Here is a 56566-nt window from a genome sequence, read left to right as displayed (position 1 = left end):
CTAATAACATAGTCACTTACGGCAATGGAAAACTTTTCAACCAAAGTATCACTTGTCTTATCTTTGATATTCTTTAGAATGTAGTTTTCATCAATATTTTGCTCTTCTAACCATTTAATAAAATCAAAATCTACTTCCAACCGACTCAAATCAATATGAGTTAACAGAAAATCTTTTGTAGAAGTAAAAGGTAATATGTTACTGCAATCTTTTATAAGAGAAGTATGAAGACTCACTTTATCTTCATCATAATAATCTTGAATATTATTAGTAATGAAGAAATTGTTACTCAACCCTTTTGATTTTATTTCTTCTATAATGCTTAACCATATAATTCCATCCCTGAACTCTTGCTTCTTATCTGAGAATGGCTTTAATCTTTTGATTGACCTATTCACAAGTTCAGGTAATACATCATTGCTGTAATTTAATATCTTAAAAGTACCATTAGAAAACATTAGTTGATAAAAGTCCACAAATTCCTTTTCATAGTTTTCTACTGATATGTATTTAAAATAATAATCACTCTGCTTCAATTTACTAAGATTTCTTTGGTGCTTTACAAGCTGAGCTACTTCTTTGGAAACTATCTCTTTGTAATTATTGAGAGTCTCTTCATAAACTACAGCAGATATGTAGATGGTGAGCTTTTTATCCTTAGCTAACTTCAAAAGTAAATCACTAAATTCATTTTTAAAGAATGGGTCCTTGTAAAGGATATCAGAGTCTATGAATACATTATATAAATCGACAGATACTACACTATTAGTGTTAAGAGCTGCATTAAATTTTGAGTTTTTCATTTATGATGGCTGGTATTTCTTTTTGTAAAGCTATATGTATGCTACAATAAATATAGGAAGAAAGTGATAATGAAAAATGAGTGGAATTTGCAATTAGTGTTATTATATATGGTGAATTACGATTTTTGGCACTTTCCTAAAGGCGATAGCTGTGGTCACGTGCGTAGCCACCAAGATAAAAGTCAAAGGTCATTGATGTGGATGAGTTGAACAGGCATTAATATAGAAAGTAATATCAAAAGCTTAGTTATCGTACTACTAACACACGGGAATGAATGATTAGTGTGTATAAATAAAACTAATATATTTAGCTTTTGTTGTTTTTGCGCCCGTATATTGTGCTAATATTTTTAGTGTTTAAGACTAAGAGTTGGTTGATATGTGCAGCGCAAAGATTATTCCCATACATTCTCACCTACTGGAGAATATAAGCTTCGATTTCTTAGAAGCTATTGAGTTACCTATGTTCGCATCTTACGTCTCTGCTGGATTCCCATCACCAGCAGATGGGTATGAGGAAAATCGTATCGACTTAGGAAAGTACCTAATTCAGAACCCCACGTCCACCTTTATGATGCGTGTCAAAGGCTCGTCTATGATAGATGCAAACATCCACGATGGCGACATACTGGTGATTGATAAATCTCTTAAAGCTTCAGATGGTATGCCAGTGGTGTGTTTTCTGGATGGTGAGTTCACGGTTAAGACGTTTAAGAAAATTGGCAACAAAGCTTATCTAATGCCAGCTAATCCAGCCTACAAGCCCATAGAGGTCACCGAAGAAATGGACATGCGTGTATGGGGTGTGGTGGTCTGGATTCTCCATAAACCAGTAAGGCAATGACCTCGCTATTCGCTCTATGTGACTGCAACAACTTCTACGCATCGTGTGAGCGTGTCTTCGACCCATCTTTAAACGGTAAACCTGTGGTGGTGCTGAGCAACAACGATGGCTGCGTGATTGCCCGCAGCAACGAAGCTAAAGCATTGGGTATCCCAATGGGAGAGCCGTACTTCAAAATCAGGAATCTGGTGGAGAATGGACATCTGCGTTCGTTTTCTTCCAATTATGTCCTTTATGGCGATATGTCAGACAGGGTAATGCAAACGCTATCCCTTTTCACCCCAAATGTGGAAGTGTACTCGATTGACGAGTGCTTCCTTGACTTGGGTGAATTCTACGACATCGACTTAAACAACTACGCTTGGGAGATAAAGCGCATGGTGCAGCAGTGGACTGGTATTCCAGTTAGCTTAGGGGTGGCACCTACAAAGGCATTGTCTAAGGTAGCTAACAGGCTCGCCAAGAAGTCCACTAAAGCGAATGGAGTTCTTGTATTGACAGACCCTTATCATATCCAGAAAGCATTAGAAGCGACCAAAATAGAGGATGTATGGGGTATTGGTAGGCAGTATGCCAAGTTTCTCAATAAGCGCAACATCAACACCGCTCTCGACTTCTCAAAGCTATCGGAGCATTGGGTAAAGCAGCACATGACCATTGTGGGTGTACGACTGCTGAAAGAACTACGTGGGGAGTCGTGCCTGGAACTTGACGAGGTTGCTCCACCTAAGAAAAATATATGCACATCCAGAAGCTTCGGAAAGAAAGTAAACACATTCGATGAGCTGCGAGAAGCTACGGCATCTTATGCAGCCAAGTGCGCTAAGAAGCTGCGCCAGCAGAAGAGCTGTGCTAACCTGGTTACTGTGTTTGTGACCACCAATCGCTATTCAGAAAGTGATAGACAGTACTCTAACAGCAAGACTGTTGCCTTGCCTGTTGCTTCCAACTCTGATATGGAGTTAATCCATTATGCCAGCATTGCTTTGAAAGAAATCTATCGGGATGGCTACTGGTATAAGAAGTCTGGTGTGATTGTGTCCGAAATTGTACCTGATAGCCAAATACAGCTTGACCTGCTGGATACTGTGGATAGGGATAAGCATGCACGGCTCATGCAAGTAGTAGATGTGCTAACTGACAGATTCGGCAGAAGTAAGGTTAGGGTAGCTACACAGGGAATTGATAATTCATGGCAGCTTAGGAGCGAGTTTAAGTCGCCTTGTTACACGACACGGATAGATGAAATACAGAAGGTCTATGTGAGATAAAAACTAAACCTTAGTGCTGTTAGTGAATGTTAGTGAACATTAGCTAAAAATAGGTTTTAGTGAATGTTAGTGAATCGCAAAATACGGCACTCTACCCTTTAAAATCCTTCTATTTAGTGGGATTTACATCATCATGGCTCAATGTGATGGGTTTTTATAATTATGCCACTAACGGCAAAAAAATGATTCACTAAATGAGGACAAATTTTCACTAACAAAACACGAATTTGTTAGTGAAAAACTAATAAGCAAAAATAATAAAGGCTGTCTACGTTGCGTAAACAGCCTTTTTGCATTTCACTCGTTTTGAGTGGTGTGATCCCGCTGGGATTCGAACCCAGGACCCATACATTAAAAGTGTATTGCTCTACCAGCTGAGCTACAGAATCGGTACTATGTGTTAGTTGGTAAAAAAGCGCTTTATCGAAACAAAGCGCTTGCGTTTGTGATCCCGCTGGGATTCGAACCCAGGACCCATACATTAAAAGTGTATTGCTCTACCAGCTGAGCTACAGAATCTTTTACTAACTTGCATTCTCAGGGACGTTTCCCTTAATTGCGTTGCAAAAGTAATAGCTATCTGTTTAAATGCAAAATCTTTGGTTCAAAATCTCTGGTTTTTTGCTCCTTTTTTTGGCGCTAAACACCGAACCAGTTTATAGTCAGACAGATAATAAAGCACTCTCACAAGCTGACTCTCTCTTCAATAGCCTGCAGTATACAGAGGCTTTCATGCTCTACGATTCGTTGTTGCAGCACCAGCAGGTATATACGCCACAGATGCTACTTAAAATGGCTTATATCAAGGAAAGCGCACGCGACTATACCGGGGCCATGTATTACCTGCATCTCTTTTATAAAAAACAGCCCAGCCGTTCGGTCCTCAAAAAGATGGAGGAACTAGGACAGACGCACCGCCTGAGCGGCTATGAGTACAACGACCTGCAGTTCTTTAAAACCCAGTTCAGCAAACATTACATGCGGATTCTGGAACTGATGCTCTTGGTCGCTGTCGTGACAGTCACGGTTATGTTCGTGAGTTGGCGCAAAGGGCATCGGTTCAGCCAGACGTTCAAATTGGGGTTTATGCTATACCTGCTCTTTATCCTGTACTACATCAACTTCCTCAACCTCGGTAATGCAGGTATCATCCGCAACGATCAGGTAGCGATCATGTCAGCACCTTCGGCCGGTGCAACCTGGTTGGCCACCGTTTCGCAGGGACACAAAGTGCCTATCACGGGCGAACAGGACATCTGGTACGAAATTAAGTGGAAGGGCGAGAAAGCTTACGTACGCAAGCACAATCTCCTGGAGCTGCCTTAGGATCTGGCAACGGACTACTTGATAAAGGACTTTTTGATCTTTCATATACATAAAAAGAGAAGCCCGAAAACTTCTCTATTTATGTATAGCACTGTAAGTCTTTTGTCTATTTCTTCAATGGTGAGTCCTTCTCTTTCGCCATCACATTGTAAACCAGTTTATCAGCCAGGCTTGGGAACAGCTTGTTTACCCATACCGCCATCTTTCCTTGTGTTGTCATGACGAGATCGCGTTTGCGTTTGATGGTAGCTTGCAAAATGCGGTCTGCCACTTCTTCGGCACTCATCATTTTTTGTTCGTCACGTGGCGTTTCGCCCTGCTGTTGACCATCGGCGGCGAGGGCGGTATTGCGGATGTTGGAAGAGGTGAAACCCGGGCAGGCAATAAGTACATGTACACCGGAGTGCAGCAACTCCGTGCGGAGCGTTTCCAGGAAGCCGTGCATGGCAAACTTAGAAGCGGAGTAGCCAGTACGGGCTGGCAAGCCCCGGTAACCGGCAATAGAGGAAATGCCGATGATGGAGCCCTTTGCAGCTTGTATATAAGGCAACGCAAACTTGGTGCTGTACACTGTCCCCCAGAAGTTGATATCCATTACTTTGCGCAACACGTCCAGGTCCAGGTCTTCGAAAAGGGCACGCATGGAGATGCCCGCGTTGTTGATGAGGACATCCAGTTTGCCATACCTGCTCACGGTTTCAGCTACCATACGCTCACAGTCTGCCTCCACACTCACATCCGCATTAATAGGCAAATTGTCTATACCTGCTGCCGTCAGTTCTTGTGCAGTCTGGTCGAGGTTCTGTTGGTTACGACCGGAGTAGGCTACCTTCGCTCCCGCCTTACCAAAAGCAAATACCAGCGCCTTGCCTATACCTGATGTACCGCCCGTAACGAGCACTACCTTATTTTTCATCATTGTCAAATCAGCTTATACCTTGCCCACATCGCCTGGCGGACAACTCATTAGTTAGCTTCCTACACTGTGCAGGAATCAGGTACAAAACTACTACTTCTGCGCTAATTTTCGTTCAGGAATTCCGGCATGGCCAGATTACGCCTATACCTCAGATTTTGCGTACCTTTGCAGGTATAAAGCAGAAACAAGATGAGCAACTATACCTCACTAAGTGAATTAGGCGAGTTTGGCCTGATCAAGCGCCTGAATGAAAAGATCGAGCTTACGCAGCCATCCACTATCAAAGGCATAGGTGATGATGCCGCCATTCTGGAGCCGGGCGAGAAACAAATCGTCGTGACCAGCGACATGCTGCTGGAGGGTGTGCACTTCGACCTCACCTTCTGTCCGCTTAAGCACCTGGGCTACAAAGCAGTGGCCGTCAACGTATCGGATATTGCGGCAATGTTTGCAAAACCGACGCAAATAACGGTGAATATTGCACTAGGCGCCAAGTATACCGTGGAGGCTGTGGAGGAACTGTACGAAGGTATGCGACTGGCCTGTGAAAACTACAACGTGGATCTGGTAGGTGGTGACACCACCTCATCCCGCACCGGTTTAGTGATCAGCATTACAGCTATTGGTGAAGTGGCCAAAGGCGAAGCTGTACTACGCAACGGAGCTAAGGAAAATGACCTGATCTGCGTGACCGGCGACCTGGGTGCTGCTTACCTCGGACTTCAGATTCTGGAGCGCGAGAAACAGGCTTTTATGGCCGATCCGGAAATGCAGCCACAACTCGAAGACAGGCAATATATCGTAGGCCGACAGCTTCGCCCGGAGGCCCGCATGGATGTGATCCACGATATGAAGGAGCGCGATATTAAACCAACTGCTATGATCGATGTGTCGGACGGTCTGGCTTCGGAGCTGTTCCATATCTGTGCGCAGTCCGGTGTAGGTGCTACGATCTATAAAGACAACCTGCCTGTGGATGAGCAGACATTGGAAGCAGCCATGGAATTCAAGCTCGATCCGATCACCTGCATCCTCAACGGTGGCGAAGACTACGAACTGCTTTTCACGGTGCCAATTTCAGATTACGACAAGGTTAAGAACCACCCCGACATCAGCATCATTGGCAAGATCACTGACAAGAGCGAAGGCATCAACTTGGCCAACAAGCACGGTCAGTCCTTCCCGCTGCAGGCACAGGGCTGGCAGCATTTTTAAATCTTTGACCTAGGATATTGAGAAAAAGGACAAAAGACTTTCCTTTGTAGGTATAAACAAAAAAGAGAAGCGATACCGCTTCTCTTTTTTGTTTTCAGGAATCTCTAAAAAGTCCTTTGCTAAAAATCTCTTTTGTCGATAAGATTAATCCTCCGGATAAGGGATAAACACGAAGTTGGTGAAGCTCTCGCCGTCCACCACAAAGAGACAACAGAACTCATCCGGGTCTTTATAGGCGGCTGCAAAATCTGCCACTCTTTCTTCGTCTACGAGTCTGTGCTTGATGAAGTCTTCCAGGTATGAAGCGTTGATATTCCACTCCAGCGCCAGCTCTTCTTTGGCCAGGAACAGCGAGCCAACAGGCACCTGCGTCCGGGCAAAAACAAAGATCGGGTACTTGGAAATATTACGTTTGCGCACCTGGTACGATGCTTCACGCAGGGTCTCGGCCACCACCACAAAATCTCTGGAGATGGTGCCGAGGTACTTGCCATTCAATTCTGGATCGTTTTGCATAGGCTTTTATTTCGCTGTTAACAGAACAATATTTTCTACGTGGTGCGTCTGCGGGAACATGTCCACGGGCTGCACACGGGCTACATCATATTTCTCAGAAAGCAACTCCAGGTCGCGGGCCTGCGTGGCGGGGTTGCAACTTACATACACAATGCGGTCTGCGTGTACCTGCAACAGTTTGGCCACTACCTTCTCATCCATACCTGCGCGCGGTGGATCGGTGATCACCACATCCGGCCTGCCATGCCGCTCGATCAACTCATCCGAAAGGATATCTTTCATATCACCCGCATAGAAGGTAGTGTTGGTGATATCGTTGATCTGCGAGTTGATCTTCGCGTCTTCAATGGCACTTGGCACATACTCTATACCTATCACTTCGCGGCACTGACGGGCTACAAAGTTAGCGATGGTACCGGCTCCGGTATAGAGGTCGTATACCAGTTCGTTTCCGGTCAGGCCGGCGAACTCGCGGGTCAGTTTATAAAGTTGATAGGCCTGGTCTGCATTGGTTTGATAGAAAGATTTCGCCCCCACCCGGAAGCGTATACCTTCCATCTCCTCGTGTATATAAGGCAGTCCTTTGTAGCAGATCACCGGCAGATCATGGAAAGTTTCATTGCCTTTGCCGTTCACCACATATTGTAGCGAAGTGATCTCAGGAAATTCTGCCGCCAGATGATCCAGTATACCTGTCAAGGCTTCCTGGTCGTCGTGGTATACCTGTAAAATCACCATCAGTTCGCCTGTGTTGGCCGTCCGTACAATCAGGTTGCGCAACCAGCCCGTCATGCGAAGCTTGTCAAAAAACACCAGGTTATTGGCGTGGGCATAGTCGCGCACGGCCAGTCGGATGCTGTTGGAAGGCTCCGGCTGCAGGTAACAATTCTGAATGTCAAGGATTTTATCAAAGCGGCCCGGCATGTGGAAACCCAGCGCCCGCCGCTCATGCTCCTCCCCCGACTTGATCTGCTCATTGGTCAGCCAGCCGTAGTTGGAGAACGTGAATTCGAGTTTGTTGCGGTAAAATTTGTCTTTGGCAGAGCCCAGGATCGGGTCAAAAGGCGGAAGCGCCACTTTACCGATACGCTCCAGGTTATCCTGCACCTGCTTTTGCTTGTAAAACAGTTGGGTGTCGTAGCCGATGTGCTGCCACTTACAACCACCGCAGGTACCGAAATGCTCACAGAAAGGCTGCACGCGCACATCGGAATAAGCATGGAAGTTGATCGCTTCAGCCTCCATAAAGCTCTTCTTTTTGCGGGTCACACGCAGGTCTACCACATCGCCGGGAGCCACACCGCCCACAAATACCACCATGTTGTCGTGACGGGCCAGGCACTTACCTTCCGCCACCATCTCCTCAATCCGGATGTTTTCGAGTATCTCGAAATTTGTCTTCTTCTTTTGCTTTCTCACAGTGCCGCAAAATTAACTAAATTTCGGGAGATGTGAGAAGTTAACTAAAAAGGCCGCTCCCTGTTTGGAAACGGCCTTTCTATACCTAAAAATTTACGGCTTAGTAAGGCTTGGCTTTGTGTGACTTCTGCTGCGCATCTTCTACGCCTTCCTCTCCTGTCACATTGCCCATTGGTCCATCCATACCTTTGTCCATCTTATGCATCTGCTGCGTCGCCTGCTCAATGCGCTCGCGCACCAGCCGGCCATAGTCTTCGTCGGCCTGCGTGAAATAGCTCAGCATTTTCTCCTGGATGAGCGGGTCGCATTTGGCCAGGTCGTTGCCCAGGTTGTTGATCAACTCTTCCCGCTCCCAATCCTCAAAGTTGCGGAATGTTTCGCCGGCCTGTTTGAATGGATTGGCCCGCTCAATTGGCTGGCGCACCAGGTTGGCTTCGTAGCGGGGGGTGTATTCCTTTGCAGGCTTCGGAGCCTCACTCAACCCGCCCAGTATAGACGGCTCGTAATTCACATGGATATTCTGCCCTTCAGCAAAGTCCGTATCGAAGGCCATCTGGCCACCACGCTGATTGGTAGCTACATGCACTTTAGGCGCGTTGATCGGCAGTTGCAAATAGTTGGCGCCGACGCGGTAGCGCTGCGTGTCGGAGTAGGAGAAGGTACGGCCCTGGAGCATCTTATCGTCCGAGAAATCGAGCCCATCAACCAGCACACCGGTACCGAATGCCGAAAGCTCTACCTCGTTAAAGTAGTCTACCGGGTTGCGGTTCAGGGTCATTTTGCCTACCGGATGCCATGGAAACTGGTCTTGTGGCCAAAGTTTGGTATCATCCAGCGGATCGAAGTCCAGTTCCGGATGGTCGTCGTCACTCATGATCTGCACGTTCAGCTCCCACTCCGGAAAATCACCGCGTTCAATGGCTTCGTACAGGTCCTGTGTAGCATGGTTGAAGTTCTTTCCCTGCACTTCCTGCGCTTCTTTCTGCGTCAGGTTGCGGATGCCTTGCAGCGGCTCCCAGTGGTATTTTACCAGCACAGCTTCGCCATCTTCGTTCACCCACTTGTAGGTATTCACACCGGAGCCCTGCATTTGGCGGTAGTTAGCAGGTATACCCCATGGCGAGTACAGGAAAGTGACCATGTGGGTGGCCTCCGGCGTACCCGAGAAGAAGTCAAAAATACGCTCAGCGCTCTGAATGTTGGTCACCGGGTCCGGCTTTTGTGAGTGGATCAGGTCCGGAAATTTCATGGCATCGCGGATAAAAAAGATTTTCAGGTTATTACCTACCAAATCCCAGTTTCCGTCTTCAGTATACATTTTAACGGCAAAGCCACGTGGGTCGCGCAGGGTTTCAGGTGAGTGTGTGCCATGACCAACGGTAGAGAAGCGCACAAAAGTGGGTGTTTCCTTGTCCTTTTTGAACACTTTGGCGCGGGTATACTTCTCAATCGGGTCGTTGCCCACCATGCCGTAAGACACAAATACGCCGTGCGCACCGGCGCCACGGGCATGTACCACACGCTCCGGCACACGCTCCCGATCAAAGTGCGATATCTTTTCGATGAAGTGATAGTTCTCCATGGTAGCCGGGCCGCTGCTACCAAGAGTTCTGATATTCTGGTTGTCGGTAACAGGGTGCCCTTGTCGGGTGGTGAGGGTGCTTCCTTTGCTGGCATTGCGGGACTTTTCGGCTTTGCTATACCTGGACTTCTGCTGTCCATTGCCTTTGCTTTCGTTATTTTTCATGACCTGATATTTTGGTAGATTTTCAGATAGTATTTAACGGAACCAATACAGAAGGGTTAGTCAAATCACCTTAAATCAATGTTTTATTATCTGTTTATCAACCACATAAACCCCGTCTGATTAGAAGCACTGTCTAAGTCATGCCAACTGCGTATACCTGTTATTCACTGTCACTTTATCAATCAGCCTGATGAAAATAACTGCGCTTGAGTTACAAACTAGTCATCCAGCGGAACTGAAAGCATTTTACACGCAAGTGCTTGGGTTACCCTTGTTATCAGAAGATGATCAATCGTTTAGCATAAAGGCAGGGTATAGCACGCTGACATTCCGTACAGCCGACACTTCACAAAAGGGCGGCTATCACCTGGCGTTTCATTTACCGGGCCATAAAATTCAGGAAGCTGCTGCCTGGATACAGGATCGAGTGGCTTTTCTGTACGAGCCCGGTGCCACCGCTCCCGTTGTAGAACATGAAAACTGGCAGGCGAAGTCTCTGTATTTTTATGACCCGGCCTATAACCTGCTGGAGTTTATCTCCCACAGCACTACGCCTGCAAGCAGCACTACGTTTGGACCAGAGCAACTGACAGGTATAGCCGAAGTGGGCCTGCCGGTAACAGATGTGGCAGGATTTGCGCAGGAGCTACGCGAGAAATTTGAGCTCCCCCGCTGGAAATCGGCCACCGCTTTGTTTGAAGCTGTGGGTGATGCCGAGGGCCTGCTGATCGTGGTGCAGGCGCAAAGACCCTGGTTTCCCACGCAAAACCCTGCCCTGCCGCTGCCCATGCATGTAGTGGTACAGACCCCTGCCCTCAACCGTGTAGCGCATGACTCCTTTGTGATTGAATCTGACCAGACAGGTATACAGGTATAGCAACTGAATTCCGGGCAGGTATAGCGTAAGCCAACGATGTTCACATGCGATGTAAACACTGCGGCCAAACGCCCGTTTAAAAGGCATAAGGTTCATCTACCCAAAAACATAAAACTATGAGATACAAAGAAAGACATTACGACAGCGACAATCGGAACCGCGAAAACCGTTCGGGAGACGATCATAACTTATCGAACTACCGAAGCCGCTACGAAAGCAGAGGCAACTACTACGGCATGCCAGACCAGGGCCACGAATACCGCAACGTAAGCAGCCAGGGGCGCAACTACGGCGGCTCCACCCCCGGACCGGGTGGCGGGTACGGAGCCAGCAGCTGGCGAAGTGCCCGCGATCAGGACAATCGCCACACTCAGGGGCAAATGCATCAGAACGAGTGGGACAGCGGCAGCGCTTACAGCAACCGCGACAGAGATAACTACAACTATGGTTCAGGTAGCAGAAGCTCGCAAGGCGATCATTACCATTACGGAGACCCGAACCCTTACATGAATAACCAGCGCCAGGGAGGCTACGAGCGTGACCGCAACACCGACTGGCGAAGAGAAAGTGATGTAGACCATGCCAATCGCCGTTATGCACGCCAGGAGAACAGCTACCGCCACACCGGCCACGGGCGCCGCTTCGACCAGTACGGAAAGGACGAGCGTTACAATTACGCACATGGCTCGCAGGACGGTCGCCGAAGCATCGAAGACCCTGAAAGCCTCGACGACCGCTACTACGACCGCGGTGAGCACAGCAGCAGCCGCAGCGAAAATGATTACGGTCGCCACTACGGCAGCAACTACGACCACCGCAACCAGGATCGTCAGGGTCGCGATGACAACTATGAATCAAGACGTTACCGCGAGCGTGACCACGATGAATCCCCAAGCCGCAGCCCGCGTGGCTATGGCTACCCTTCAGGCCCAGACTATTCGGCCAGCTCCCCTATTACCAGTTATGGTCCCGGAGTCCGCGGCTATCAGAAATAGAAACCTAACAGCGAAGTCCACCTACCCGGTGGACTTCCTGCTTTGCGCTGCCAAACTACCTTATTATGCGCATATGCGTATGCAATTTCATAGCTGAACTAAGCTTCCGGTAAACACAAGCCCTTTAATAAAAACACGATGAAAAAAATGTTACGCTACGGCTGGCTACTGCCGCTTTTCCTATACCTGAGTGCCTGTAACCTTAGTGAGAAAAGCAGGCAGTACGGAGAAGGAGACACAGAACTACAGAATTCTTACTGGATACTGCTTTCCCTGCAGGACCAGCAGTTTGAGGATAATCCCGAGACCCGCACAGCCTACATTCGCTTTGAGGCAGCTGACAATGAGCTGACCGGTTACACTGGCTGCAACCGGCTGATGGGCAGGTATAACCTACAGAATGGCTCGCTGCAACTCACGAATCTGGGCACTACCCGGGCCATGTGCCCGATCATTGAGCAGGAAAACCTGCTGGTGGCCGTGCTCGAAAAAGCAGATACTTACAAAATCTCGGGCGATGTGCTCACACTTTTCCATCAAAACACGGCTGTAGCTACGTTCAGGGCGGGGGCAGAACCTAACATGCCTGAAGAACGCTAAGCAATAACTATCAGATTATAACCATATTACCTGGTAAGCAGTATGCTAAAGGCACCAACACTTATCTATTGATCAGCTAAAAAACACGAATACCTATGGCAACAACTAAATGGATTTCAGATCCTACGCACAGCGAAGTGCAGTTCAAGGCACGCCACCTCATGATCACCACAGTGACTGGTTATTTCGAGAAATTCAATGTAGAAGTAGAGACAGAAGACGAAGATTTTCACAACACCAAAAGCATTGTGTTCACCGCCGATGTCGACTCGATCAGTACCAATAACGAGCAGCGCGACACGCACCTGAAATCGGCTGACTTTTTTGATGCTGCAAGCCACGGCGAGGTACGCTTTGAAGGCAAAAACTACGAAGAGTTGAAGCCCGGTTTTGAGAAACTGCAGGGCGACCTGACCATCCGCGGCACCACCCGCCCTATTACGCTGGACGTTGAGTACCATGGTACCGTCGTAGATCCTTACGGACAGACCAAAGCCGGTTTTAGTGTGGATGGCAAGATCAAGCGAAAAGAATTTGGCCTCAGCTGGGATGCCGTAACCGAAGCCGGCAGTGTTGTGGTGAGCGATGAGATACGCCTTCACTGTGAAATTCAGCTTGTAAAACAATAGCAACACAGCTGTGCTGGCTCATACAGCCCTGCCAGCGCAGCTACAACATTACCTTATACCTTAACAGAATACTCTCGTTCGCTTCGCCCACCCACTTCTGGCAAGCGCCTCTACCGGTATTTTCTTTCCGGTAAAACTTGGCTCGAGCTTCATCCGGCTTTTCAGCCGTCCTATACCTCAGCATGCCTGTTTGCATGAAGAACCTCCTACTATTATGCAAAAGAAAAGCGCCAGAAAAGCAATAAAAGACACGTTAAATATCGAGCTCAGTGATAAGACGGCTCAGGAGCTATACCTGAATATCTGCAACTTTATGCTCCATAATGATGACAAGTGCTACATCAGTGTGATCAAGTACAAATACCTGCTGCTGTGCGGTGAGATCAGTACGGCGGTGAGCGATTACCTGGTGATGGAGCAACTGATAGAAAAGATGCAGGCCAAGCACCCGCTCGTCCTTTCGGCTATTGCCTACATCGCGCGCTACAAGTCCTGACCTAAAAATAGGTATAGCCCACCGCTTTAAGGGCAAGCTATACCTATTCTGCTTTTATTGTGTGCAGGCTATTGGTGTAACAGTTTCTGATAATCCGGATTTCTGTGGATGAACTTCTTCACCACCGGGCAGGTCGCGATCACTTTTTTCCCGTTCTCCTCTGCATAGCACAGCCCCTCCTCTATCAGCTTATTGGCCACTCCCTTACCCCGAGCCGACTCCGGCACGAAGGTATGTGTAAAGTCCATCACTTCTTCTGAAGGAGTGGCATAGGCCAGTTCAGCATCTTCTTCGCCCAGGCTGGCGGTAAATTGCTGGTATTCTTTATCGTGTTTGATGTTCAGCTCCATGGTTGTTTTGTTTTAGTTGATATTATCCTCCCACCAGTTGCCCCACCGGATGATGCAGCAGCACAATAGAGCGGCTTCCAATCCGGATATTTCCGCCAGCTTCTACAGTAGGTCCGTCGTCTTTGATCTCGTGGTGGTGGGTGTCCAGTATTTTGGTCCATTGCGTGCCGTATTTTGCGTTTGGCAAGGTATAGTCCAGGTCTTCGTGGTGAGCATTAAAAATCAGGTAGAAGCTATCGTCAATGATCTGCTCCCCTTTAGGACCAACCGAGTGTAGCCCGCGCCCGTTCAGAAACACCCCCAGCGATTTGGCAAAATCCTGGTTCCAGTGCTCCTCGGTCATCTCCGAGCCATCGGGCAGAAACCACGCGATGTCTTCTACTCCCACTCCTTTGATTGGCTGCCCCTGAAACCAGCGCCGGCGACAGAACACCGGGTGATTACGGCGCAGTTCTATCAGTTGCTGCGTAAAGGCCAGTAGTTCTTTGTCGGCAGTAAGCCAGTTGACCCAGGATATTTCATTGTCCTGGCAATAGGCGTTGTTGTTGCCTTGCTGTGTTCGGCTTATCTCATCCCCGGCCACCAGCATGGGCACTCCCTGCGAGAGAAACAGCGTAGTCATGAAGTTGCGCTTCTGTCTGTCCCGCAGTTCGATGATCTTCTTGTCTTTTGTAGGCCCCTCGGCACCGCAGTTCCAGGAGCGGTTGTGGCTCTCGCCGTCGTTATTGTCTTCGCCGTTGGCCTCGTTGTGCTTTTCGTTGTACGACACCAGGTCGTTGAGCGTGAAGCCGTCGTGTGCCGTAATGAAGTTGATGCTGGCAGTGGGGCGGCGGTAGTCGTCGCGGTACAGGTCGGAGCTGCCCGTAAAACGCTCTGCAAACTCAGCCAGAGTACTTTCCTCACCGCGCCAGTAATCGCGTATGCAGTCGCGGTATTTGCCGTTCCACTCGGCCCAGCCCGGCGGGAATTTACCTACCAGGTAGCCGCCTTCCCCAATGTCCCAGGGCTCTGCAATGAGCTTTACCTGTGAGATAACCGGGTCCTGGTGGATAATGTCGAAAAACGAGCCGAGACGATCCACCTCGTGCAGTTCCCGGGCCAGCGTGGCGGCCAGGTCAAAACGGAAACCGTCGACGTGCATCTCCAGAATCCAGTAGCGCAGGCTGTCCATAATCAGGCGCAGCACCGGCGGCATCATCGCGTTGAGGGTGTTGCCCGTGCCGGTGTAGTCCATGTAGAAGCGCTTGTCTTCCTCTACCAGGCGGTAGTAAGATGAGTTATCCACACCCCGGAACGACAGCGTAGGCCCCATCTGGTTGCCCTCTCCGGTATGGTTGTACACCACATCCAGGATCACTTCTATACCTGCTTTGTGCAGCGCCTTCACCATGTTCTTAAACTCCACCACCTGCTCTCCCAGCGTACCGCTGCTCGAGTAGCGTACATCCGGCGCAAAAAAACCGATGGAATTGTAGCCCCAGTAATTCGTCAGGCCCTGATCGGCCAGGTGCCGGTCGGTGATGAAGTGGTGCACCGGCATGAGTTCAATAGCCGTGATTCCTAGCTCCTGCAGGTACTTGATGGTCACCGGATGACCAATGGCCGCATAGGTGCCCCGAATCTCCTCCGGAATATCCGGGTGCAGCTTGGTCAGGCCTTTAACGTGCGCTTCGTAGATGATCGATTTGTGATAGGGGATCTTCGGCTGCTTCACTCCTTCCCAATCATAGCTCGGGTTAACGACCACGCTGCAAGGTATAAAGGGAGCACTGTCGAGCGTGCTCATTTTCATGTCTTCTTCGGGGCTGCCTATTTCATAACCAAAGAGGGAGTCGTGCCAGTTTATGGTGCCTGATATGGCTTTGGCATAAGGGTCGATCAGGAGTTTGTTCGGATTAAAACGGTGGCCGTTGGACGGATCGTAAGGTCCGTACACGCGGTAGCCATACAGTTGACCAGGCTTGATCTCGGGCAGATACGCGTGCCATACCTGATGGGTACGTTCGGTCATCTTGATCTTCACCGATTCGCTTTCGTCTTCCGTTGTGTTAAAAAGGCATAGTTCTACGCCAGTTGCGTTGTCGGCGTACAGGGCGAAATTCACACCTTCTCCATCCCAAGTGGCACCAAGCGGATAGGGAGTGCCGGGGTATACGGTAATATTCATAAGGAATTTGTAACTTAGGTAGCTGATGATGTCCTTTTTAGGACTTTTTCATGTACGCAGAAAGCCTGTAAATAGTCGTGCCATACCTTAGATAAAATGTCAGCAACGGGCAGAGCCGGAGCGCCTGCCGCTTCTATCTTTGTGTGCTCCCAGTTCGTATTACCGCTAAAAAACCCGAATGAACACCCTTGATTTTCTTCTCTTCCTGATCGTGCTGGTCAGCGCTTACATGGGCTGGCGCCGTGGTTTTGCCTTCAGTCTGCTGGATCTGGTGCGCTGGGTGGGTAGTCTGGTGCTGAGCTTCCGGCTATACCCTTCGCTCGCCGACTGGCTCAGCCGCGCCACCGACTGGAGTATGTACTGGATTCCGCCCATCTCCTTTTTTGTCATCGCGGTACTCTCCAGCATGCTCATTCAGTTCATCGGCTCGCTTCTTCTGGATCTGTTTTCGGAAAGGCTGCACGACCACCCCGTGAATAAGGCGCTTGGCACCCTGCCCGGGCTACTGAGCGGTATCATCGTTATCGCTATCATGTCCATTCTGCTGTTGCTGCTGCCATTGCCGGAGCGCCTGCAGCACTATGTACAGGAGAGCAGTATAACCGGCAGATTTGGTGCCTATACCCATCTGGCCAAAGATGAACTGGCGGCTGTATTTGAACGGGTGTCCGAGCGCACCCTCAACGAACTCACTATTGCAACCGAGTCGGAACAGTACATTGAGTTGCCTTTCACCACCGATGACTTCCTGCCAAAGCCGGAACTGGAGGCCCGCATGCTCGAAATGCTGAATCAGGAACGCATCGCCAAGGGGCTGCAGCCTCTGCAGGCAGACACAGCTCTCACGACTGTTGCCCGTCGTCATGCGGCTGATATGTTTATGCGGGGTTATTTCTCGCATGTCTCACCGGAAGGGGCCAGCGCTGCGGACAGAATGCGGGCTGCCCATATCTCTTTCCGGGCGGCGGGCGAAAATCTGGCGCTGGCTCCCACCCTTGATATTGCCCACGAAGGGTTGATGGAGTCGCCGGGGCATCGGGCCAATATCCTGCACCTGCGCTTCGGGCGGGTAGGTATAGCCGTGCTGCAAAGCGAAAGACATGGTTTGATGATCACGCAGAAATTCCGGAACTGACGTATACCTAAGCAGGTGAAGGGATAGCCATGCAACACTCAAACGGCAACTTTATAAGCATACAGCTCGGCAGCGGCGATACGCGGGCTGTGTTCCTGCTGGATATCGGCAAACTGTGCTTTGCTTACTTTAAACCTGAGACAGAAGAGCAAACCGCCAAACTCGTGCTCGACTTCGGAGCATCACAGAAAATATTCGAAAAGCAGGACGCCGAGCAGGTATACCTGGCTCTCTACCATCACCCTGCTTTCAAGGTATAGCAGTGCCTGATCTGTTCTCAGATCCTCATTCTCACTTCTATTTTTCCCACTTTTATATTCCCCAGTTACCTGCGCCGCTCAGGTATACCAGCCAGGCAAGTGCCTGACCCAAAGCTTATATACCTTAAATCAAATATTTTTTTAAAATAATTTGGTATTGATAAAACAATAGTTACATTTGTAGTGTACTAATTAACTAATACACTAAAACAAACCCAGATGATAGAGATCGAGAACCTTAGTTTTGGGTATAGCCGCAAGTCGCTGCTGTTCCGGAACCTAAATCTGAAGCTGCAGGAGGGCCACATTTACGGACTGCTGGGCAAGAACGGGGCGGGCAAATCCACGTTGCTCAAAAACATGGTCGGTTTGGTTTTCCCACTGGAGGGCAGTTGCCGGGTAAACGGCTTTGATGCGCACAAACGGCAACCGGCTATGCTCGAAAATCTTTATTTCATTCCGGAAGAAATTTACATGCCTTCGCTCACAGCCAAACAATTTGTGGCAAACACAGCTGCCTTTTATCCTTTTTTCGACGAAGATGCCTTTTACCGCTACCTCTCCGAATTTGAAGTGCCAGCACATGCTGTGTTCAGCAAAATGTCGTTTGGGCAGCAGAAGAAAGCCATCATTGCCTTCGGTCTGGCCACCAACACCAGCGTGCTGCTTATGGACGAACCGACCAATGGCCTGGATATACCTTCCAAAGTTCAGTTCCGCCGCATCATTGCCTCTGCCCTCACCGAGAATCGCTGCATCGTCATCTCCACCCACCAGGTGCGCGACCTCGACAGCCTGATCGATACGCTGGTGGTGGTGCATGAACGGGAGATCGTGCTGAACGAGTCACTGGATGCCATCAGCGAGCGGCTCACCTTTACGACTATACCTGAGGCGGAAGCTAACAATGCCCTCTATACCGAAGACGCGCTACGCGGCAAGCAGGCCATTCTGCCTAACCTGATGGGCAACTACAGCAAAGTAGATATGGAGCTGCTCTTCAACGCCATCACCAGTGGCAACACATCTGTAACCGAAATTCTTCAAAGACCTCACTATGAACAATCACTTTAATCCGAGCCGTTTTGCGCTGCTGTTTCGCAAGCATACCGTAGAGCACTACAAAACCTACCTGATGTCGCTGGGCGTGCTGCTGGGTGCCATGTTTCTGATCATAGGAGCAGCTAGTTACATGGCATCCAGACCAATGTCAGCTACTGAGCAGTCCGTCTTTTTCATGTTTTTTATGATCGGGGCGGGCATGGTGTTTTCGAGCACCGTGTTTGCGCAGCTGGGTGACAAAAAAAAGGCGATCGCTTTCCTGACCCTGCCCGCTTCTCAGTTCGAGAAGTACCTGGTCGGCTGGCTCTACTCATTCCCGATCTACCTGCTGTTGTTTATACCTTCTTTTTATTTGATCGTCTACCTTCTGCTCAGCATCGACCCGCGTGTGGGACCTGAGCCGGACATGATCAATATTCTCACGTCTGAGCCCGCATTGCACATACTACTGACCTTTTATGCGCTTTTCAATGCACTGATGCTGGTGGGTTCGGCATACTTCAACAAAAACCATTTTATCAAAACGACTTTTGCAGGTTTCTTGGGCATTTTGCTGCTTTACAACCTGAATAAGCAGGCGGTGCAGGCGATGCTGGGACGCGACTTTACCGCTGTAAATCCTTTCTCAGCTGCCTTTTTTATGGAAGACGACAAGCGCTTTGAAGTAGGTGTCTACGAAGGAAATGAGATGCTGATGGTGACGTTGCTGGTTGTGCTGGCACTTGTAAGCTGGGTAGTGGCCTATTTCAAAATAAAGGAAAAGCAAGTTTAGGGGAGGAAAAGCATGGAATTTAAAGAGAATGAGCCCATATACCTGCAGATTGCGGCGCACGTCAGCGACCAGATTTTGCTGGGCAAGTGGGCAGCAGAAGACAAGATACCCTCGGTGCGCGACCTGGCGGTGACCTTTCAGGTGAACCCCAATACGGTGATGCGCACCTACGAGCAGCTTCAGAACCAGGAGGTGATCTACAACAAGCGCGGCATTGGATTTTTTGTGACACCGGATGCCGTGAAGAAGGTAAAAGTGCAACGCAAAGAGCGCTTCCTGCAGCAGGACCTGCCGGAGTTTTTCAGAAATATCTTTGTACTTGAAATTGACCTGGACGAGATACAGCAGCGCTACCAGGTGTACAAATCAGAAAATTACGAACAAGAAATCGAGCAGAAACCATGAAAACCAGCAATAAACTTTTACTCTTCGCTCTAGTGGTGCTCTTAAGCGCACTGGCTACCTACAACATCGCCCTGAAAGCCGAGTACAACACCAAGTCATATCAGGATCCCTACAAAAACTATGTGGTCATGGACTTTAATGGTTTTGATGAGGTGGAAGTGAATGCCGGCGACATGCTCAAAGTGTTGATCGAGCCGGGCGACGTACAGGCGGTATACCTGTACAAGGGCAATGAAGAGGTGGTGCAGATCAGCCAGGAAAACAAAACACTGCAGATCGATGTGGCTACTAATGATAAACAGAAAGACGTAAAGGGCTGGGGCTCTCCACACCTGATCATCAAAACGCCTATGCTGAAAATGCTTCGTGCCAATGCCAAGCATACGCTTCATGGCGAACAGGTGACTAACGTCCAGCGCCTGAATAAAGTTAATTACTTGAACACTTCGCTGATGGGATTTAAGCAGGACAGCCTCAGGTTGGAACTTGACAACGGCGTGATGGTGCAGCTGCACGGTAATGAGCTACAGCACCTGCACGCCGAGACAGGCACCAGCCCCGAAAGCGACTCCAAGTTGCTCATTCATCCGGATAATAAGATTCAGCAGGCCAACCTGGATATCCGCAACCGCAGCTACCTGACCTTAAACAACGTGGCTATACCTGCGCTGCAGTATACCTTATCTGAGCAGGCGCAGGTGGAGCTTTCCGGCGAAGCCCTGGCTATTTTGCGCAAGTAAACCCCGCACCGCTATGAAAAAAACAGGACTGATTATGTTAGGAGGGCTGCTTTTCATTAGCCTGTCGCAGGGAGGAAACAGCAAAACACTATGCGCTACCGCTAGTTGCCCTGTGACAAGTGAAGTTACAAACTTGACAGTATCTGATGCATCTATAACCCTGACGGAAGCAGCGGAACCAGCAGAAGAGCAGAAAGTCCCACTAACAACCAGGCTTCTGCACATGGTGGACACATTCGCGAAACTGGTGATGGTGATTTAAGCAGCTTACTACTCAAGCCAAAAGGCCCGGCAATTTTTGTCCGGGCCTTTTGGTTTCCTACACAATTACAAGGTATAGTTCAGGCCCAGCATGGAGTTGATCGTGTGCATGGGTTGTTTCAAGGTACTTCTGGCGCCCTGTGCATTGGTTACATTAAAAGTAGGCTGGGCGGCGAGCAGGCCAATTTCTACCGATAGCAGGAAGCGTCCGTCCTGAATCGCAAATCCGCTGGCTATACCATACGCGGGCACCAACGCTGTGTCAGAGCTGCGGCGGATGGGACCGTAGGGAGTATCGACCTGCACCTCAGGTGATTTATTGTAAGCAGTACCCAAAGACCCTTTCACAAATCCGTATAATTGGCCCGGAGGAGTTTGCAGGTATAGGTCGGCCAGCGCATAGGTGCTTTTCCAGCCAGTAGCATCGCGGCGTAGCGCCAGTGCATCGTCAGGTGCCGCCAGGGCATCCATATCAAAGCGGTGAAAACGAAATCCTGCCGAGGCACCTATTGCCAGATAAGACTTTATTTCCACACGGTAACTCCCCTGCACATTCACTCCTCTCCTGGCCATCGGTGGATAGTCATCTTCAAAACGGTCTTTCTTGAAATCGCCTATGGGGGAAGCAGCCCCGATGTGCAGGCCAATGTGTTGAGCACGTTGCGTCTGCGCCATGGCAGGAAAGCTGATCAGAAGAGCAAATACAAGCAGAAAAGGGTATAGCGAATGCTGCATCAGGTATAGCGGTTTAGACAGGTATAGCCACCGGGCAGGTGCTTTAATCGATCACAAAATCGTGGGTGAAGGTGGTATCGCGTTTGAACTCGAATTCCCAAAAGAAATTAAAGGAAGGACACGCTGATTGACTACAGGAAACTCCGTAGGGTTGAACCTCGAAATGCCCGTTATTAATTTCATCATCACGAACCAGAAGGCGCAAGGTATAGCGGCCGCTGTCGTCGGTATAGGCCACGGCTTTTTTCCGGATCGTACCGCCACTCAGGTAATGCATGTCTCTCCAGGTAGCACTGAGCTGTACATTAGCCATGGGCTGGCCATTGCCACGCAGCACTTGTCCGCTTATTTCTGTGCAGGAGCCGGGGCAGTATTTGCTGAGATAGTCATCTTCTTTGTTTGTGCAGGCACCCAGACCAATAGCCAGAGTTAGCAGCAGAAAGTACTGGTATGCAAACCTTGTTTTCATAGCGTCTCGGGATTATAATACAAGATAATAAAAAAACGCTATATTTTACCCTATTGCTATACCTGCTTCACCATTTTGATGTGATCGATTCCGTCCTCATCGTATACCTCACTCGACTGCTCAAAGCCAAAGCGCTCATAAAACTTTCTGGCATACAACTGCGCCCCTATCCGGATCGGCCCCTCCCCAAACAAACGATAACATTCCTGAATAGACATTTCTACGAGCTCCTTGCCTACTCCTGCACCACGCACCAACTGGCTCGTCACAATGCGCCCAATCGACATCATGTCTGGGTAAGATACGCCTGTGGGCACCAGCCTGGAGGTGGCAACCAACACCTGATCTGGGTTGTAGAACAAGATGTGATGGCACAGCTGGTCCTTGTCGTCCATATCGGGGAACACACAGTTTTGCTCCACCACAAACACCTCACTGCGTAATCGCAACATGTCGTAAAGTTCGCTGGGGGTCAGTTCGTAAAAGGCTTTGCAGATTCTGGTGAGGGTCATGCGGGTAAAATAAGCTGATATCGATGTATTGTTCCTGGCAAAGATACGGCTGCCAGCCATTTATACCTATATTTGCATCAGACCCATCAAAATTCAGGAGTACCCATGGCAAGCGGCATTTTCGAAATTCTTTTCAATCTCATTCCATTGGCGTTATTCCTATACCTGTCCCTCACGCTCATGGGCGTCATCAAATACAACCAGCACACCGCATTTCTTTCCAACGCCTCCCCCATCACGAAGTTCTCTGTCTTTGGCGGCACCGTCGCTTTTGCCATCATGGCTTTTGTTGATTTAATGAAGTAACCCCCTATTGATACAATAAAATCATACTTTAGGAATAAAATGCTTAATTGTATATAACAATAAAGAGATAGAATCGTATTTACAGGCACACTCCACTCAATGCATGGTAGCATTGCGCATCCATACTGTCCTTGCTTATCTCTAATTCCCAAAGTTTTATTTCATGAAGCCCTTAAACTGCATAAAACTGACACTCGTCTTGATTTTCTGTGCTACCCTCACAAGCTGTGGTGATGACGACCCTATTGTTTGTAACACTATTGAGGTGCATGACGGCAATGACCAAGCCGGTATACCTGGTGAGGCCATGGCCTCACCGATACAGGTAAGCGTAAAAGATCCTTCCGGGCAACCGGTTTCAAATGCCCAGGTAAACTGGGAAGTGGTGCAGGGTGGTGGCACCGTAAGTACTAACACGACCAATACCAATGCTCAAGGTATAGCAGAAGTTAACTGGGTATATGGCCAGGAAGACGGTAAAGTGCGGGCAACTATTCAGAATCACGGCGATTGCACATCCAATTCTGTCGACTTCATGGCAAGCAGTGCCCAGTTCAGCCTATCTCAGACCGGATCCAGCATCACACCTAAAAGGCTTAGATCGAATGGCAGTTGCTATGAGTATGACTACTTGATCAAGTATACCTCGAACCTTGACCTCAGCCAGTACTATCTTGATGTGAAAGGCGAATACCAATTTGCAAGCGAAACCAAAACAACAAGCTTCTTCAAATCAGGCATTCTGGACGCAGCTAACAATACTATTTCATTTATGGATTGCTTTAGCTTTGAGGGCGAAGCCTATGTTGATGACTGGTTGACAGTTGCAGTATATAAAAAGTCTGATGTGCAGGACGGTAAAATTGTGGCTGGTGCCATGCCATTGGTTATCTCTAACAGAATGGGACCGATCCGTACGACAAAGCCAGATGGCGCCCCAAGGTTCGATACCAGCAAATCTGGTCCAAGAGTCGCTCAACGAGGCAACTAAATAAGCTTCTTCAGTATAAGAGAGGTGTCCCTAATTGAAGAGGCACCTCTCTTAGCTTTTGCCCCATTCACTTTAACAGACTTCTCCGCAATCTCATACAGTTCCTCTTTGCGACCATGGCTATAAGCATAGGACTGTGCTATACCTCGCTTGGAGTGTAAACTGCTTACAAAAAAAGCCTGTCCTTTATCAGAACAGGCTTTTGAAATGAAGTCAAATCTTTATTAGTAAGCGCGTACGGCCTTGTTTTCCACGAAGTTCATGAAGGCGCGGTTTACGACGCGGGTACCGCCCGGAGTTGGGTAGTTGCCGGTAAAGTACCAGTCGCCGCTATGGTTCGGGCAGGCCAGGTGCAGGTCTTCGATGCGTTGATAAATTACCTGCACTTCGGCATTCACCTCCGGCGCCTTCACAATTTCTGATACCTTGGCGGAAATCTCGTCATGCGTGAAGAGGTCAAACAGCTCCTTTACATAGTTGGTCTCCATGATAGCCGGCGTACCTTGTACTGCTTGTATTTTGTCGTATACCTCGTCTACTTTGTAGTACAGGCCACGATCTTTCAACAAAGCCAGCATGGCACGGAAAGCCACAAATTCCTTCACGCGCGACATATCGATGCCGTAGCAATCCGGGTAGCGGATCTGTGGTGCGCAGGAAACAATGATGATTTTCTTGGGCTCCAGCTTGTCCAGCATGCGGATGATGCTTTTCTCGAGCGTTGTGCCGCGCACGATGGAGTCGTCAAGCACTACCAGTGTGTCAATGCCTTTTTTCACCACCTCGTAAGTCGTATCGTACACGTGCGTTACCAGGTCGTCGCGGCTATTGTTGTCGGTGATAAAGGTACGCAGCTTCACGTCTTTGATCACCAGCTTTTCGGCACGGGGCTTAAACTGTAGAATCTCGTCGAGCTGTTCTTCGCTTAGCTCCTGGTTCAGGATGGCTCGCTTGCGGTACGTACGCAGGTAATCCTCGATTCCTTTCATCATACCTAACCACGAGGACTCCGCCGTGTTCGGGATATAAGAGAACACCGTGTTTTTCAGGTCGTAATCAATGGCTTCCAGAATCTGCGGGCACAGGCGGCGGCCCATGTTCTTGCGCTCTTCATAGATTTCCGGGTCGTTACCACGGGAGAAGTAGATGCGCTCAAAGCTGCAGGACTTTTTCTCGAGTTGCGGCATGATCTCTTTCAAGTCAGCGTTACCGGCCTTGTCCACAATGAGGGCATGACCTGGTGTGATCTCTCTTATCTCGCTGTACTCGATATCGAAGGCAGTCTTGATGGCCGGCTTTTCAGAGGCAATCACCACCACCTCATCGTCCATGTAATAATAAGCCGGGCGTATACCATTCGGGTCGCGCACCACAAAAGAGGCGCCGTAACCGGTTAGGCCTGCCATGGCATAGCCACCATCGAAGTCCTTGCAGGCGCGCTTAAGCACACGCTGCAGACTCAGGTTATCTTCGATCAGGGAGGTTATTTCTTTATTGGAGTATTCGTCTTTATAAGACTCGAACAGCATCTGGTTTTCCTCGTCAAGGAAGTGGCCAATCTTTTCGAGCACCGTAATGGTATCAGTCTTTTGCTTTGGATGCTGACCCAGTTCGATCAGTTTCTGGAACTGCTCGTCCACGTTGGTCATGTTAAAGTTACCGGCCACGGCCAGGCTGCGGCTGCGCCAGTTGTTTTCACGCACCATCGGGTGGCAGTTGTCTATACTGTTGACGCCGTGCGTTCCGTAGCGCAGGTGCCCCAGGTATACATCGCCCAGAAAAGGGAGGTTTTCCCATACCCAGTTCGTGTTCCGGGCTTTCTCAGGATGCTCTTCTTTCAGCTTTTTAAACTCCTTGCCGATCTTCCCGAAAATACTGTCGATGGCGCGGGTCTTTACAGAACGGAAGCGGTTGATATACTCCATACCCGGACCGGCATCTATCTTGATACTGGCTACCCCTGCCCCGTCCTGGCCGCGGTTATGCTGCTTTTGCATCAGCAGGTATAGCTTGTTGACACCGTACATCGGAGTGCCATACTTTTCAACGTAATATTCGATTGGTTTTCGGAGCCTGATCAGGGCTATACCGCATTCGTGCTTAATGGAATCGCTCATAGGGCTGTAAAAGTATCTAGGCCAGCAGTTTCTCTATCCAGTGCAGCAGCAGGTCAGGTTTAAAAAAGAGGACCAGCAGCGGCAGGGCGAAAAAAACCAGCAGCAGCTTATTTGACAGTGAAATAACTAAATTTTCGGCAGTTTGATTCCTTTTCAGGAAAAGGTGATACGGTATTTTGATATAGTAGAATAAAGCAACCCCTGTCAGCAGAATACCCACCACCAGCAAAACCAGCAGCATCGGCTGCCCGTAGGCGGTATAGGCTTCCCAAACATTGCTAAACACCAGCAATTTGCCCATAAAGCCGGCCAGTGGCGGAAGACCTGTTAAAGAGAGCAGAAAGAGCAGCGCCATGATGCCGGCAAAAGGAACACGAGGCCCCAGCCCTTGGAAATCTTCGAGCGTGCGCACCTGCCAGTCTTCTTCGGCCATCTGCAGGAACAGGAATATACCGAAGTTCATGAAAAGCAATACCGTCATGTAGAAGAGTATGCTCACGGTATAGTCACTCCCAAAGGCCAGCAGCGCCATCAGCAGAAAACCCGCATGCGACACCGATGAGAAAGCCATCAGGCGACGCGGACTGCGCTGCCAGAGCGCAGTAAAATTGCCTACCGCAAGCGTAGCCAGGGCGGCTATACCTAAGAAAAGCTGCACATCGGCAAAGGCGCTGACAATGGTCGGGTCGGCGAAGGCAGCCACAAAACGCATGATGACGATGATGCCCGCCATTTTAGGACCCGTGGAGAACAGGGCTACGATTGGCATCGGTGCCCCCTGGTACACATCCGGCGTCCAGAAGTGAAATGGCGCAGCCGATATTTTGAACAGGAAACCAGCAAATACCAGTATGGCCGCCACCGTCACCATCAGCGGACTGGCATCGAGCAGACTGCGCCAGAACGAAACCAAGGTATAGTCCAGCGAACCAGTCAGGCCATAAAAGAACGACATGCCGTAGAGCATCACTCCTGCCGACAGTGTACCGTAGAGCACATACTTCAGGCCGGCCTCCACCGCTCTTTTTTCTTCTTTCAGGCTGAGTGTCAGGATGTAGGAGGCAATGGAAACAACCTCAATCGCCAGGAAAACCATCAGTAAATTCACTGATTTGGACATCAGGTTGAGGCCCAGCACCAGCATCAGGATCAGGGCATAGTATTCGCCCCGGCCTTCACCCTGTTTGCGCTTTTCTATTTTCGGGTTTTGAAGTGAGAGGAGGATCGTAAAGATCCCCGTCAAACTAAAGAGTATACCTGTGTAGCGGGCGATGCCGTCAGAGCGCAGCAGATTGAGAAACTGCACCCCATCTATACCTTGTGGCCCCAACACCAATAACACCAGCACCGAAAACAGTCCGGTCATCGCCACCCAAGGCAGGAGCCGCTTAACCGTTTTGGATTTGAAGAGATCGAGCGTGACCAGCAGCAGGAAGAAAATGGCCAGCAGCAATTCGGGCAGCAGCGACCCTGCTCCAGCTAAAATGCTGTCGATGGCCTGGGTGAGTTGTGCTGCCTGTTCTTCCACGTGTCGGTTAAGGTATAAGTCATGGCACCTGGAGGTATACCCCCTCAGGCGCGGGTATTATTTTGTTAAAATGGTCTGCAAGATGTTCAGCTGTTGCTGTCCGTTGCGCAGCACCAGTTCCGTAAAGCCTGTCACCGTCATGCCTGTTTTGTCGAGGAGCAGGTGCGGGAAAATGCCGAAGACAAAAGCCAGAATAGCCAGCGGCACCAGCATCAGGTACTCGCGCTTGGTAAGGTCGGAGATGATGGCCTTCTGGCGCAGCTCCGGGAAGATCCAGTACTTGCCAAAGAACATGCGCTGCAGCGCCCACAGGTAATAAGCCGCCGATAACAACAGACCGATCACGGCCACGATCGCCATCCAACGCGGCAGCATACCTGTTGCCTCCGGTGCACTGAAACTACCCAGCAGCACCAGCAGCTCGGCAATAAAACCTGAGAAGCCCGGCAAACCCAGCGAAGCAAAAAAGGCGATCACAACAAAAGCGGTATAGGCCGGCATGCGCTTGGCAAGTCCCCGAAAATTCAGGATCATGCGATCGTGTGCCCGATCGTAGATCACCCCTACCACCAGGAAAAGCATGGCCGAGATAAGGCCGTGGCTGAACATCATATAGATCGCGCCGTTCACGCCTTCATTTGTGAGCGAGGCCAGGCCCAGCAGCACAAAGCCCATGTGCGATACCGACGAGTAAGCAATCAGTTTCTTGAGGTCGTTCATGGCCAATGCGCAGAGTGCCCCATAAATAATAGAGAGCACTCCCAGCCCGCCGACAAAAGTGGAGAAATAAGCGCCCGCATCCGGGAAAACAGGGTATGCAATGCGAATCAGACCATAGCCGCCCACCTTCAGCAGGATTGCTGCCAGTAGCACAGAGATGGGTGTTGGTGCCTCCACGTGCGCATCAGGAAGCCAGGTATGCACGGGCACCGAGGGCACTTTGATCAGGAAACCCGCCAATACCAGCAGGAAAGCAACAAAGCGTATCGGCAGATCGAAGAGAGATACGCCCGAGAACACATGCAGCAGGCTACCCGGTATAAAGTTAGCCGGCTCCATCATGGCAGGTATACTAAAGGTCCGCACCATGTCGGCCTCACTGATCGCGCCCTGCTGCAGCATCTGCTGTACCTGGCGAACCATGTCCAGACTGGCAGGAACGTTTTGCCCGATCAGCCCCATTTGCTGCGCCGTTGCTTCCGGATCGATCACGGAGGTATAGAGCCCGATCATCACGACCAGGATAAATAACGAACCGATCAGGGTATAAATGAAGAATTTAAGCGCAGCATATTCCCGCTTCGGCCCTCCCCAGATGCCGATCAGGAAGTACATTGGCAGGAGCATGAACTCGAAGAAGAGGTAGAACAGGAAGAAGTCCAGGGCCAGGAAACAGCCCATCACGCTGGTCATGAGCAGCAGGTAGAGCAGGAAGTAGCCCTTCACATTTTTTACGATGTTCCAGGAAGAGATCGCCCCGATCACCCCTACTATACCTGTGAGCAGCACCATGCTGATGCTGACGCCATCCACGCCCACAAAATATTCGATCTGGAAACGCCCCAGACTACCCAGCGAAAAACCGATCCAGTCGAGCTTCTCCACAAACTGGTAGCCTGTCTGTCCGTTCGCCACCGCAGCACCATCGAAACCCAGGTATAGCCACACGGCTACGGCCAGTTGCAACAGCGTGCCGCCCAGCGCTACTGCTTTTATGCCCCGCTGCATGCGCGTCGGTAGCAGCAACACTATAAGCGCCGCAAGCAGAGGAAGAAAAATAAGGCTGGAAAGAGTATAATTCATCAATATGTTACGACACTTTTATCACGTATCAAGACACACAACTGCGCATGTGTGCATCTTTATTGGTATGCTTTTCCCGGTGTGATGCCGGGTCCTTTTTGTTTTCAGCCTTAGCTCCTACTGAGTAAGGGTATAGACTTGCGCAATTTGCTTTACAAGCTGGAAGCAGAACTGTGTATGAGGTTTACAGGTATAGCCTTCATCCTGCTGATCCGATCATCCTGTAAAACCTGATCGCAAAATTAACATCAATTCAGCATGATGTATAGTATTATCAGAATAAATCCAAAAAGGGAGTAGGCGTAGTAAGATTGCACCTTACCGTTCTGAATTCCGCGCCCGAAGCGGCCAAGCACTTTGGCCATCGCTCCGATCAGCCACACACTACCATCCACAAACCATCTATCAAACCATTTCACGATCTTGGAAAACACCACCAGCCACTTACTGGCATACTCCAGGGTATAGTCGATCACCCGTTTATCGAAGCGGTAGAGCATGCGGGCCATCCACAGCACCGGCTGCACCAGCACGCGGCTGTACAAGGCATCCAGGTAAAAATGATGATAAGAGAGTTGCGCCAAAGCTCCCTGCGGCTGCTCCTGCAACAATGCTTCGCTGCTTTTGCCTTTATACCTGCCAAAGGCCAGGCCTATACCTGCTATACCTAGCAGCGCCGACAGCAACCCGATCATCAGGTGAGCAGTGCCGTTGGCAGCATCCTGCGTTGTCACGGCCTCAATCAAACTACCGGCAAGCAGCGCGCCTTCCTGCGAAAATTGTGTCAGGCTAATCCCCTGCATCACCCAGCTTCCGGCAAAGGACAGCGGATTAAGCGAAAAGAAGAAGCCCAGTGAGAGTACTGCCAGCAATAGCACAGGTAGAAGCATCACCCGCTCTATCTCCTGACCTGCCGACAAACGAAGCGCCTGCACATCGAATGGCAGACGGAAAGTACCGAAGAACATAAACCACAGATGCCGCCCCATGTAATAAGCCGTGAGGAGCACCACTGTAAAACCAATCACAGGCACTACAAAGTACAGGCTGTTCCCGTTGGCCTGGCTCATCGTCTGCGCCCATGCCCAACTACCGGAAAGAATAGCATCTTTGGAAAGAAAACCGGAAAACAGTGGCAAACCTACCAGTGCGGCGGCGGCCAGCAAATAGGTACAAAAGGTGAGTGGCATTGCCCTGCGCAGGCCTCCCATGTTCCGAATATCCTGCGGATCGACATCGGGGAGTTGGTGCGTGTGGTGCAGTCCGCGGTGCATGGCATGAATGATGATGCCGGCGTTGAGGAAAAGCGCTGCTTTGAAGAAAGCATGCGTGGTCAGGTGGAAGAGCGAAGCATCGTGTGCTCCGGTGCCCATACCCATCACCATATAACCCAGCTGCGAGATGGTGGAGAAGGCCAGCACTGCCTTGATGTCGTACTGGGTGAGCGCCGCCAGGGCACCAAGCAGTGCCGTGATGGCACCAATGATGGCAATGACTGTGAGGGCATCTACTGTGAAGAAAGCGTAGCAGCGCGCCACCAGGTATACGCCAGCCGCTACCATGGTCGCAGCGTGTATCAGCGAAGAAACCGGCGTAGGGCCCTGCATCGCATCAGGCAGCCATACCTGCAACGGAAACTGCGCCGACTTACCCACGCAGCCCATAAACAAGCCAAGTCCGGCAAGCGTCAGAAACAACGGACTCAACTCCACCCACCAAGCCATGCCCTGCAAGGTATAGCCTGTCACAAAAGTACCGTTCAGCCACTCCCCTGCCCCCATCAGCGTGCGCAAAGCCTCCAGGTCAAACGTCCGGAAATAGGTATAGAAGGCAAACAAACCTAGCAGCAGGCCAATGTCACCCACCCGGTTTACCAGAAAAGCTTTTTTGTTGGCCGCAATCGCAGCAGGTCGTTCGTACCAGAAACCGATGAGCAGGTATGACGACAAACCAACCAACTCCCAGAACATAAAGAGCAGCAGCAGGTTATCGACCAGCACAATACCAAGCATGCTGAAAGTGAAGAGACCCAGGTAGGCAAAGTAGCGGCTATACCCTTTGTCACCATGCATATAACCCACCGAGAAAAGCTGCACCAGCATCGAGATAAACGTAACGATAACCAGCATCAGCACCGTCAGGTTATCAAGCAGTATACCTGCTGTGAAGTCTGCTATAAAACTGTTCGGTAGACTAAACCAGACAGTCCGGCTATGGTGTACCTCGGTGTTCCAGGTCTGGGTGAAGAGATAGATCGAAAGTGCAAAAGCAAGTCCGGTGGCGCCAATCCCGAGCCAGTCGCCCTGCCGGGGCAGCTTTTTGCCCGCCAGGTATAGCACCGCAAAGGCGAGGAGGGGCAGCAGGAGCACCACCAACGCCAGGTGGGTTTGGGGCGTGCCGGCCAGCGGTTCAAGAAGTGCGGAAAGCTCCAAAATATTGGCTGTCATGGGGTTCGGACTCAAAACGGGGACGCCTGATGGCCCTCCTCCGTTTCAGGGGGCCAATTTACATATATTGTTGCAATAATATAGCGCCTGATGGCCTTGCCGGGCCCTACAAACCCCATATTTTTCAATTTTTGCAAACAATCATGGTTCTATTTCGTTTTGTATGGTATTGTACCATCTAAACAAAATAAGAACTATGGACACACAAGATCTTAAAAGAGACGCACAGGATTTGAAAAACAAAGCTGACAGAGTTAATCCACAACATAAAGAAGGACCAGTAGCTGCAGCTATCGAAGACTATACTTCCCGTATTCCATCTGATGTATTCTTATGGGCTGCATTAGGCTCAATGGCTGTTTCGGCTACCCTAAAAATTATGAAGAAAGACGAAGAAGCTTTATTTGTAGGTCAGTGGGCCCCTTCATTCCTGCTATTGGGTAATTACAATAAGATGATCAAACTGGTTGGCTATCAAAGCGACAAGTAAGAAGCGTCCGATATAATCTCATGACGAGAAACAGAAAGAGGGAGCGCGGGCTCCCTCTTTCTGTTTTATTTTCAAAGTCATTTTCTGGGTGCTTAAGACGGCCTTTTGGCATCAACCAAGCCAGATTAAATGACATTTGGATAAGAAAGTTCAAAAATATTATTTTTTTTCACCAACTGCACCGGATATAGGTATAATTATCCATATATTTGCAGCGGCTAAAAGTTGAAGGTTGCCTATCAGGCAATCCTTTGAAGAAGCAGGGCTCCCCTCAAAGGAGCCTTTGCTTTTTATAGGCTATACCTCTCCGTTAAGCAAGCTCTACAGCCTTTTCCACAAAAGCTCATTGGCCCCGGTCGTGTCGTAAAAAATGCTAGGCAGGTTCAGCAGATGGCGTCGCATTTATACCTTCACCAGACTGCAACGATTCACAGTATTTTTTCCGGAGGTCCTGCACGCCATTCCAATCAATCACGTCTTCCTCACTGCTGAGTAACGTCAGATTTTCTTTCACAGAGACATCCGAAATAAACATGCGGTCCTGGTAAAGGCCATTTGCGTAAAAACGACAGTATGTGCGGATTTCGTCCGCTTCTGTCAGTACTATCAAATCACAAGTTTGAAGCTTGCTGGTAAAAAGAGAGAATTCGTCCATAAGTGGCAATAGGTAATCTGGAAGCAGCGGCAACGAAACAGGACAGTATACCCGCTTGAGTCGGAGCGCATTTTACTTATTAACTCTGAACATACGATAGTGTTTTGGAAAAGTTGCCTGTGAAAACAAAAGCTCTGAAAATAATTTGAAGCACCCCTGTCTATTACTATCTGAAGCGTTTATTCCAGCCAGGAAGTATTATTTTTGATTTATCACTTCTTCTGAATAAACCAGCCACAGCGGCACATTTATATCTGAGTTATAAATTTCGGTTGGCACACTGCCAAGGCTCAGCGACGGAATGGGGTTGTTGCCTTTCAAGCCCAGCACCAGCAGCCCGTGGCCTCCTTTCTCCATATTCAAGCTAATGCGCTCCGCTACACTCTTGTTGGCCGCTCTTACCAGGGTATAAGGTATACCGACTATCTCGGGATGCTGCTTTTGCAGGGCATCGAACTTTCCTTTTACCACTTCCTCAGCTTTTCTAACCGCTTTCTCCTCCGAAATCAGGGGAAAAAACTGGCTCGGCAGGCGGTAGACGTGCATGATCTCAAGCTGCAAACCTAACTGGTCAGACAGATTTTTGCTGAGGCGTAGCGCGTGTACGGAAGTATTGGAGAAGTCAATGGGAACCAGCACTTTCTCAATGTCAAAAATACTAGCCTCCGGGAATACCAGTATACTGCAGGGCAGAATGCGGAGCAGTTTGGTGCCCAGCGCATTGGTACTTTTGCCTTTCAATTTTTTTCCCAGCAGGGTCAGTTTTACTTTGTAGCGTTTCACCAGATCAGCCAGTATCACTTCCGTGTTGGGTTCTTCGCTGACCAGAATCTCGTATGGAGCGACATCGGCAAAATGCTCGGTCACGATATCAGTTATGTTTCCCTCAATCTCACCAGCCAGGTCTACCTCACCAAACCACTCCCTAAAATCTTCGCTTAGCTCCGAGGTCTTGATGTTGTGCACGAAGTAGACTTTGTGAACCGGCAGACGCTCACAGATCGCACGTGCAAAAGCGACCAGCTTTTCATCTATCTCACTGAGGTCCAGACAGACCATCATGGCATTAATTGCAATCATAGCGCTTCTTTATTCTAATGGTTTAGTTGGGGTATCGTCTGCTTTCGGCGTTTTAGGTATAGCTTGCTTCTGAGCCCTTTTGGCGAGCATTTCGGCCACCAATTGCTGATAAGCCTTCCGTTCACTTGCCTGTCCCAGCTTCAATTCTTCTTCCAGTTCCTCACTCAAGCCCCGGTACAGACTATAGCACATCAGCAGTAGAATAATGGCAAAGGGTAGCCCGGTGATAATAACGGCAGTCTGCAGGGCCTGCAAGCCTCCTCCCAGCAGCAGCACCGCCGCGATAGCGCCACCTGAAAGTGCCCAGAAAATGCGCGTGCTCACCGGAGGATTGGGTATACCGCCAGAGGTAAGGCTCACGACCACCAAAGAACCAGAGTCAGAGGAAGTCACGAAAAAGCCGGCAATCAGCAAGATGCCAATTACAGAAAGCACAGTTGAAAAAGGCAGTTGCTCAAAAAACACGAAGAGGGCAGTTGAAATGTCTGCCGCCACCGCCTCGGAAATAGCGTTGTTTCCGGCCAGTATATCGCGCAGGGCGGTGCTTCCAAATGCAGTCATCCACAAAAACGACAACAGTGATGGCGCTATCAGTACCCCGAGCACAAACTCTTTAATTGTGCGTCCTTTGGAAACACGCGCAACAAATATACCTACAAAAGGTGCCCACGAGATCCACCAGGCCCAGTAAAACACCGTCCAGGAACCCTGCCAGTTATTGGTCGTGAAGGCTTCGTTCCAGAAAGAGAGCTGCAGGAAATTACCCAGGTAATAGCCAGTATTCTGTACATAGGAGCTCAGGATGAAAACCGTAGGCCCGAGCAACAACACCGCGATCAGGACCAGAAGCGCAATGCGGATGTTCCACTCACTGAGAATACGTACGCCTTTGTCCACCCCCGTAACCACTGACACGGTGGCTATACCTGTAATAACTACAATCAGGATGATCTGGGTTGTGATATCGTTTGTGATGGCCGGAAATACGTGATTGAGGCCAGCGGCCACCTGTTTTACACCGAGTCCAAGCGAGGTAGCCAGACCAAACAGCGTAGCGATCACAGCCAGAATATCGATCACGTGCCCGATGACGCCGTGGATACGCTCACCCAGAAAAGGATAAAATGCTGACCGCACCGTGAGCGGCAACTGCCGGTTGTAGGTAAAAAACGCCAAAGACAAAGCGACCAACGCATAGATAGCCCAGGCATGCAGTCCCCAGTGCAGAAACGTAAAGTTCATGGCCTGACGCGCAGCAGCCGGTGTGCCGGGCTCCCCCATGGGCGGCGTCTGGAAGTGATTGATTGGCTCAGCTATACTCCAGAATAAAAGCCCTATACCCATACCTGCACTGAAGAGCATGGCAAACCAGGAAGAAGTTGAAAATTCCGGCTTGGCATCCTTCCCGCCCAGCCGGATGCTTCCAAACCTCCCGAAGGCAATGAAAAAGCAGAAAGCGACAAACAGGTTCACACTTAATATAAACAGCCACCCGGCATTGGCCGTCACCGCCGTTTGAGCAGTGGAGAAAAAGGCCTCCGCGCCTTTCCTGAAAATGAGTACAAGCGCAATGATGATGATCAGGATCACAATAGAAGACCAGAAAACAGGCCCGTTCACCTCTAACCCAAATGATTTTTTAATATTGCTTTTAACTTTACCCATGCTGTTTGTTTTAAAGGTCAGAAGTAATAGCCCATGTTGATATTGAGGCGCATGTGCCACTTTGTATCATCCGGTGTGCCAGTGGTGAAGGCGTTTGTCCACTCTGGTCCCAGCCAGGGATGGTTATACCCAAATGCCGCATCGGTGTAGATGTACATAGGCCCGGCTGTAAACAGAGCGCCCAATACGTTCATGTGCGCATTTTCGTAGCCGCTTTCCCGTTTGTTGTAATACCCATAATTATTGTACAGGTCTATACCTTGCAAAAGCTTGGTTTCGAAGGGTATATGATACGCTATACCTGCTGTGTAGACCTCGCCGCGGTTTGCTACATTGTAGTTGGCGCCGTAAGCCCCCATCTCTACAAAGTCGAGGTCTGCACCTGCTGCGTAGGTTGGCTGAAAGCGGTAGAACATGGCCTGCAGTTTGATGTTCCAGGGACTGTTGGATGATTTATACTCGTAGTGAAGGGCACCTGCATAACGTGTTCCGTTTCGTTCGGTGTCGATGTTGTAAAGCAGTCCGCCCTGTAGGGAATAGCCTATTTCGTGCGTCAGGCTATCACCAAGCCTCCGCACCAGTTTAAAGTCGAGCTGGTTGTTTTCTTTGTTGCGGCCCGTCACGTCATAAGAATAGCGGTTAGGGCTCGGCTCCGACAGTCCGAACACAAACTCCTCGGCACTCTTATAATAAGCCGCCTGCCATTGCCACAGTCCGGTATCGCGTATGTATTTTACGCCCATGTCGTGGTCGTCTTCAAAACCGACGTAATAGGTCATGTTAAAAAACCAGTTGTTGGAGTTGTACTGCTGTATGCCGAAAGGAACCTGATTGAGGCCGACCTGCAGTTGGGAACCTTCATTAAAGTCGTATTGGAACCAGCCCTGCTTTAGGAATGCTCCGCCAAAGGCCTGGGAGTAATGGCGAAACTCTGCATTGAGTTTGATGCCTTTGTACTCGGCCTCAGCGTTAATGCGAAAGAGATCGAAGCCAAAGTCACCGCCCCGCTCCAACTGATCCTTTTTCCAGGTAGAGAGATTGTAGTTAAAGCGCAACGCACCACCCAGCTTGAGCATGGGTTTGTCCTCGGGCTTCTCTTCGGGCGCCTGCGCGAGACTTTCCTTGCTTAGGGCAAGCAGCAACGGCAGACAAATAAGTATGCAGTATCGTAGAGCTTTTCTCAATTGAACCTGCTGATTTGGTACAACAGTACTTATTGACGGGTTAAGACTATAAAAGTTACCTGCTATGCTCTTACAGTACGGGCAGGAACCGTGCACACCAATAAAACCGCCCAGTAGTTTGCTATCAACTTTACATGGTTAACCCTGCTGTTTGAGGCATTAACGCAAAAGAGCAATACCTATCTATCGGAAAATCAATTTGTTATTATAATTATTCGTTTAGATAATTAAACTAAACCTGCTAAAACACTTAATAAAATCCTCATACCTGAGGGATTAGGTATGTGCTTTGGTTTATGAATATAAACACCAACTATAAACAGATTAGATTATGGAAACAGTTACAACTGACATCAGCACTAATATCAGAAGTGCTAACGAAAAGTTTATGCGTGCCTTCTCGAACGGCAATGCTGCTGGCATCGCCAATTTATACACAGACGAGGGTATGCTGCTGCCGACAGGTATGGAAATGATAAAAGGCAAGCAAGGTATACAGGAGTTTTGGCAGGGTGCCATGGACATGGGTATAAAAAACGTCAGGCTGGAAACCCTGGAAGTACAGCCCTGCGAAAACACGGCCATCGAAATGGGGAACTATACCTTGCGTGGTGAAGGCGACTCTTTAATAGATAGAGGCAAGTATATGGTGATCTGGCAAAAAAAGCATCACAACTGGAAGCTTGATAAAGACATCTGGAACTCCAGCGTAAGCGCAACCTAATTGTAAATACAAAAGCGCCCTGCAGGTATACCTGCAGGGCGCTTTTGTATTGATACTGATTAGAATAAGGCTTACTTTTTGCCTTGGTTGTTTGGCACCGGGAAGCCACGATCACGCATCAGCGCATCGATCTTGGCATCGCGGCCACGGAACATGCGGTAGGCTTCAGCCGGATCCATAGAGTTGCGTGGCGCAAACAGGTACTTCACCAGTTTGGCGGCAACGTCTTTGTCATAGAATCCGCCAGGAGCTTCTGTGAAGGCCTCAGAGGCATCAGACGTCAGCACGTCCGCCCACATGTAACCATAGTAAGCAGTGGCATAGCCCTCGCCAGAGAACACGTGTCCGAAGTGCGGTGAGCGGTGACGCATCACGATCTCTTTCGGCATACCGAGTTTAGCAAGTGTCTCTTTCTCAAACTTGTCCGGGTCCAGGTTGTTCGGGTCGGCCAGGTGGAAGTGCATGTCCATCAGGGCAGACGCCAGGAACTCCGTCGTTTCGAAACCCTGGTTGAAAGTGGCCGCCTTCTCGATCTTGGCTACCAGCTCTTTCGGCATCGGCTCGCCGGTCTTGTAGTGCTTCAGGAATTGGTTAATCACTTTGTCAGTGGACAACCAACGCTCCAGCAACTGCGACTGGAACTCAGTGTAATCGCGCACACCGCTGTTCAGCGTCGGGTACTTTACGTTAGAAGCCAGGAAGTGCAACGCGTGACCAAACTCGTGGAAGAAGGTGGTCGCGTCATCCCATGATACCAGCACAGGCTCGCCCGGCGCAGGCTTCACGAAGTTGGAGTTGTTAGACGACAGCACGTTCTTCTTGCCATCGAAAGTAGTGTGGGCACGGTACGTAGTCGCCCAGGCACCAGAGCGCTTGCCCTGACGCGCGAACGGATCGAGGTACCAAAGGCCAATGTGCTCGCCAGAGGTCTTGTCCGTCACTTCCCATACCTTCACATCTTCGTGGAACACAGGCACCGAACCTTCGGCTACCGGCTTGAAGTTGAAGTTAAAAAGTTCACCCGCCGTAAAGAACATGGCTTGGGTCAGGTTGCCCAGTTCCAGGTACTGCTTCACTTCGTCAGAGTCAAGGTCGTACTTGTCTTTGCGCACTTTCTCGGCGTAGTAGCGGTAGTCCCAAGGCTCAATCGTGATTTTGGTTTTGCTGGTAGCATTGGCCAGTTTCTGCATGTCGGCCACCTCTTCGCGGGCCCGGGCGGTAGCAGCTGGCCATACGGCCATCATCAGCTCCATTGCAGCCTCAGGCGTTTTGGCCATGCGGTCCTGCAGACGCCACTCAGCATAGTTGTCGTAACCCATCAACCCGACACGTTCTTTGCGCAGTTTCAGGATGTTGACGATGTTCTGCTTGTTGTCGTTCGCGTCGTTGTTATCGCCACGAGAGTAGTAGTTTTTCCATACCTGCTCGCGCAAGCCGCGCTCGTCCGAGTAAGTCAGGAACTGGTCCATAGAAGAACGGGTGTTGGTAACGGCATACTGACCAGGCTTGCCACGGTCAGCAGCAGCTTTGGCAGCGGCTTTCACAAACGACTCTGGCAAACCGCTTAGCTGGTCTTTGGTGAAGTATACCACATACTTCTCCTCATCAGCCAGGATGTTGTTGCCAAAAGCAGTGTACAGCGAAGAAAGCTCCTTGTTGATGGCAGCGTAGCGTTGTTTCTTTTCCGGGCTCAGATCAGCACCTTCCATGGCGAAGTTCTTGTAGATGAGCTCCACAACACGCTGCTGGTCAGCTGGCAGCGGGTTCTTCTGAGAGTTTTCGTACACGGTTTTGATGCGCTGGAAAAGCTTCTCGTTCTGAGAAATCTTAGAGCTGAACTCGGAGATTTTCGGAGCCATTTCTTTTTGAACCTCACGGAACTCCGGCGTAGACATGTTGCTGCCCCAGATACCGTAGTAGGTGAACACACGGTTCAGTTCCTCGCCGGCTCTTTCCATCTCTTCAATTGTGTTTTCGAAGGTGGCAGGCTGGGTGTTGTTGGCAATCGCCTCGATCTCAGCCAGGTTGAGGGACATGGCTTTTTCCATTGCTGGCTTCAGGTCGGCCAGGTTCATTTTGTCGAAGGCGGGAACACCTTGGTATGGGCCACTCCACTCCTGCAGGAGCACATTGGTTTCTGCCTGCTTTTGCTCGGTAGCAGCCTGTGTGTCCTGTGTCTGTGGCGTTTGCACCGAAGTACAGCTTGCCAGCGCCAACAGGGCCACTATGCCGGATACCTTGCCGGCCGATATGATCTGTTCTTTCATAGAATGTTAAAGTGAATGATAAATTTCAGCACAAGTTACAAAAAATAGACCAAAAGCCCCACTCAGCAATTTAAAGGCCGCCTGCTATACCTGAAATGCCACCTGCAAACGTTTAGTAAGTATCCTTCAGGCGAGGTGGCAGAAAACAGGGGCCGCCCGTATATAAAGGACAGAATACCCTTTTACCATGCAAGACTACCCAATCAAAGACAAACAGGCTTTACATAAGCTTTACGAATCTGTGCTGCCTGAACTGGCACAGCATATCCACCAGCACCTGGCGGATGTTGTCCCGCTCTTTCACGATTTCAAACTTGAGAAACTGGTAGACACCTGGACGCGCGAACCAGGCACTGATGCCACCACTGAGATCAGCCTGGACAAGGGAAACGTCAACCAGATGGGGCTGCGCTTGCGGCTGGAAGGTTTTCAGCGGGTAGGCGCCGATAACTTCGATCTGACCAAAGACCTGCTTTTTAAGCTGGACCGTACCGTTTACACCATCGGCCCGAACCAGGACAATGTATGGCTGGAGAAGAAATACCTGCAAAGCTGGGATAATGCGGACTATGAACTCGTGGCCGAAAAGTGGACCGAGCAGCTGATTGACGACCTGACCCAGCGCCTGGAAAAATATACGATATGACAAACCGCACGCGCTTTCCCGGCTCTGCTTACCTGTTTGCATTGCTGACAGCATTGTGCCTGAGTGGCTGCCATGCTTGCCAGGCCCAACAGCCAGCAGCAACTACGCAGGATGGCTATACCTATAAGAAACCTTCGTCAGGAGGTACAGGCAAGGTATACATGGGCCGGGAAATTGCTGCTATTATGACGGCTACCGGCGGCAACTGGCTGGACCGCGACACACGACAAGAAGAAGAAAACTCTCCCCGTACAATTGAAAATATGAACCTGCAGCCCGCCAGTGTAGTGGCCGATATTGGAGCAGGCACCGGTTTCTATACCTTCCAGCTAGCACCGAAGGTACCCGATGGCAAGGTATACGCGGTGGAAGTGCAGGATCGGTTCATCAAGACACTCGAGTCTCGCCGTGATAAAGAGGGGGCTACTCATGTAAGCGTGGTAAAGAGTGACAGTCTGCGGGTGAACCTGCCAGCCCAAGCAATTGATATTGCCCTGATGGTGGACGTGTACCACGAGCTGACCTTTCCAAAAGAGATTCTCAGATCTATACATCAGGCCTTAAAACCAAATGGCAAACTCCTGCTGCTCGAGTACAAGGCCGAAGACCCCGATATCAGAATCAAAGAGCTGCACAAAATGACGGCAGAACAGATCAAAAAAGAGCTGGAGGCAAATGGCTTCCGTCTTCAACGCCAAGAGGATTTTCTACCGATACAGCATTTCATGCTGTTTGAGAAGGTGGAAGAGACGGGTGGTTGATAGTTAACTAGGTTCTCTGGCATAATTACGCTCAAAGAGATTACTTGCTGATAAGTTTCAGTGATTGTTGCTGATCAGCAGTAGTTAATTTCAAAAAGTAAATACCACTTGCCAGGTCTAGCTCTGTCAATGGAATAGTGTTTATACCTCTTTTCAAAGCTGCTTCCTGAGATAGGATAATTCGCCCTTGGGCGTTGTAAAGTAAGATGGAGCCTGGTTGCTCTTCCTTAGAGGTGATCTGCACCTGCAGGTAATTGTCAAAAGGGCTTGGGAAGGCCTTGAGCGTTACAACATCCGGGAGGCCGGGCGCACTTACATGCCTGATCGGGCTAAACTCAAACTCACCATTGTAGTCCACTTGCCTGAGTCTGTAGTAGATTCCTTCCGCTTTATACCTGGAAATATTCCTGTCTGTGAAGGTATAGTGTCTTTGCAACTGTGTGGTCCCATTGCCGGCCACTTTACCGATCGGAGTAAAATTACGGCCATCTGTACTCGACTCCACACTGAAATAGTCACTATTCTGTTCTGAAGCCGTTTTCCACACCAATACTGCATTATCGGCATCTAGTCTGGCTGTGAAGCTGATCAGCTCAACCGGGAGCGGAATGGTTTCGGAGGTTGCTAAGACGCTGACTGCATACGGTTGTCCTGCGCTACTACTGTGACTAGACGCCATGATGACGATTTCATTGGTAAAATTGTCCTTGGTACTGGTCACGTTGTTGTATCTTCCTGATATTAAGATATGCTCTCGATCAGTTGTTTGCTCGTTAGATTCATTTACTGGTTGCCCATCATCTTCGAAGTTGATGTTATCAATAGAAGACTCTCTATAGATAATGTTGCCACCACTTTCTTGATCCGTGTAAATGACCCAAATCTTGTCTTCTAATTCATTAAGAATAACGATTGGTCTGGTACCTGTTTTTGAAACTTCATATAGATTATCCCAAATTCCTGTTGTGCGCCTCACAAAGAGCCCCAAAAGAGGCTGACTGCTATGCTGATAGCTTGTTTTTATGGCACAATATAGCGTCCCATCACTTGCCACTGCCAAATTCATGTGGTCATCAGCCAGGCCTCCTGCTATGTCTCCGGTGGTTGCATGAATCACTTCTTCAATTTCCGACCAGGCATTGGGGAGGTCTCCATCCTCGTGTGTAATGAAACCAAATTTCTTCGTATTCTGATTTGACCAGAATACTCCTATTTCCCCTGGTAGGGTAACAACTACACAAATGTCATCGCCTTTTAATCCACCCGCCAGATTAATATCGTTACTCCAATTGTTAAACGGAGGATCACTCCACCTTACTATTACTTTACCTGACCTTGTATATGCCAGCCACATTCTATCTCTGCCATCTACATCAATAGTAGCCGTCTCAACTATTTGACCAAGTGATAAGTCAGAAGCTACATTATGGCTCAAATAAATTTCGTTTTCGAATGCATACTCTAATGTAACTATATCAAAAAAAGCTTCATTCTCTGCTGCAGTAGATTCGTGAAACAATAGTACATGCGTAACATTACCCATGACCTTACAATCCACTTTGGAGGTCGTTTTGTCTGAAATTGTCAGGATATTCTGCCAGATCGAGCCATCCAGTCTCCACACATGTGTCCCGTTATTATCAGGAAGTACCGTCCAAAATTTGCCTCCATGAGCCCAAATTTTAGACTGAGGCTTCTCACCTGTATTAACAGTAATGGGGATTTGGCTTAAAAGCGTAGTTGAACTGAATTGAGCAAATGAAGGGTAAGCACCAATAAGGCATATGCATAGGATTAAAAATCTAATCATAGGGTGATTTCCTTTATTGGTGTTAGAGGATTTCGCTGTATGTAAAATAAGTCGCGTGCATCTTATTACGTTTTATATATATAATTGTTATAATTAAAGACAACCCTTATATTTCACTTCTGATCTTTGTTGAGGGACTAACTCTTAATCATGAATTGTCTATCTCAAACTGTCTGCCTTCTCCCCACCAGATAAATCTTTTCAAAATCTGCACCTCAAATCATAACAACTTACGTAGTATAAGATACAGCTGTAAAAATTGTAGTTTATGCATACAACCACATTCAAATTTGAGGAGGGCAGCCCGTATGTAGGGAGTCACCGGCCGATCGGGCAGGAAATTCATGAGCGATTGATGTGGCAGGCGAGACGACTGCATCGGGAAGACATGCAGAAAGCCGGTTGGGAACTGATCATCTATACACCTATACCTGCCTATCTGAGTAAGCCTGCTACCATCGAAGTATATTGGGATTTCGATAACCCTGATGAGCCCTGCAGCGATTAATACAGCTTTTTCACCCGCATACCTTACCACAGCATGAGTCTCAGTTTTTTTAACACCCACACACTGGCCGGCAGATTAGAGATGATTTGGGCGCAAGGGACTTTTCTGGCTGAGCGGGGCCGGCGTGGCTACCGCATTCAGTTGTATGATATGGGCGACTTCTTTGCGGAAGTATGGAGTAACCCCGAAACACAGATCATCGGGCTGATCAGGGGACTGGCCACCAAACGTGCCCTGGAGCCCTACACAAATAAAATCAACCTGGTGGATATGATGTGCTGGTAAGTTTTATACGCTATTTTTGACGCGTGAACTCTGTCAAGCTCAACTCTTACTGTCGCCTGTACGCCTTCTCGGATTACCGAAGCATGAAGTCAGCACTGCCTTACATGCGTCAGGTGGTGCTCGCCAAAGCGCTGACAGAAGTAGAAGAGTCTGATGCGCGGCGTATTGTCAAGCGCATGCCGGGAAACGGGTTCCTAAACTACCTTCGGCCGCTTGGCGGTCAGCAAACGAAAGCGACAGGTATAGCCTCGCTTATTACTGCACTTCAATTACTCTACAAGCAAAACGGTTTCTCGGCCAGGTATATCGTGGTGGAGCGTAGCTAAGCTGCATTTCATAGGGCAAATAACAAACCTGCTCCCATCATTAACAACTCGGTCATATCAAACCGTTGCGTGACCAAATCTTTAATCGCAAAATGGCAATCATAAAATTTGACTGCTGTGGAATTATGAAGGGATTTTCTTAAAATATGATCGTGAAGGTGGTACCCTCATGCAGCACACTGTTCACCATAATTTCTCCCTGCACATTGTCTACCATTCTTTTCACGATGTAAAGGCCAATGCCACTGCCTTCTACGTGGTTGTGGAAGCGCCTGAACATTTTAAACACACTGTTCTCCTTACCGGCTGGTATACCTAGTCCGTTGTCCTGCACCGACAGGTAGGACTTGCCATCAAGCTTTTCCAGCTTAATCGTGATTTTCGGGGCTCTTTCAGGTGAACGGTATTTAATGGCGTTGCTGATCAGGTTGCTCAATATGCTCTTGAAGTTCTTTCTAGAGAAGCCAACAATTTTGCTGTCTGCGGCACTCACGTCAAGCTGCGCACCTGACTTCAGAATCAGACTCTGCAGATCCTGTTTTACAACTTCCACTATCTCCTGCAGGTCGAGTTCCTCTGACTTTTCCTCGGCACTTACCTTGTCAATTTCCACCAGGGTGGTCAGGTCCCGGATGGTAATGGAGAAACGCTTGAGTGATGACTTCATCAAATCAGTGATCTTTTTGATCTCTGCCCGGTCTAAAGTTTCTCTGGAAACAGAATCCGAAAGCTCTTCTATCAGTCCTGCAATGTTGGCCACCGGCGATTTCAAATCGTGCGAAGCGGTATACACAAAGTTGTCGAGGTCGAAATTGGCACTGGCCAGACCTTTGTTTTCCTGCTGCAGCACGGCGTTGATCTGATGACTGCGCTCCAGCAAGTCCATGCTCTGCAGGTGAAAGGCCAGCAATTCGGCAAACATTTTAAATGTGTTGATCACCTTCGGATTGTTCACTGAAGCCGGTTTGGAATCGATGGCGCAAAGTGTGCCGAAGAAGTCACCGTTTTTGAGGATAATAGGTATAGAAATGTAACTCTGCAGTCCGTAAATTCGGGGGGTATGGTGGCCACAGTACTGTGCGTCTTCCGCCACATTATCGATCACGATCGGGTTCCGGTGATCCCTTATCTCGTTGCAAAGGGTTGTTTCAAGTTGTAGTTCTCCGCCTGCTTCCAGGCCAAAGTTCACTTCGTCGCGCACGCTGCATGCCAGCCATCTGTCTTCTGTTACACGAGCGACGGCCGCAAAACCCATTCCGGTGGTTTGGCAAATAACTTCGAGCATGGTAGGTACGATTGGAATCTGCCTGATGGCTTCCAGGTCACGTAACAGCTCGTCTTGGGTTTCAATCATTTGAGAGGGCATTTTCAGGATCGCATTGTCATGCGATCTGTAATCTTGTTTTCATTGTATATTAAACTTAATCAAAAATATACAAAAAATAAAAATTTCCTGAAAATATACCCCTTGTTTAGATACACTGACAAAGTTGCCCGGCTGCCAGTGAGCAGAACAGCCAGGCAACCTGCCATAGGCTTAGCGGGTAACCTGACCCCGGATTTCTCCATCAGGGTACTGGCTGCTGTGTATGTTAATGTACCACTCTCCTGCCAGCAACTCGGCTTCCTGCGCATCTGTGAGCGGAGAAGTGGATCTTGTCATTGGACTTGAAAAAGGGTTTGTGCTGGAGTAAGGGTCATTGCTGTTACCGGGGTTAATCGGCACCGTAACCGGTCCGGATACACCTACTGCGCCCTTATGAAAGTGCATGGCAATTGGCGTAATACCCTGAAAATTGATGGTATAGGTCATCACGTTGGTATCCATGTTGTAGGTACCCCGGAAGGTACCGGTCGCCTGCGTACTCACAGCCGGTACCTCATTTGCACCGGTTAGCGCTACTTGGTTGAGGGTCACAATTTCAGCGTCAGGTATCGTGGTGTTGTCATCATCGTCATCACAGGCGGTTAGCATAAATGAGAGGCTCAGCAGTGCGCCAAGCAGTATTCCAAAATTGATTCGATAAGTTTTCATCTTCCTTAAATTTAAAGTGAAGTGATTCAAAAGTTAAAAGCATAGAGATTCTTCCTGACGCAGCCGCAGTTGTGTCATATCGTGGTGTGTTAAACGCTTGCAAGAAGTTGATGGTGCTATTTAAAAGTAAAGCCGGCTGTAAAAAACACTCCCGCGCTGGTGAGCTTCACGCGCCCTTCGCCAATACTTGCTAGCGGTATCTTGACGAAAGGCTCTGCTCCGATGGTAATGGCAGGAGACAGTTGACGGGTATAGCCTACAGACAAATTCTGTATTCCGAACCAGTGCCTGTTTTCGTTCGAAAACTCCCGGGTTTTGCTGTAGGGTTCTCTTCCGTTGTAGTGGTAGGTATAGGTATATGCTTCGTTCAGCATCAGGTAGCTGGATAGTCCTGCCTGCACCGTAAGCATGTGCTTGCCCCAGCCCAGCACCTGGTACTGCAGGTTGACAGGTATATCCAGCACCCTGCATTGCGCCACGATAACATCCGGCTGATGTTTGCCATCCCAGTAATCCGGGGAGGGCTTGTAGTCTGCGGGCGTGGCCTGGTATAGTTTGTTTGCCCACACTGCACCCGACACCAGGCTCAGCCTCCTGGTGAGGGGCACACTGAACAACACACCCGCATTGGCACTCACTGCATCCCGATCTTTGAAGCGCACCGTGGTGATATCCGGCGCCGCAACCAGCGTCACCCTGACACTGCGCAGGAACACCCGCTCTCCCCGCTCCTCAGCCTGGCTGCTGTCGGCAGGTATAGGCGTCGTTTCAGGTATAGGCAGCGCCACTACTTGCCGGGCTATACCTGTTGTTGAATGCAGTGCAGTAGGTATGGCTGTCGCTACTGTTTGCAGAGGCTCCTCTGGTGTTACGGCACGGCCAACAGATATAACACTGCCAGGTATAGTATGGGACGCAGGTATAGCACGACGCTCCCCGGCAGTTTTTCCTGCCATGCGGACTTCTGCACCGGAACCTGGCTGCACAGCAGGGTATAGCGCAGCGGGCGAATCAGGTTCGGGCAAGGAGGGATGATCGTTGGCCTGATCAGGTATAGCAGCACGTTCCGGGTCTTGCTTCCATGCTTTTTTTACAGGTATAGCAGCACTTTCCTGAAGTGGCGCCTCTTTTTCAGAGCCTTTCCAAACAACGCCTACCGTCACCAGCAAAGCCAGCAGCACGATAGGTACAAAGCGTTTTATACCTACCCATCCGCCCTGCGCCCCGTCCAGCTTTCGTTTCATTGCCTTCCATGCTTCTTCATCGAAGGGAGGCTCGTGCTGCCCGGCTGATTTTCTGAACAGGCGGTCCAGCTCCTCGTCAGACATATTGTTTGTGCTCATCGATCTTGCTTCTTTGTAATGCCTCCCGCAAATTTGCCCTCGCTTTGGCCAAGTTTGACTTCGACGTACCCACTGCTATACCCAGCGTTTCCGCTATCTCTTCGTGGGTATAGCCGTCTATCGCATACAGGTTAAAAACTGCCCGGTAGGCAGGCGATAGTTGCTGTACAAGCGAGATCAGGTACTCGTAATTAAGCTGCTGCTCCACATTAAACGGTTCGGTTGCCGGCTCCCCTGCTCCAATGTCCTGCAGGTGATAATTCTTCAGGTTGTGCCGGTAGTTATCTAAAGCGGTGTTGATCATGATCCGCCGTACCCATCCCTTGAAAGGTTTGGGCGGATGATACTGCTTTAGCTTTGTGAACACCTTCATAAACCCGTCGTTCAGCACATCCTTCGCTTCTTCGGCATTCTGAGAGTAGCGGATGCATATACTCATAGCGTAGCCGAAAAAGAGCCGGTACAGCTCTCTCTGCGCCCCGCGGTCCTGTTTCAGACACTGGCTGAGCAGCACGTCCAATACTTTGCCTTCTGTTTTGCTCACTGTTCCAGAATTTGCGCTCCCATCACGGACTAAAACTTAAAAGGGTTGCCTCAGGATTGAAAAAAACCATCAGCCATACCTCTGTTTTACGTTTACAAACACCTGTTAATCAACAGATAAACGAAAACAAAGCAGCAACTGAAGTCAGAGCTGGCAAAGTAGCCGGAGCTATACCTATGGCAAAAAAATCCCTGCAGCTTTTCAGTTGCAGGGATCATGTGTTCTATCGGAATTGGATAGTTCTATCTCAAAAATCAGCAGGCTATACCTGTAGGAAGTAGGCCCTGGCCAGCGCGATGACAGCAACAACCAGAAAGATGCCATTTAACACATAGCTGGCGTGCGCTTTCTTGGACAAACCGTAAAAGATCAGGAGCAAACACCCGATGATGTTCATCCCCAGATATTCTACCGACTGGCCGTGTGTGAGCCCCATGCTGTTCAGGCTGAAGGCCGCAAGCGAAAACAAAGCACCTCCCCAACCGACTGCCTCTCCTATGTATTTGCGTAGTAGGACCATAGTTTAATTCACATTAAATGATAATTGCAAAGTAAACAGGTGAAAATGGACTTAAAAATGCTTTTATTCGCTTGACTAATGCAAAAAACGAATCACAGCGAATGGAGCTACAGCAGATAAAATATTTCCTGGCACTCGCCCAGGAACTGCACTTCTGGAACACGGCCGAGCGCATGTTCATCACACAGTCTGCTCTCAGCCGGCAGATAAAAGCCCTCGAAAACGAATTGGGTGTACTGCTGTTCGAGCGAAACAAGCGAAGCGTGAAACTGACCGAGGCAGGCATCTTTCTGCGCGATCAGTGGCTGCCGCTGCTTGATGAGATAAACCGGGTGCATTTGCAGGCTCGCAAAATTCACGAGGGAGCATTCGGCACGGTCAGGATCGGTTATCCGGGTTCCATTGCTTATGGTTTCATGCCGGATCTGATCACGAGCATCTCCAAAGCGCTGCCGGAGCTAAAAGTGGATTTGGTAGAGCCAACCGACATCAGCTTTGAGCAGTTGCTGCTCAACTACCAGATGGACATGGCCTTCCGGCGCGACCCCGCCGAAAATCCGGCCCTGCAGTCGGAGTGCCTTTACTCGGAGCCTTATGCGCTGGTTGTACCTCAAAACCACCGCCTCACTGAGCAGAACTTCACAGGCATGCACGACCTGCAAAACGACAAGTTCATTTTGTCGAACCTGGCTCAAACGACGTTCTATACCGCAGGCCTTCGCCAGATCTTCGAAGACCAACGCTTCATACCGGACGTGCGCATCGAAACCGACTTTGGGGGCATGATACTGGGGCTGGTGTCCAAAGGCCTGGGAGTGACGATTCTGCCTTACTCCTACTCGTTCAGCGCTTTGCCCAACGTGCGTTTCATCACCCTGCCCTACCAAACGAATCTCTATGTAACCTGGCGGAAATACGACAACAGCCCGGTGCTCAAAAACATCCTGAAACTGGTGTCTGAAACCGCTGTCAGGTATACTGCAAATGGGATTTAGGTATTAATGTGCTACCTTTTCGGCAGGTTTCATGAATAGCTTCTTGCCTAAGTTGATCACCTGCGCGATGACAGCGCCGAGCAGTAAACCACCCAAAGCCAAGGCCAGCACCTTTACCAGCCAGCCAAGCACCGGTATATCGGGGAATAAGCTGTCCAGTATCTCCATCGGGTGGTGCATAAACGGCAAGCCATGCGCAATAATCTCGGCTCCTACCCATAGCATCGCGGCCGTGCCCACATAGCCCAGTATCACCAGGAATTTTGGCATGGATTTCACAATGCCGCGTCCGATCTTCTGGGTGGTCGGGTGAAATTTATCCTGCGCCATGTGCACCCCAATGTCGTCTGCTTTCACGATCAGGGCCACAAAGCCGTACACGGCAACGGTAATAAAGATCGCCACAGCCATCAACACCACGATCTGGTTCAACAGAGGGCTATCGGCCACCGTGGCGTAGGCAATGGCCATGATCTCAGCCGAAAGGATAAAGTCTGTCCGCACGGCACTACCCACCCGTTCTTTTTCCAGTTCTGCCGGTGTGATCACCTTCATTTCCTCTGTTGGCTCATCGGTAGGTTCGTGGGTTTTGCTAAACGTCGAGTGTACTTTCTCATAGCCCTCAAAGCACAGGTAGGCACCACCCACCATGAGGATGTAAGGTATAACAGCAGGCGCAAAGTAGCCGAGCACCAGCGCAGCAGGCCCCAGAAAGACGGCTTTGTTAATTATTGACTTTTTGGCGATCTGGAAGATGATGGAGAGTTCGCGTTTCGGATCGAGACCTACCACATACTTGGGTGTCACGGCTGTATCGTCGATCACGATACCGGATACTTTACCGGTTGTTTTTGCCACCTGCGTTGGTACGTCATCCAAAGTTGCCGCACTGACTTTCACCAGCGCCGCCACATCATCTAAAAGCGCGAGAAGACCTGTCGCCATTATGTTTTCTTTAGTTTAAGGTATAATTTAATTTGTATTGCCTACTCTGTACGGAATAAGTGTAAGAGCAGTCTTTTGCAGGTTCCTAATTTATAGGAAAGAAGTTAGATTGTGATGCAGAGGGCTTATTTTGTTATAAAAAAACTAACAGACCAGATAAAAAAACAGGAGGCCACTTCTTTGAAAGTAGCCCCCTGCGTTTATTTCCGGCACACAATGTATTTGCTATTGCACCAGGTATAGCTCGGTTTTGCGATGGGCTCTGCCTTTTTCGGGCAGCGCCTCCCCTTCTACCTCTATCTCGAAACCCTTGCCAGCGAAGTAACGCTGCATATAGTTTTTCACGCTTTGGGCGCGCTGCTCACTTACCCGCTGCCTGGCCGCCGGCTCGCCGTAGCCATCCGAGTAACCTTTGATGACAAAGGAGGTCCCGTCCGGCTGCTGGCGCAAAAAGCGCGACAAGCCGGCCAGTTGCTGCAGGCTCAGGTGCACCCGGTTAAACTCGTTGTAGAGCACCAGCGACGGCGCAGCAACCCGCATTGATGCTTCTCTTGCAGGTTCGGCACTAGCAACTTCCTTCAGCTCTGTCTGCTGTGGTACCTCCGCTTTTACAGCTTCTGCAGCCACTTCGACAGGTGGCGCTGAAACAACTTCGGTAGGTGGCACGGAAACAGCTTCGGCAGGTGGCGTTGGGGCTGCTGTTACTTCTGTACGCTGCTCTCCTAACAGGTAGGCAATGTAGCGTGGCTGCTCCTGCGTGGTCGCGCTCACCCACATTGTCTGGTCTTTGCTCTTGCTTAAGTAGGCGTTGTAGGCTTCTTTCCCGTTGACCACACCTGCCAGCCGCACCGCCTCGCCCGCCTGCCCGTTCTTTAGGGGCGCTCCATAAATATAGGCCGTCTCTCCCTGCTGACGCGAAAAGAAAAGGGAATCGTTGCTGACAAATGGGGCAAACTCAGCCGCTTTGGTATTTACCTGCCTGCCCAGATTCCCAGGTTTAGACCAGCTATTATCATTCCATTCGCTCCGATACAGGTCATCATAGCCCTGCGAGCCGGCCAGTTCGGCGGCAATATACAGCTGACGCCGGTCCTGGGTCAGGAACAGGCCCAGGTTGTAGGAGTGGTTGCGCAGGCGGGGCACAGGCAGTTCCTCGCTCTTCACAAATTCCCCGTTTTGCCACAGGTAGATGCTGATCTTCTCTGCCCTGCGACCAGACTTGTGGTAGATGAACACTTCGCCCGCTGCCAGATCACCGCCCACCACAGCGTTCACCTGGCCTGCGTTCAGGGCAAGGGCCCGCTCGGCCGCTTCCGGATTATTCCGCCGGGCGGTATAGAGGTACTGGCCGCCATCTTCCTTTTTGGTGATCAGGAGCATCTCCTCTCCCACCAGGGCCACACCGGCCATTTCAGCATTCGTTTCCAGGAGTTTGGTCTGGGCCTGGCCCGTTACCATCACCCCCAGCATCAATCCGATGGTGTATACGATCTTTTTCATGTTCTCTTTGCTTTACCAGATTGTCACTTGTCTTCCGTATTTCGGATACTTCACCGGGATCAGGTTATAGGTCAGGGAGATCTCGTTGGTACTCCGGCTCACGTGCCGGGCATTCTGCACCGGAATCTCGTAGGCATAACCGATGCGGAACTGATCCAGGCGCAAACCGGCAGTGGCGCTCCAGGCCATGTCCTGGCGGTAGCTGCCCCCAAGCCAGAGCATGTTCTGGTACACAGCCTTGAGTTGCAGTTCGGCGCTCTCCTTGAGCTGGTCATCATATTGCAGCATGGCATTGGCCACGAGCCCGAACTGATCAGAGAGGGCCGTGCGGTAGCCTGCCTGCAGCAGGTGCTTGCGGGTATAGAGGTCCTGCAGAAATTCATCTCCGCCCGACACAATACCGCCTTTGGTCACGTCCTGCATGGCATAGCCAAAGTAGAACTTATCGGCCGTCAGCGTCCAGCCCAGGTTCAGGTCGAGCTTGCCCTGGCGCAAACGCTGGCCCAGCACGCCCTGAAACTCCGGATCATTTTCGTTGTCTACCGTCAGGCTGTTGCCATCCAGGCGCTGGGCGCTGTAGGTAAGGGCGCCCCCCCAGCGCAGGCTCAGTTTTTCCGATAGCCGCACGCGGGAAGCATAGCCCAGGTGCACCTGGCTTTCCGAGAAAGGACCGAAGGTATCCTGCAGCACGCTCACGCCGAAAGCATGGCGGGCACCGGCCTGGCGGTCAAAAAAATCGAGCTGCTTTGTTTTGAGCACATCGTTTTGCTGCCAGCCCGACAGGTCTGCCAGATCCAGCTCGGCCGAGGCAAAGTAGGTTCTGGGAGCCCCCTCAAAGCCCGTCCACTGGTTGCGGTGGAAGCCCTTGAGCATGGAGCCCTCATAGCCTGTCAGCGAAGGGTTGTAATAGTGCTGAAACAGCTGGAAGTTGGCAATGTGCTTTCTGTTCTGGGCCTTTGCGCCCAGCACAGAAGCAACTAATAATAGGGATAGAATTAACTTTTTCATTTCAAAGAATCTCTTGCGTTGCCGACTTATTTACCCAGGATGGTCACCACCCCGCGCTTCACCCAATTGATGTCCTTCACTTCCACCGTGAAGAGGTAGCCACCCTTGAGGATCTGCCCGTTCGGACCGCGTCCGTCCCAGCCCTTCTCCGGGTTGTTTGTCTCAAACACGCGCACACCTGAGCGGTCAAACACCTGGATGTAGACCTCGTTGTAGAAGCGCAGTTCCGGAATGGTCCAGTTATCGTTGATGCCGTCGCCGTTTGGTGAGAAGGCGTTAACGATCTTGAGTTGGTCCACTGTGCGGTCGTACGCCTCCTTGGTGAGGGTGAAGGCCCGCTCGATCGTGTTTGCGTAGGGGTCGGTGCTGCGCACGCGAATGGTGAAGGTGGTCATACCCGACAGGCCCTTGTTTGACTTCAGGTATACCTGGTCGCCGCGAACTTCGAAGAGCGCGTTGTGCGTGTCCCCCTCACCACTTGCCAGGCTGTAGACAAACTCCGTGTCATCAGGGTCGGTGGTAGAGAGCGTGCCGATCACCTCGTCTGCCGTAGCTTCCGGTTTGAAGGTGGTGGCGCTGAAAGCCAGTGCGGTCGGCACTTTGTTGGGCTGCACTTCCACGGTCACTGTAGCTGTCAGATTCTCCAGGTTGGTGGTCATCTCTTCCAGTTCCAGTATACCTGTCAGTACATAAGGTCCGGCCACAAGGCCGTTGTAGTCACCGGCTTCCCAGCGTACTTTCACTTGCGCAGTCTCACCGTTAGAGTAGGAAACACCAACAGTGGCTGGCAGCGGAACCTGCGCAAAAGTAGTTCGGATTGGCACTTCGATCATGTCGGGTGCTGTTACGGAAGCGATGTTGCGGGTAATTTTAACGATCTGTGCCGTTACTTCACCGCCCTTGTTTCCGGCCTTATCCGTTAGGTATAGCCGCACGGTCAATGTGCCATCCTGCAGTTTTTCCAGGTCAAGGTTTGCAATATCGAAGCTCTCCTCTGTTACCTCTCCCGTACCTGATACTACTGTACTTTCCTGACCACTGGTAATCTGGTAGGTATAGGTGGTACCCGGCTCAGCTCCGCTAAGCAATAGCGCAATAGCCTCCAGGTTCGACACATCCACACGCGCAGCGCTCCAGGCTACAGCGTAGCCGGCAGGTGCTGTAGCGTCGTAAGTCAGGCTCAGCAGGTTAGAGGCTGTGTTACCGTTTGCTGCAGCATCAGCTACTTTATTTTCGGCAACGGCTATACTTACCGCTCCGTCAACGGCCGGTGTCACCAGGGCGTAATACCTTGTTTCGCTCACTTTGGTAAGGTCAGTGGCTGCACCGTTGGTTACCGTGATATCGGCTAAGGCAAAGCCCGTTACCGGCTCACTGAACTCAATCGTCAGTGGAATAGCGGCATTGGTCAGGGCCGGAGCAGTGGTGGCAAGCGTAACCGCCGGACGGGATTTGTCATACTGCAGGCGCAGCACATCAGAGGCCAGATTTCCGTTACCGGCTCTATCCTGTACCACATCCGCAGCAACTTCTATAGCAACTTCCCCTTCAGCAGATGGCGTAATCGTAGCCGTGTATACCTTGCCTGCTTCGGAAGGAGACAGCCCGGCTATAGTCCCGCCTTCTACTGAGATATCTTCCAGAGAGAAACCGGAAACCGGCTCGCTAAAGGTTAATACAACCTCAAAAGCAGCATTGACCGGGCTTTTCGCTTCTGTGCTCAGAACCAGGGTTGGTCTTGTGGCGTCGTATACTCTGGTTAAGACGCTGGCCTCCTGGTTGCCGTTTCCGGCAGCATCGCGGGCCACATCACCAGCTACGGCTATACTTACTTCACCGTCGGCCAGCGGCGTTACCAGGGCCGTGTACACGGACGAGCTTACCGCTTTCAGGGCTGAGACCGAACCGTTGGTTACTGTGATATCCCCCAGCTCAAAGCCTGTCACGGCCTTGCTGAAGGTAAAGGTCACTTCAAATGGGGCCTTCATCACATCTGCCGCGCTTGTCGACAGCACCAGCACTGGTTGGCTCACATCGTAGCTTACCTGCAGTCGGTTGGACAGCATATTTCCGTTACCGAAAACATCCTGTGTCACGTTCTCAGGAACGGCGACTGTCACCACACCAGTTGCGGATGGCGTCACGAGGGCGGTGTAAACCGTAGCGCTTTCCTTTGTCAAGTTGGAAACTCTTCCGTTTTCTACCGTGATGTTGGCCAGCTCAAAGCTTTCCACTGCCCCGGAGAAGGTGAAGCGCACTGTAAAGGCGGCATTGACAGGGCTGGTCACTGCTGTTGCCACTTCCACTGTTGGCCTTGTATTGTTATAGAACCGGATGAGGCGTTCTGACACAAGGTTCAGGTTACCGGCTGCATCCTGCGCCACTCCGGCAGCAAGCGATACACGCACCTCCCCGTTCGTTTGCGGCGTGATCTGCAGGGTATACTCCTTGTCACCCGCCACAGAGAAATCTGTCACCGTACCATTGACAACCGTTACATCATCGGCTGTAAATCCGGTTACCGCTTCGCTGAACACGACAGTTACTTCAAAGGCTGCATTCAGCCTCTCAGGTGCACCGGAGGCCAGCACAACGGTTGGTTGTGTCTTGTCAATGTTCAGTTTCAGGGCTGTGGCCGCTGTACTGCCATTACCGGCAGCATCGCGGGCTACATTTTCGGCCACGTTAATGATCACTTCACCCTCGGCACCTGGTGTGATGCGGGCCGTGTATACCTGCGCTGACACTTGCGCAAAGGCAGAAGCTGCTCCGTTGCTCACTGCAATATCGCTCACTTCGAATCCGCTCACTGCCGTGCTGAAAGTGAAGGTCACCTCAAATGCAGCATTGGTCGGGTTGGTGGCGTTGGTAGACAGGGCAAGTGATGGTCTGGTGGTGTTGAAGGTTCTGGTCAGAGCTTCAGAAGCAGTATTATCGTTTCCAGCTGCGTCCTGCGCTACACCGACAGGCACCGAAAGTATCACCAGTCCGTCTGCCGCAGGGCTTACCTCGATGGTATACAACTTGTTATCTGCTGTCGTCAGACCTGAGAGTGTGGCGTTTGATACCGTTATATCCTGCGCTGTAAAACCTGTCACGGGCTCGGTAAACGTTATGCTTACCTGGAAAGACCTGTTTATCGGGTCTGGAGCAGCGGTTGCCAGCACGACGGCAGGACGAACAGCATCATATACCCGGGTGAGTGTGTTAGAAGGCAAGTTGGCGTTTGAGGCCACATCCGTCGCTGCGTTGGCAGGTACCTGAACTGCTACCTCACCAGTTGCCGCAGGGGTTACCAGCGCACTGTATCGCCGCCCGTCAACCTGGCTGAACCGGGTGAGTGTGCCGTTGGTAACGGCTATACCTGCAGCCGCAAATCCTGCAACGTCTTCACTAAACTCGATATTAATGGAGAATGCACTGTTGACAGGATCCGGAGCGCCCGTACTGAGTACCACAGCTGGTCGCAAGGTATCGTAGCGGCGCGTCAGAATATTGGAGGCGCCGCTGCCGTTGCCGGCCGCGTCCCGGGCCTTATCGGCTGCCACGCTTACCTGC

At 50.1% G+C, this 56566-nt stretch carries 55 protein-coding genes and 2 tRNA genes (2 of these 57 cut by a window edge); 26 read left to right on the top strand and 31 right to left on the bottom strand.

From position 1 onward, the window contains the following. Positions 1-803, bottom strand: partial view of a PIN domain-containing protein gene (locus K3G39_RS09265; RefSeq protein ID WP_220625898.1) — the 5' portion only. The gene continues 280 nt to the left of window position 1, outside the view; 803 of the gene's 1083 nt are visible here — the first part of the coding sequence; the start codon lies at positions 801-803; the stop codon falls past the left edge of the window. 379 nt (positions 804-1182) lie between these two features. Here K3G39_RS09265 and K3G39_RS09260 point away from each other — a divergent pair, with 379 nt between their 5' ends. Together K3G39_RS09260 and K3G39_RS09255 are read left to right on the top strand one after the other, a co-directional pair. Then, on the top strand, positions 1183-1647 hold the full coding sequence (locus tag K3G39_RS09260) for a translesion error-prone DNA polymerase V autoproteolytic subunit (RefSeq protein WP_220625897.1): 465 nt from the start codon (positions 1183-1185) through the stop codon (positions 1645-1647). Then, a complete protein-coding gene (locus K3G39_RS09255; RefSeq protein ID WP_220625896.1) occupies positions 1644-2918 on the top strand; it encodes a Y-family DNA polymerase in 1275 nt (424 codons plus the stop codon). Before K3G39_RS09260 ends, K3G39_RS09255 begins: the two co-directional genes overlap by 4 nt. Positions 2919-3234: 316 nt before the next feature. Here K3G39_RS09255 and K3G39_RS09250 read toward each other — a convergent pair. Both K3G39_RS09250 and K3G39_RS09245 read right to left on the bottom strand, forming a co-directional pair. Continuing rightward, positions 3235-3307 (bottom strand) — tRNA-Lys (locus K3G39_RS09250). Between the two features lie 57 nt (positions 3308-3364). Then, positions 3365-3437, bottom strand: a tRNA-Lys gene (locus tag K3G39_RS09245). 213 nt (positions 3438-3650) lie between these two features. Between K3G39_RS09245 and K3G39_RS09240 the strand changes: the two genes are divergently transcribed. After that, positions 3651-4244: an SH3 domain-containing protein gene (locus K3G39_RS09240; protein WP_255594196.1), complete on the top strand. Its 594-nt coding sequence runs from the start codon at positions 3651-3653 to the stop codon at positions 4242-4244. 106 nt (positions 4245-4350) lie between these two features. On the opposite strand, the gene K3G39_RS09235 is transcribed toward K3G39_RS09240, so the two are convergent. Then, positions 4351-5160, bottom strand: a complete 810-nt coding sequence (locus K3G39_RS09235) for an SDR family oxidoreductase (protein WP_220625918.1) — start codon at positions 5158-5160, stop codon at positions 4351-4353. A gap of 192 nt (positions 5161-5352) precedes the next feature. Here K3G39_RS09235 and thiL point away from each other — a divergent pair, with 192 nt between their 5' ends. Then, the gene (gene thiL / locus K3G39_RS09230) at positions 5353-6378 is read left to right on the top strand and encodes a thiamine-phosphate kinase (protein WP_220625894.1); all 1026 of its coding nucleotides are present in this window, start codon (positions 5353-5355) and stop codon (positions 6376-6378) included. Positions 6379-6522: 144 nt separating this feature from the next. On the opposite strand, the gene K3G39_RS09225 is transcribed toward thiL, so the two are convergent. From K3G39_RS09225 to K3G39_RS09215, 3 genes are all read right to left on the bottom strand, one after another. Beyond that, entirely contained in the window at positions 6523-6894 is a 372-nt protein-coding gene (locus tag K3G39_RS09225) for a hypothetical protein (RefSeq protein WP_220625893.1), read from the bottom strand. Between the two features lie 6 nt (positions 6895-6900). Beyond that, complete coding sequence (gene rlmD, locus K3G39_RS09220; protein ID WP_220625892.1) at positions 6901-8313, bottom strand: 23S rRNA (uracil(1939)-C(5))-methyltransferase RlmD; 1413 nt, start codon at positions 8311-8313, stop codon at positions 6901-6903. Between the two features lie 100 nt (positions 8314-8413). Continuing rightward, a complete protein-coding gene (locus K3G39_RS09215; protein WP_220625891.1) occupies positions 8414-10060 on the bottom strand; it encodes a catalase in 1647 nt (548 codons plus the stop codon). A gap of 190 nt (positions 10061-10250) precedes the next feature. On the opposite strand from K3G39_RS09215, the gene K3G39_RS09210 reads away from it, so the two are divergent. From K3G39_RS09210 to K3G39_RS09190, 5 genes are all read left to right on the top strand, one after another. Beyond that, the gene (locus K3G39_RS09210) at positions 10251-10937 is read left to right on the top strand and encodes a VOC family protein (RefSeq protein ID WP_220625890.1); all 687 of its coding nucleotides are present in this window, start codon (positions 10251-10253) and stop codon (positions 10935-10937) included. Between the two features lie 116 nt (positions 10938-11053). Then, the gene (locus K3G39_RS09205) at positions 11054-11932 is read left to right on the top strand and encodes a hypothetical protein (RefSeq protein ID WP_255594194.1); all 879 of its coding nucleotides are present in this window, start codon (positions 11054-11056) and stop codon (positions 11930-11932) included. 138 nt (positions 11933-12070) lie between these two features. Next, positions 12071-12532 (top strand): META domain-containing protein, encoded by a 462-nt coding sequence (locus K3G39_RS09200; RefSeq protein WP_220625889.1) that lies wholly within the window; start codon positions 12071-12073, stop codon positions 12530-12532. Between the two features lie 95 nt (positions 12533-12627). Further along, entirely contained in the window at positions 12628-13161 is a 534-nt protein-coding gene (locus K3G39_RS09195) for a YceI family protein (RefSeq protein WP_220625888.1), read from the top strand. Between the two features lie 214 nt (positions 13162-13375). Next, the gene (locus K3G39_RS09190; protein ID WP_220625887.1) at positions 13376-13657 is read left to right on the top strand and encodes a hypothetical protein; all 282 of its coding nucleotides are present in this window, start codon (positions 13376-13378) and stop codon (positions 13655-13657) included. Between the two features lie 68 nt (positions 13658-13725). Here K3G39_RS09190 and K3G39_RS09185 read toward each other — a convergent pair whose 3' ends face one another. Further along, positions 13726-14007, bottom strand: coding sequence for a GNAT family N-acetyltransferase (locus K3G39_RS09185; RefSeq protein ID WP_220625886.1), 282 nt, complete (start codon positions 14005-14007; stop codon positions 13726-13728). A 22-nt stretch (positions 14008-14029) separates the two neighbouring features. Next, complete coding sequence (gene glgX / locus K3G39_RS09180) at positions 14030-16174, bottom strand: glycogen debranching protein GlgX (protein WP_220625885.1); 2145 nt, start codon at positions 16172-16174, stop codon at positions 14030-14032. 178 nt (positions 16175-16352) lie between these two features. Here glgX and K3G39_RS09175 point away from each other — a divergent pair, with 178 nt between their 5' ends. From K3G39_RS09175 to K3G39_RS09145, 7 genes are all read left to right on the top strand, one after another. Then, positions 16353-17309: a CvpA family protein gene (locus tag K3G39_RS09175; RefSeq protein ID WP_220625884.1), complete on the top strand. Its 957-nt coding sequence runs from the start codon at positions 16353-16355 to the stop codon at positions 17307-17309. 29 nt (positions 17310-17338) lie between these two features. Next, positions 17339-17569 carry a hypothetical protein gene (locus K3G39_RS09170; protein WP_220625883.1) on the top strand — a complete coding sequence of 77 codons (231 nt, stop codon included), beginning with the start codon at positions 17339-17341 and terminating at the stop codon, positions 17567-17569. 219 nt (positions 17570-17788) lie between these two features. Then, on the top strand, positions 17789-18643 hold the full coding sequence (locus tag K3G39_RS09165) for an ATP-binding cassette domain-containing protein (protein WP_220625882.1): 855 nt from the start codon (positions 17789-17791) through the stop codon (positions 18641-18643). Further along, on the top strand, positions 18627-19403 hold the full coding sequence (locus tag K3G39_RS09160) for a hypothetical protein (protein ID WP_220625881.1): 777 nt from the start codon (positions 18627-18629) through the stop codon (positions 19401-19403). The genes K3G39_RS09165 and K3G39_RS09160 overlap by 17 nt, the downstream gene beginning before the upstream one ends. A gap of 12 nt (positions 19404-19415) precedes the next feature. Further along, entirely contained in the window at positions 19416-19808 is a 393-nt protein-coding gene (locus K3G39_RS09155) for a GntR family transcriptional regulator (protein ID WP_220625880.1), read from the top strand. Further along, positions 19805-20548, top strand: a complete 744-nt coding sequence (locus tag K3G39_RS09150; RefSeq protein ID WP_220625879.1) for a hypothetical protein — start codon at positions 19805-19807, stop codon at positions 20546-20548. Before K3G39_RS09155 ends, K3G39_RS09150 begins: the two co-directional genes overlap by 4 nt. A 13-nt stretch (positions 20549-20561) precedes the next feature. Then, on the top strand, positions 20562-20810 hold the full coding sequence (locus tag K3G39_RS09145) for a hypothetical protein (RefSeq protein ID WP_220625878.1): 249 nt from the start codon (positions 20562-20564) through the stop codon (positions 20808-20810). Positions 20811-20875: 65 nt separating this feature from the next. Here the strand turns inward: K3G39_RS09145 and K3G39_RS09140 are convergent, their stop codons facing one another. From K3G39_RS09140 to K3G39_RS09130, 3 genes are read right to left on the bottom strand one after another with little or no spacing between them, the layout of a single operon-like run. Then, on the bottom strand, positions 20876-21544 hold the full coding sequence (locus K3G39_RS09140; RefSeq protein WP_220625877.1) for a hypothetical protein: 669 nt from the start codon (positions 21542-21544) through the stop codon (positions 20876-20878). 43 nt (positions 21545-21587) lie between these two features. After that, positions 21588-22013 carry a carboxypeptidase-like regulatory domain-containing protein gene (locus K3G39_RS09135; protein ID WP_220625876.1) on the bottom strand — a complete coding sequence of 142 codons (426 nt, stop codon included), beginning with the start codon at positions 22011-22013 and terminating at the stop codon, positions 21588-21590. Positions 22014-22069: 56 nt separating this feature from the next. Then, positions 22070-22525 (bottom strand): GNAT family N-acetyltransferase, encoded by a 456-nt coding sequence (locus K3G39_RS09130; RefSeq protein ID WP_220625875.1) that lies wholly within the window; start codon positions 22523-22525, stop codon positions 22070-22072. Positions 22526-22672: 147 nt separating this feature from the next. On the opposite strand from K3G39_RS09130, the gene K3G39_RS09125 reads away from it, so the two are divergent. Together K3G39_RS09125 and K3G39_RS09120 are read left to right on the top strand one after the other, a co-directional pair. Then, positions 22673-22831 (top strand): hypothetical protein, encoded by a 159-nt coding sequence (locus K3G39_RS09125; RefSeq protein ID WP_255594190.1) that lies wholly within the window; start codon positions 22673-22675, stop codon positions 22829-22831. 163 nt (positions 22832-22994) lie between these two features. After that, positions 22995-23822, top strand: coding sequence for an Ig-like domain-containing protein (locus K3G39_RS09120; RefSeq protein ID WP_220625873.1), 828 nt, complete (start codon positions 22995-22997; stop codon positions 23820-23822). Between the two features lie 224 nt (positions 23823-24046). Here K3G39_RS09120 and K3G39_RS09115 read toward each other — a convergent pair whose 3' ends face one another. The 4 genes from K3G39_RS09115 to nuoL form a co-directional block, all read right to left on the bottom strand. Then, positions 24047-25939 (bottom strand): amidophosphoribosyltransferase, encoded by a 1893-nt coding sequence (locus K3G39_RS09115; RefSeq protein ID WP_220625872.1) that lies wholly within the window; start codon positions 25937-25939, stop codon positions 24047-24049. A gap of 16 nt (positions 25940-25955) precedes the next feature. Continuing rightward, the gene (locus tag K3G39_RS09110) at positions 25956-27467 is read right to left on the bottom strand and encodes an NADH-quinone oxidoreductase subunit N (RefSeq protein WP_220625871.1); all 1512 of its coding nucleotides are present in this window, start codon (positions 27465-27467) and stop codon (positions 25956-25958) included. Positions 27468-27524: 57 nt separating this feature from the next. Next, on the bottom strand, positions 27525-29270 hold the full coding sequence (locus tag K3G39_RS09105; protein ID WP_220625870.1) for a NuoM family protein: 1746 nt from the start codon (positions 29268-29270) through the stop codon (positions 27525-27527). Positions 29271-29518: 248 nt separating this feature from the next. Beyond that, on the bottom strand, positions 29519-31717 hold the full coding sequence (gene nuoL, locus K3G39_RS09100; protein WP_255594189.1) for an NADH-quinone oxidoreductase subunit L: 2199 nt from the start codon (positions 31715-31717) through the stop codon (positions 29519-29521). A 196-nt stretch (positions 31718-31913) separates the two neighbouring features. Between nuoL and K3G39_RS09095 the strand changes: the two genes are divergently transcribed. Further along, the gene (locus tag K3G39_RS09095) at positions 31914-32207 is read left to right on the top strand and encodes a hypothetical protein (protein WP_220625869.1); all 294 of its coding nucleotides are present in this window, start codon (positions 31914-31916) and stop codon (positions 32205-32207) included. A 373-nt stretch (positions 32208-32580) separates the two neighbouring features. Here K3G39_RS09095 and K3G39_RS09090 read toward each other — a convergent pair whose 3' ends face one another. The 4 genes from K3G39_RS09090 to K3G39_RS09075 form a co-directional block, all read right to left on the bottom strand. Beyond that, on the bottom strand, positions 32581-32817 hold the full coding sequence (locus tag K3G39_RS09090) for a hypothetical protein (protein ID WP_220625868.1): 237 nt from the start codon (positions 32815-32817) through the stop codon (positions 32581-32583). A 243-nt stretch (positions 32818-33060) separates the two neighbouring features. Next, positions 33061-33942, bottom strand: coding sequence for a universal stress protein (locus K3G39_RS09085; protein ID WP_220625867.1), 882 nt, complete (start codon positions 33940-33942; stop codon positions 33061-33063). A gap of 9 nt (positions 33943-33951) precedes the next feature. Beyond that, positions 33952-35607: a BCCT family transporter gene (locus K3G39_RS09080; protein ID WP_220625866.1), complete on the bottom strand. Its 1656-nt coding sequence runs from the start codon at positions 35605-35607 to the stop codon at positions 33952-33954. Positions 35608-35624: 17 nt separating this feature from the next. After that, positions 35625-36749: a hypothetical protein gene (locus K3G39_RS09075; protein ID WP_255594186.1), complete on the bottom strand. Its 1125-nt coding sequence runs from the start codon at positions 36747-36749 to the stop codon at positions 35625-35627. A 373-nt stretch (positions 36750-37122) separates the two neighbouring features. On the opposite strand from K3G39_RS09075, the gene K3G39_RS09070 reads away from it, so the two are divergent. Continuing rightward, positions 37123-37515, top strand: coding sequence for a DUF4440 domain-containing protein (locus K3G39_RS09070; protein ID WP_220625865.1), 393 nt, complete (start codon positions 37123-37125; stop codon positions 37513-37515). Between the two features lie 71 nt (positions 37516-37586). Here the strand turns inward: K3G39_RS09070 and K3G39_RS09065 are convergent, their stop codons facing one another. Next, on the bottom strand, positions 37587-39782 hold the full coding sequence (locus K3G39_RS09065; RefSeq protein WP_220625864.1) for a M3 family metallopeptidase: 2196 nt from the start codon (positions 39780-39782) through the stop codon (positions 37587-37589). Positions 39783-39969: 187 nt separating this feature from the next. Here K3G39_RS09065 and K3G39_RS09060 point away from each other — a divergent pair, with 187 nt between their 5' ends. Then, complete coding sequence (locus K3G39_RS09060; protein WP_220625863.1) at positions 39970-40428, top strand: hypothetical protein; 459 nt, start codon at positions 39970-39972, stop codon at positions 40426-40428. After that, a complete protein-coding gene (locus K3G39_RS09055; RefSeq protein WP_220625862.1) occupies positions 40425-41189 on the top strand; it encodes a class I SAM-dependent methyltransferase in 765 nt (254 codons plus the stop codon). Before K3G39_RS09060 ends, K3G39_RS09055 begins: the two co-directional genes overlap by 4 nt. Before the next feature lie 40 nt (positions 41190-41229). Here the strand turns inward: K3G39_RS09055 and K3G39_RS09050 are convergent, their stop codons facing one another. After that, on the bottom strand, positions 41230-42999 hold the full coding sequence (locus tag K3G39_RS09050; RefSeq protein WP_220625861.1) for a T9SS type A sorting domain-containing protein: 1770 nt from the start codon (positions 42997-42999) through the stop codon (positions 41230-41232). A gap of 268 nt (positions 43000-43267) precedes the next feature. Between K3G39_RS09050 and K3G39_RS09045 the strand changes: the two genes are divergently transcribed. Genes K3G39_RS09045 through K3G39_RS09035 form a run of 3 tightly spaced genes read left to right on the top strand, consistent with a single transcriptional unit; the run spans position 43268 to position 44118 of the window. After that, positions 43268-43507 (top strand): hypothetical protein, encoded by a 240-nt coding sequence (locus K3G39_RS09045; RefSeq protein WP_220625860.1) that lies wholly within the window; start codon positions 43268-43270, stop codon positions 43505-43507. 33 nt (positions 43508-43540) lie between these two features. Continuing rightward, the gene (locus tag K3G39_RS09040; protein ID WP_220625859.1) at positions 43541-43792 is read left to right on the top strand and encodes a hypothetical protein; all 252 of its coding nucleotides are present in this window, start codon (positions 43541-43543) and stop codon (positions 43790-43792) included. Between the two features lie 23 nt (positions 43793-43815). Next, the gene (locus tag K3G39_RS09035) at positions 43816-44118 is read left to right on the top strand and encodes a hypothetical protein (RefSeq protein WP_220625858.1); all 303 of its coding nucleotides are present in this window, start codon (positions 43816-43818) and stop codon (positions 44116-44118) included. A gap of 139 nt (positions 44119-44257) precedes the next feature. On the opposite strand, the gene K3G39_RS09030 is transcribed toward K3G39_RS09035, so the two are convergent. The 5 genes from K3G39_RS09030 to K3G39_RS09010 form a co-directional block, all read right to left on the bottom strand. After that, positions 44258-45472, bottom strand: a complete 1215-nt coding sequence (locus K3G39_RS09030) for an ATP-binding protein (RefSeq protein ID WP_220625857.1) — start codon at positions 45470-45472, stop codon at positions 44258-44260. 183 nt (positions 45473-45655) lie between these two features. Beyond that, on the bottom strand, positions 45656-46153 hold the full coding sequence (locus tag K3G39_RS09025) for a CHRD domain-containing protein (RefSeq protein ID WP_220625856.1): 498 nt from the start codon (positions 46151-46153) through the stop codon (positions 45656-45658). Between the two features lie 116 nt (positions 46154-46269). Then, positions 46270-47496 (bottom strand): hypothetical protein, encoded by a 1227-nt coding sequence (locus tag K3G39_RS09020; protein ID WP_220625855.1) that lies wholly within the window; start codon positions 47494-47496, stop codon positions 46270-46272. Continuing rightward, the gene (locus K3G39_RS09015; RefSeq protein ID WP_220625854.1) at positions 47474-48040 is read right to left on the bottom strand and encodes an RNA polymerase sigma factor; all 567 of its coding nucleotides are present in this window, start codon (positions 48038-48040) and stop codon (positions 47474-47476) included. The genes K3G39_RS09020 and K3G39_RS09015 overlap by 23 nt, the downstream gene beginning before the upstream one ends. A gap of 262 nt (positions 48041-48302) precedes the next feature. Then, the gene (locus K3G39_RS09010; RefSeq protein ID WP_220625853.1) at positions 48303-48560 is read right to left on the bottom strand and encodes a hypothetical protein; all 258 of its coding nucleotides are present in this window, start codon (positions 48558-48560) and stop codon (positions 48303-48305) included. Positions 48561-48661: 101 nt separating this feature from the next. Between K3G39_RS09010 and K3G39_RS09005 the strand changes: the two genes are divergently transcribed. After that, positions 48662-49555 carry a LysR family transcriptional regulator gene (locus tag K3G39_RS09005; RefSeq protein WP_220625852.1) on the top strand — a complete coding sequence of 298 codons (894 nt, stop codon included), beginning with the start codon at positions 48662-48664 and terminating at the stop codon, positions 49553-49555. 3 nt (positions 49556-49558) lie between these two features. On the opposite strand, the gene K3G39_RS09000 is transcribed toward K3G39_RS09005, so the two are convergent. The 4 genes from K3G39_RS09000 to K3G39_RS08985 all read right to left on the bottom strand — a co-directional run. Continuing rightward, complete coding sequence (locus K3G39_RS09000) at positions 49559-50500, bottom strand: DUF808 domain-containing protein (RefSeq protein WP_220625851.1); 942 nt, start codon at positions 50498-50500, stop codon at positions 49559-49561. A 225-nt stretch (positions 50501-50725) separates the two neighbouring features. Further along, a complete protein-coding gene (locus K3G39_RS08995; RefSeq protein WP_220625850.1) occupies positions 50726-52000 on the bottom strand; it encodes an OmpA family protein in 1275 nt (424 codons plus the stop codon). A 12-nt stretch (positions 52001-52012) separates the two neighbouring features. Beyond that, positions 52013-53008, bottom strand: a complete 996-nt coding sequence (locus K3G39_RS08990; protein ID WP_220625849.1) for a PorP/SprF family type IX secretion system membrane protein — start codon at positions 53006-53008, stop codon at positions 52013-52015. Positions 53009-53034: 26 nt separating this feature from the next. Continuing rightward, positions 53035-56566, bottom strand: partial view of an Ig-like domain-containing protein gene (locus tag K3G39_RS08985; RefSeq protein ID WP_220625848.1) — the end only. It continues 6245 nt past the right edge of the window; only the last 3532 of its 9777 coding nucleotides appear in the window; the start codon falls outside the window, past its right edge; it ends in the stop codon at positions 53035-53037.

Source organism: Pontibacter sp. HSC-14F20, from assembly GCF_019599265.1.
GTDB lineage: Bacteria > Bacteroidota > Bacteroidia > Cytophagales > Hymenobacteraceae > Pontibacter.
The sequence above is the reverse complement of the archived record's forward strand: the minus strand, read 5'-3'. Positions and strand labels throughout refer to the sequence as shown.

Excerpts from the sequence above, each read along its gene's own strand:
- K3G39_RS09260 (WP_220625897.1), top strand. The coding sequence starts at position 1,183 with ATGTGCAGCGCAAAGATTATTCCCATACATTCTCACCTACTGGAGAAT.
- K3G39_RS09255 (WP_220625896.1), top strand. The coding sequence starts at position 1,644 with ATGACCTCGCTATTCGCTCTATGTGACTGCAACAACTTCTACGCATCG.
- K3G39_RS09240 (WP_255594196.1), top strand. The coding sequence starts at position 3,651 with ATGCTCTACGATTCGTTGTTGCAGCACCAGCAGGTATATACGCCACAG.
- K3G39_RS09235 (WP_220625918.1), bottom strand. The coding sequence starts at position 5,160 with ATGAAAAATAAGGTAGTGCTCGTTACGGGCGGTACATCAGGTATAGGC.
- thiL (WP_220625894.1), top strand. The coding sequence starts at position 5,353 with ATGAGCAACTATACCTCACTAAGTGAATTAGGCGAGTTTGGCCTGATC.
- K3G39_RS09225 (WP_220625893.1), bottom strand. The coding sequence starts at position 6,894 with ATGCAAAACGATCCAGAATTGAATGGCAAGTACCTCGGCACCATCTCC.
- K3G39_RS09215 (WP_220625891.1), bottom strand. The coding sequence starts at position 10,060 with ATGAAAAATAACGAAAGCAAAGGCAATGGACAGCAGAAGTCCAGGTAT.
- K3G39_RS09210 (WP_220625890.1), top strand. The coding sequence starts at position 10,251 with ATGAAAATAACTGCGCTTGAGTTACAAACTAGTCATCCAGCGGAACTG.
- K3G39_RS09205 (WP_255594194.1), top strand. The coding sequence starts at position 11,054 with ATGAGATACAAAGAAAGACATTACGACAGCGACAATCGGAACCGCGAA.
- K3G39_RS09200 (WP_220625889.1), top strand. The coding sequence starts at position 12,071 with ATGAAAAAAATGTTACGCTACGGCTGGCTACTGCCGCTTTTCCTATAC.
- K3G39_RS09195 (WP_220625888.1), top strand. The coding sequence starts at position 12,628 with ATGGCAACAACTAAATGGATTTCAGATCCTACGCACAGCGAAGTGCAG.
- K3G39_RS09190 (WP_220625887.1), top strand. The coding sequence starts at position 13,376 with ATGCAAAAGAAAAGCGCCAGAAAAGCAATAAAAGACACGTTAAATATC.
- K3G39_RS09185 (WP_220625886.1), bottom strand. The coding sequence starts at position 14,007 with ATGGAGCTGAACATCAAACACGATAAAGAATACCAGCAATTTACCGCC.
- glgX (WP_220625885.1), bottom strand. The coding sequence starts at position 16,174 with ATGAATATTACCGTATACCCCGGCACTCCCTATCCGCTTGGTGCCACT.
- K3G39_RS09175 (WP_220625884.1), top strand. The coding sequence starts at position 16,353 with ATGAACACCCTTGATTTTCTTCTCTTCCTGATCGTGCTGGTCAGCGCT.
- K3G39_RS09170 (WP_220625883.1), top strand. The coding sequence starts at position 17,339 with ATGCAACACTCAAACGGCAACTTTATAAGCATACAGCTCGGCAGCGGC.
- K3G39_RS09165 (WP_220625882.1), top strand. The coding sequence starts at position 17,789 with ATGATAGAGATCGAGAACCTTAGTTTTGGGTATAGCCGCAAGTCGCTG.
- K3G39_RS09160 (WP_220625881.1), top strand. The coding sequence starts at position 18,627 with ATGAACAATCACTTTAATCCGAGCCGTTTTGCGCTGCTGTTTCGCAAG.
- K3G39_RS09155 (WP_220625880.1), top strand. The coding sequence starts at position 19,416 with ATGGAATTTAAAGAGAATGAGCCCATATACCTGCAGATTGCGGCGCAC.
- K3G39_RS09150 (WP_220625879.1), top strand. The coding sequence starts at position 19,805 with ATGAAAACCAGCAATAAACTTTTACTCTTCGCTCTAGTGGTGCTCTTA.
- K3G39_RS09145 (WP_220625878.1), top strand. The coding sequence starts at position 20,562 with ATGAAAAAAACAGGACTGATTATGTTAGGAGGGCTGCTTTTCATTAGC.
- K3G39_RS09140 (WP_220625877.1), bottom strand. The coding sequence starts at position 21,544 with ATGCAGCATTCGCTATACCCTTTTCTGCTTGTATTTGCTCTTCTGATC.
- K3G39_RS09135 (WP_220625876.1), bottom strand. The coding sequence starts at position 22,013 with ATGAAAACAAGGTTTGCATACCAGTACTTTCTGCTGCTAACTCTGGCT.
- K3G39_RS09130 (WP_220625875.1), bottom strand. The coding sequence starts at position 22,525 with ATGACCCTCACCAGAATCTGCAAAGCCTTTTACGAACTGACCCCCAGC.
- K3G39_RS09120 (WP_220625873.1), top strand. The coding sequence starts at position 22,995 with ATGAAGCCCTTAAACTGCATAAAACTGACACTCGTCTTGATTTTCTGT.
- K3G39_RS09115 (WP_220625872.1), bottom strand. The coding sequence starts at position 25,939 with ATGAGCGATTCCATTAAGCACGAATGCGGTATAGCCCTGATCAGGCTC.
- K3G39_RS09105 (WP_220625870.1), bottom strand. The coding sequence starts at position 29,270 with ATGAATTATACTCTTTCCAGCCTTATTTTTCTTCCTCTGCTTGCGGCG.
- nuoL (WP_255594189.1), bottom strand. The coding sequence starts at position 31,717 with ATGACAGCCAATATTTTGGAGCTTTCCGCACTTCTTGAACCGCTGGCC.
- K3G39_RS09095 (WP_220625869.1), top strand. The coding sequence starts at position 31,914 with ATGGACACACAAGATCTTAAAAGAGACGCACAGGATTTGAAAAACAAA.
- K3G39_RS09085 (WP_220625867.1), bottom strand. The coding sequence starts at position 33,942 with ATGATTGCAATTAATGCCATGATGGTCTGTCTGGACCTCAGTGAGATA.
- K3G39_RS09080 (WP_220625866.1), bottom strand. The coding sequence starts at position 35,607 with ATGGGTAAAGTTAAAAGCAATATTAAAAAATCATTTGGGTTAGAGGTG.
- K3G39_RS09070 (WP_220625865.1), top strand. The coding sequence starts at position 37,123 with ATGGAAACAGTTACAACTGACATCAGCACTAATATCAGAAGTGCTAAC.
- K3G39_RS09065 (WP_220625864.1), bottom strand. The coding sequence starts at position 39,782 with ATGAAAGAACAGATCATATCGGCCGGCAAGGTATCCGGCATAGTGGCC.
- K3G39_RS09060 (WP_220625863.1), top strand. The coding sequence starts at position 39,970 with ATGCAAGACTACCCAATCAAAGACAAACAGGCTTTACATAAGCTTTAC.
- K3G39_RS09055 (WP_220625862.1), top strand. The coding sequence starts at position 40,425 with ATGACAAACCGCACGCGCTTTCCCGGCTCTGCTTACCTGTTTGCATTG.
- K3G39_RS09050 (WP_220625861.1), bottom strand. The coding sequence starts at position 42,999 with ATGATTAGATTTTTAATCCTATGCATATGCCTTATTGGTGCTTACCCT.
- K3G39_RS09045 (WP_220625860.1), top strand. The coding sequence starts at position 43,268 with ATGCATACAACCACATTCAAATTTGAGGAGGGCAGCCCGTATGTAGGG.
- K3G39_RS09040 (WP_220625859.1), top strand. The coding sequence starts at position 43,541 with ATGAGTCTCAGTTTTTTTAACACCCACACACTGGCCGGCAGATTAGAG.
- K3G39_RS09030 (WP_220625857.1), bottom strand. The coding sequence starts at position 45,472 with ATGATTGAAACCCAAGACGAGCTGTTACGTGACCTGGAAGCCATCAGG.
- K3G39_RS09025 (WP_220625856.1), bottom strand. The coding sequence starts at position 46,153 with ATGAAAACTTATCGAATCAATTTTGGAATACTGCTTGGCGCACTGCTG.
- K3G39_RS09020 (WP_220625855.1), bottom strand. The coding sequence starts at position 47,496 with ATGAGCACAAACAATATGTCTGACGAGGAGCTGGACCGCCTGTTCAGA.
- K3G39_RS09010 (WP_220625853.1), bottom strand. The coding sequence starts at position 48,560 with ATGGTCCTACTACGCAAATACATAGGAGAGGCAGTCGGTTGGGGAGGT.
- K3G39_RS09005 (WP_220625852.1), top strand. The coding sequence starts at position 48,662 with ATGGAGCTACAGCAGATAAAATATTTCCTGGCACTCGCCCAGGAACTG.
- K3G39_RS09000 (WP_220625851.1), bottom strand. The coding sequence starts at position 50,500 with ATGGCGACAGGTCTTCTCGCGCTTTTAGATGATGTGGCGGCGCTGGTG.
- K3G39_RS08995 (WP_220625850.1), bottom strand. The coding sequence starts at position 52,000 with ATGAAAAAGATCGTATACACCATCGGATTGATGCTGGGGGTGATGGTA.
- K3G39_RS08990 (WP_220625849.1), bottom strand. The coding sequence starts at position 53,008 with ATGAAAAAGTTAATTCTATCCCTATTATTAGTTGCTTCTGTGCTGGGC.